Origin of the sequence: Streptomyces sp. McG3, assembly GCF_018619185.1 — a bacterium.
Taxonomy (GTDB): Bacteria; Actinomycetota; Actinomycetes; order Streptomycetales; family Streptomycetaceae; genus Streptomyces.
Window position 1 is genome coordinate 1 of the sequence record NZ_JAAXYC010000034.1, and the last position, 42,286, is coordinate 42,286.

General features: G+C 72.5%; 40 protein-coding genes. 25 read left to right on the plus strand and 15 right to left on the minus strand.

The annotated features are described in order from the left end of the window. The first annotated feature begins 36 nt into the window (after positions 1-36). The 3 genes from HET64_RS08480 (at position 37) to HET64_RS08490 (ending at position 2,590) form a co-directional block, all read left to right on the plus strand. Entirely contained in the window at positions 37-1,785 is a 1,749-nt protein-coding gene (locus HET64_RS08480) for an ABC transporter ATP-binding protein (protein ID WP_215103443.1), read from the plus strand. Between the two features lie 135 nt (positions 1,786-1,920). Beyond that, positions 1,921-2,082: a hypothetical protein gene (locus HET64_RS08485; protein WP_215103444.1), complete on the plus strand. Its 162-nt coding sequence runs from the start codon at positions 1,921-1,923 to the stop codon at positions 2,080-2,082. A 130-nt stretch (positions 2,083-2,212) separates the two neighbouring features. Continuing rightward, positions 2,213-2,590 (plus strand): PaaI family thioesterase, encoded by a 378-nt coding sequence (locus HET64_RS08490; protein ID WP_251144999.1) that lies wholly within the window; start codon positions 2,213-2,215, stop codon positions 2,588-2,590. 63 nt (positions 2,591-2,653) lie between these two features. On the opposite strand, the gene HET64_RS08495 is transcribed toward HET64_RS08490, so the two are convergent. Beyond that, positions 2,654-2,869: a hypothetical protein gene (locus HET64_RS08495; RefSeq protein ID WP_251144996.1), complete on the minus strand. Its 216-nt coding sequence runs from the start codon at positions 2,867-2,869 to the stop codon at positions 2,654-2,656. Beyond that, positions 2,866-3,825, minus strand: coding sequence for an EamA family transporter (locus HET64_RS08500; RefSeq protein WP_215103446.1), 960 nt, complete (start codon positions 3,823-3,825; stop codon positions 2,866-2,868). The genes HET64_RS08495 and HET64_RS08500 overlap by 4 nt, the downstream gene beginning before the upstream one ends. A 195-nt stretch (positions 3,826-4,020) precedes the next feature. Between HET64_RS08500 and HET64_RS08505 the strand changes: the two genes are divergently transcribed. Beyond that, entirely contained in the window at positions 4,021-4,896 is an 876-nt protein-coding gene (locus tag HET64_RS08505; RefSeq protein ID WP_215103447.1) for a LysR family transcriptional regulator, read from the plus strand. A gap of 118 nt (positions 4,897-5,014) precedes the next feature. Continuing rightward, positions 5,015-5,716: a 2-phosphosulfolactate phosphatase gene (locus tag HET64_RS08510; protein ID WP_215103448.1), complete on the plus strand. Its 702-nt coding sequence runs from the start codon at positions 5,015-5,017 to the stop codon at positions 5,714-5,716. Positions 5,717-5,748: 32 nt separating this feature from the next. Here HET64_RS08510 and HET64_RS08515 read toward each other — a convergent pair whose 3' ends face one another. Continuing rightward, positions 5,749-6,180, minus strand: a complete 432-nt coding sequence (locus HET64_RS08515; RefSeq protein ID WP_215103449.1) for an arsenate reductase ArsC — start codon at positions 6,178-6,180, stop codon at positions 5,749-5,751. Positions 6,181-6,275: 95 nt separating this feature from the next. On the opposite strand from HET64_RS08515, the gene HET64_RS08520 reads away from it, so the two are divergent. Together HET64_RS08520 and arsB are read left to right on the plus strand one after the other, a co-directional pair. Next, complete coding sequence (locus tag HET64_RS08520; RefSeq protein ID WP_215103450.1) at positions 6,276-6,584, plus strand: helix-turn-helix transcriptional regulator; 309 nt, start codon at positions 6,276-6,278, stop codon at positions 6,582-6,584. Continuing rightward, a complete protein-coding gene (gene arsB / locus HET64_RS08525) occupies positions 6,581-7,699 on the plus strand; it encodes an ACR3 family arsenite efflux transporter (protein ID WP_215103451.1) in 1,119 nt (372 codons plus the stop codon). Before HET64_RS08520 ends, arsB begins: the two co-directional genes overlap by 4 nt. A 54-nt stretch (positions 7,700-7,753) precedes the next feature. On the opposite strand, the gene HET64_RS08530 is transcribed toward arsB, so the two are convergent. Continuing rightward, entirely contained in the window at positions 7,754-8,260 is a 507-nt protein-coding gene (locus tag HET64_RS08530; protein WP_215103452.1) for a GNAT family N-acetyltransferase, read from the minus strand. 22 nt (positions 8,261-8,282) lie between these two features. Continuing rightward, positions 8,283-8,660, minus strand: coding sequence for a helix-turn-helix transcriptional regulator (locus tag HET64_RS08535; protein ID WP_215103453.1), 378 nt, complete (start codon positions 8,658-8,660; stop codon positions 8,283-8,285). Positions 8,661-8,908: 248 nt separating this feature from the next. Here HET64_RS08535 and HET64_RS08540 point away from each other — a divergent pair, with 248 nt between their 5' ends. After that, on the plus strand, positions 8,909-10,303 hold the full coding sequence (locus HET64_RS08540; protein ID WP_215103454.1) for an NAD(P)-binding domain-containing protein: 1,395 nt from the start codon (positions 8,909-8,911) through the stop codon (positions 10,301-10,303). A 40-nt stretch (positions 10,304-10,343) separates the two neighbouring features. Here the strand turns inward: HET64_RS08540 and HET64_RS08545 are convergent, their stop codons facing one another. Next, positions 10,344-11,582, minus strand: coding sequence for an APC family permease (locus tag HET64_RS08545; protein WP_215103476.1), 1,239 nt, complete (start codon positions 11,580-11,582; stop codon positions 10,344-10,346). 254 nt (positions 11,583-11,836) lie between these two features. On the opposite strand from HET64_RS08545, the gene rpmF reads away from it, so the two are divergent. The 4 genes from rpmF (at position 11,837) to HET64_RS39840 (ending at position 16,679) form a co-directional block, all read left to right on the plus strand. Further along, complete coding sequence (gene rpmF / locus HET64_RS08550; protein WP_215103455.1) at positions 11,837-12,007, plus strand: 50S ribosomal protein L32; 171 nt, start codon at positions 11,837-11,839, stop codon at positions 12,005-12,007. Between the two features lie 353 nt (positions 12,008-12,360). Continuing rightward, complete coding sequence (locus HET64_RS08555; RefSeq protein ID WP_215103456.1) at positions 12,361-13,011, plus strand: DUF6338 family protein; 651 nt, start codon at positions 12,361-12,363, stop codon at positions 13,009-13,011. Next, entirely contained in the window at positions 13,011-13,157 is a 147-nt protein-coding gene (locus HET64_RS08560) for a hypothetical protein (protein ID WP_215103479.1), read from the plus strand. The genes HET64_RS08555 and HET64_RS08560 overlap by 1 nt, the downstream gene beginning before the upstream one ends. A 3-nt stretch (positions 13,158-13,160) precedes the next feature. Then, positions 13,161-16,679, plus strand: coding sequence for a CHAT domain-containing protein (locus HET64_RS39840; protein WP_215103457.1), 3,519 nt, complete (start codon positions 13,161-13,163; stop codon positions 16,677-16,679). 54 nt (positions 16,680-16,733) lie between these two features. Here HET64_RS39840 and HET64_RS08570 read toward each other — a convergent pair whose 3' ends face one another. Continuing rightward, complete coding sequence (locus tag HET64_RS08570; protein ID WP_215103458.1) at positions 16,734-16,982, minus strand: superinfection immunity protein; 249 nt, start codon at positions 16,980-16,982, stop codon at positions 16,734-16,736. Positions 16,983-17,146: 164 nt separating this feature from the next. On the opposite strand from HET64_RS08570, the gene HET64_RS08575 reads away from it, so the two are divergent. The 4 genes from HET64_RS08575 (at position 17,147) to HET64_RS39635 (ending at position 24,092) form a co-directional block, all read left to right on the plus strand. Continuing rightward, entirely contained in the window at positions 17,147-17,539 is a 393-nt protein-coding gene (locus tag HET64_RS08575; RefSeq protein WP_215103459.1) for a CU044_2847 family protein, read from the plus strand. A 1-nt stretch (position 17,540) separates the two neighbouring features. Then, entirely contained in the window at positions 17,541-19,757 is a 2,217-nt protein-coding gene (locus tag HET64_RS08580; protein ID WP_215103460.1) for a trypsin-like peptidase domain-containing protein, read from the plus strand. A 79-nt stretch (positions 19,758-19,836) separates the two neighbouring features. Continuing rightward, complete coding sequence (locus HET64_RS08585; RefSeq protein WP_215103461.1) at positions 19,837-20,856, plus strand: MoxR family ATPase; 1,020 nt, start codon at positions 19,837-19,839, stop codon at positions 20,854-20,856. Further along, the gene (locus HET64_RS39635) at positions 20,853-24,092 is read left to right on the plus strand and encodes an SAV_2336 N-terminal domain-related protein (RefSeq protein WP_215103462.1); all 3,240 of its coding nucleotides are present in this window, start codon (positions 20,853-20,855) and stop codon (positions 24,090-24,092) included. The genes HET64_RS08585 and HET64_RS39635 overlap by 4 nt, the downstream gene beginning before the upstream one ends. A gap of 128 nt (positions 24,093-24,220) precedes the next feature. On the opposite strand, the gene htpG is transcribed toward HET64_RS39635, so the two are convergent. Then, positions 24,221-26,137, minus strand: a complete 1,917-nt coding sequence (gene htpG / locus HET64_RS08595) for a molecular chaperone HtpG (RefSeq protein ID WP_215103463.1) — start codon at positions 26,135-26,137, stop codon at positions 24,221-24,223. A gap of 130 nt (positions 26,138-26,267) precedes the next feature. Continuing rightward, positions 26,268-26,918, minus strand: a complete 651-nt coding sequence (locus HET64_RS08600; RefSeq protein WP_215103464.1) for a type III effector protein — start codon at positions 26,916-26,918, stop codon at positions 26,268-26,270. 513 nt (positions 26,919-27,431) lie between these two features. Between HET64_RS08600 and HET64_RS08605 the strand changes: the two genes are divergently transcribed. The 3 genes from HET64_RS08605 to HET64_RS08615 all read left to right on the plus strand — a co-directional run bounded on the left by HET64_RS08605 (position 27,432) and on the right by HET64_RS08615 (position 30,416). Then, complete coding sequence (locus HET64_RS08605; RefSeq protein WP_251144997.1) at positions 27,432-28,301, plus strand: methyltransferase domain-containing protein; 870 nt, start codon at positions 27,432-27,434, stop codon at positions 28,299-28,301. 133 nt (positions 28,302-28,434) lie between these two features. Beyond that, positions 28,435-28,740 (plus strand): helix-turn-helix domain-containing protein, encoded by a 306-nt coding sequence (locus HET64_RS08610; RefSeq protein ID WP_215103465.1) that lies wholly within the window; start codon positions 28,435-28,437, stop codon positions 28,738-28,740. Positions 28,741-29,132: 392 nt separating this feature from the next. Next, positions 29,133-30,416, plus strand: coding sequence for a glutaminase (locus tag HET64_RS08615; RefSeq protein ID WP_215103466.1), 1,284 nt, complete (start codon positions 29,133-29,135; stop codon positions 30,414-30,416). Positions 30,417-31,012: 596 nt separating this feature from the next. On the opposite strand, the gene HET64_RS08620 is transcribed toward HET64_RS08615, so the two are convergent. Continuing rightward, a complete protein-coding gene (locus HET64_RS08620; protein WP_215103467.1) occupies positions 31,013-32,458 on the minus strand; it encodes an NAD(P)/FAD-dependent oxidoreductase in 1,446 nt (481 codons plus the stop codon). A 126-nt stretch (positions 32,459-32,584) separates the two neighbouring features. On the opposite strand from HET64_RS08620, the gene trxA reads away from it, so the two are divergent. Further along, positions 32,585-32,983 (plus strand): thioredoxin, encoded by a 399-nt coding sequence (trxA, locus tag HET64_RS08625; protein ID WP_018955724.1) that lies wholly within the window; start codon positions 32,585-32,587, stop codon positions 32,981-32,983. 146 nt (positions 32,984-33,129) lie between these two features. On the opposite strand, the gene HET64_RS08630 is transcribed toward trxA, so the two are convergent. Beyond that, positions 33,130-33,402 carry a hypothetical protein gene (locus tag HET64_RS08630; RefSeq protein WP_007451487.1) on the minus strand — a complete coding sequence of 91 codons (273 nt, stop codon included), beginning with the start codon at positions 33,400-33,402 and terminating at the stop codon, positions 33,130-33,132. A gap of 55 nt (positions 33,403-33,457) precedes the next feature. Next, on the minus strand, positions 33,458-34,480 hold the full coding sequence (locus tag HET64_RS08635; RefSeq protein WP_215103468.1) for a LacI family DNA-binding transcriptional regulator: 1,023 nt from the start codon (positions 34,478-34,480) through the stop codon (positions 33,458-33,460). A gap of 145 nt (positions 34,481-34,625) precedes the next feature. Here HET64_RS08635 and HET64_RS08640 point away from each other — a divergent pair, with 145 nt between their 5' ends. Next, positions 34,626-35,093 (plus strand): type II toxin-antitoxin system PemK/MazF family toxin, encoded by a 468-nt coding sequence (locus tag HET64_RS08640; RefSeq protein WP_215103469.1) that lies wholly within the window; start codon positions 34,626-34,628, stop codon positions 35,091-35,093. 94 nt (positions 35,094-35,187) lie between these two features. Here HET64_RS08640 and HET64_RS08645 read toward each other — a convergent pair whose 3' ends face one another. Further along, positions 35,188-36,009 (minus strand): TIGR02452 family protein, encoded by an 822-nt coding sequence (locus HET64_RS08645; RefSeq protein ID WP_215103470.1) that lies wholly within the window; start codon positions 36,007-36,009, stop codon positions 35,188-35,190. Between the two features lie 145 nt (positions 36,010-36,154). Here HET64_RS08645 and egtA point away from each other — a divergent pair, with 145 nt between their 5' ends. The 4 genes from egtA to egtD are packed head-to-tail and all read left to right on the plus strand — an operon-like array spanning position 36,155 to position 40,657. Then, positions 36,155-37,543 (plus strand): ergothioneine biosynthesis glutamate--cysteine ligase EgtA, encoded by a 1,389-nt coding sequence (gene egtA / locus HET64_RS08650; protein ID WP_215103471.1) that lies wholly within the window; start codon positions 36,155-36,157, stop codon positions 37,541-37,543. Next, the gene (gene egtB, locus HET64_RS08655; protein WP_215103472.1) at positions 37,540-38,943 is read left to right on the plus strand and encodes an ergothioneine biosynthesis protein EgtB; all 1,404 of its coding nucleotides are present in this window, start codon (positions 37,540-37,542) and stop codon (positions 38,941-38,943) included. The genes egtA and egtB overlap by 4 nt, the downstream gene beginning before the upstream one ends. Next, entirely contained in the window at positions 38,943-39,698 is a 756-nt protein-coding gene (gene egtC / locus HET64_RS08660; protein WP_215103473.1) for an ergothioneine biosynthesis protein EgtC, read from the plus strand. The genes egtB and egtC overlap by 1 nt, the downstream gene beginning before the upstream one ends. Further along, positions 39,695-40,657, plus strand: coding sequence for an L-histidine N(alpha)-methyltransferase (gene egtD / locus HET64_RS08665; RefSeq protein WP_215103474.1), 963 nt, complete (start codon positions 39,695-39,697; stop codon positions 40,655-40,657). The genes egtC and egtD overlap by 4 nt, the downstream gene beginning before the upstream one ends. Here egtD and HET64_RS08670 read toward each other — a convergent pair. Then, positions 40,600-41,481 (minus strand): 1-acyl-sn-glycerol-3-phosphate acyltransferase, encoded by an 882-nt coding sequence (locus HET64_RS08670; RefSeq protein WP_215103475.1) that lies wholly within the window; start codon positions 41,479-41,481, stop codon positions 40,600-40,602. The genes egtD and HET64_RS08670 overlap by 58 nt on opposite strands. Then, on the minus strand, positions 41,478-42,260 hold the full coding sequence (locus HET64_RS08675; protein WP_215103478.1) for a GNAT family N-acetyltransferase: 783 nt from the start codon (positions 42,258-42,260) through the stop codon (positions 41,478-41,480). The genes HET64_RS08670 and HET64_RS08675 overlap by 4 nt, the downstream gene beginning before the upstream one ends. Positions 42,261-42,286: the final 26 nt, after the last annotated feature.

Below are 42,286 nucleotides of genomic sequence, written 5' to 3' on the forward strand. Positions count from 1 at the left end.
AAAAGAGACAGGCCACCAACCGAACGGAACCCCCCGGTGACCCCGGAACCCGCCACCCTGCCCATCGCCGGTCCCCGCCGGACCCGGCGGGAACTGCTGCGCCGACTCGGCGCCCACCGCTTCCGGCTCTGCGCGGCGCTGGGGACCCTCCTCGCCGGGACCGCGGTCACCCTCGCCACCCCGCCCCTCCTCGGCTCCGTCGTCGACGCGGTCACCGAAGGCTCCGGGACCGGCCGGGTGACCACGCTCGGCATCGCCCTGCTGGTGGTCGCGGCCACCGGCGCGGCCCTCGCCCTCGTGGGAGGGCGGATGCTGGTCGCCCTGGTCCAGGACGTCCTGGCCGCGCTGCGCGAGGACGTCTTCACGACCGCGATCCGGCTGCCCGCCGGCCTGGTGGAGTCCTCGGACAGTTCGGACGTGGTGTCCCGGGTGACCCACGACGTGGAGGCCATCTCGGAGGCCGCGTCCGACGTCCTGCCCGAGGTGACCGGCGCGGCCTTCACCATCGGTCTGAGCCTGGTCGGGCTCGCGGTCCTCGACCCCCGCCTCGCCCTGGCGGGCCTGGTCTGCCTTCCCGTCCACATCCTGGCCACCCGCCGCTTCCTCGCCGGCACCCACCAGGTGTACGGGGACATCCGCAAGCTGGAGTCCGCACGCGGACAGAGCGTCATCGAGGCGGTGCACGGGGCGGAGACCATTCGCGCGTACGGAACCCAGGACCGGCACCTGGCCGAGCTGTCCGACCGGGGCGAGCGGGCCATCGAGCGGCAGCGCGACGGCGTACGGCTGCGCAACCGCTTCACGGGGTGGCTCAACGCGGCGGAGTTCGTCGGACTGGCCGCCGTCCTCGCGACCGGATACGCGCTGCTCGGCGCGGGGGCGATCTCGCTCGGCGGGGCCACCGCGGCCGCCCTCTACTTCCACCGCCTGTTCGGACCGGTGGGCGCGCTCCTGGGCAGTCTGGACGACATTCAGCGGGCGACGGTGGGCCTGGCCCGGCTGGTCGGGATCACCGACCTCGCCGAACGCCGCGAGGAGGGGGCCGCCGTCCCGGGGCCGGCGCGCGCCCCGGACCCCCCGGAGATCGCGGTGCGGAACGTCTCGTTCTCGTATGACGGACTGCGCCCCGCGCTCAGCGAGGTGACCCTGACCGTGCCGGCGGGCGGCAGTGTCGCTCTCGTGGGCGCGAGCGGCTCGGGCAAGTCCACCCTGGCGCGGCTGATGGCGGGCCTGGGCGAACCCACCGGCGGCCGGATCACCGTGGGGTCGTCCGCCCGGGTGCCCGCCGTCCGGTATCTGGTGACCCAGGAGGTGCACCGGTTCGGCGGCACCCTCGCGGACAACCTCCGGCTGGCCCGCCCCGCCGCGTCCGACGAGGAGCTCCACGAGGCGCTGCGCGCGGTGGGCGCCGACTGGGCGGAGAGCCTGGAGTCCGGCCTCGACACCGTCCTCGGGCCGGGCGGCACACCTCTCGACGACGGCGCGGTCCAGCACCTGGCGCTGGCCCGCGTCCTGCTGGCCGACCCGCCCGTGGCCGTGCTCGACGAGGCCACCGCCGAGTCCGGGGCTGCGGGCGATCTGCTGCGGACAGCGCTCGCCCGGGTGACCCGGGGCCGGACCAGTGTGATCGTCGCCCACCGTCTGGACCAGGCGCGCGACGCGGACCGTATCGTGCTGCTCTCCGCCGGCCTGGTCGCCGAAGAGGGGACCCATGACGAACTGATCGCGCACGGCGGCGAGTACGCGGCGTTGTGGCGGGCGTACAGCCGGGGTGCTCCTGCCTGAGAGGGCGGATCGAGTGGTGGGGTACTGGGGGCGATCCGGGGTGCCTGGTAAGGCTGTTCGGGCAGCGGCCGGTTCGGTGACCGAGAGGCGGCCGTCGAGCTGCGGCTCGGCAGGAATCTCGGCCCGCTCAGCACGGTGCACCTGACCGCCTGTGCCGTCGTCCACCTCCCCGTCGGCGTCCTGGCACGCACGGTCCTGACCACCCGGCCGTCGGCCGCCCGGACCCTAGCCCGGGTCAGCGGTGCCATGATGATCGCCACCGGCGCCTTCCTGCTGCTGGAAGGCCTGGCCGGCTGAGGCGCCCCGACCCGCTCCACCAGACCCGGAACCGAAGGAGTACGCGTACGTGGAAGACCGGACAGAGCGGGAAGCGGCGTGCCCCGCCGTGCGCGAACGCGTCCAGGACAGCTTCGGCCGGCAGGGCCTGATGTCCCACCTCGGCGCGCGCCTCGCCCACATCGGCCCCGGCCGCGTACACATCGTGCTGCCGGCCCGCCCCGAGGTGACGCAGCAGCACGGCTACGTCCACGCGGGCGCCACCGGCGCCATCGCGGACAGCGCCGGCGGCTACGCCGCGCTCACCCTGTTCGACGAGGAGTCCGAGGTCCTCACCGTCGAGTACAAGATCAACCTCCTCGCTCCCGCGGCCGGTGACCACCTCGAAGCGATCGGCAGCGTCCTCAGATCCGGCCGCACCCTGACCGTCTGTCAGCTGGAGGTCTACGGCGTCCGGGCCGACGGCCCCCGGAAGCTCGTCGCGAACGGCCAGCAGACCCTGATCCGCGTGAACAGGACCGCCGGATGAGCCCCTGGCCCCGGTGACGATCCGGGTCGGGGCGAGCGGCATCCGGTCCTGGCCCGGGGAGGGTCAGCTCGGCCGAGCGGTCGTACGGCGACCGGTGGCGGCGCCCACGGACACCCCGAGGCTCTCTCCGATCGGGGTGAGCAGGCCGATCGGCATCAGTTCCGTCGTGAGGAAGACGAACAGGCTGGCGGTGATGGCGGCGACTCCCGCCCAGCCCCGGACCGGTGGCACCGGCTCTCCCGAGGTGGCCGGCGGGTTCGTCTCCTCGTGAACGGTCATGTCGTCTCTCCGGGTGTGGTCGGGTGTGGTTCGCGGAGGTCCCGCCGCGCCGGTGCCGGTCCGGGTGTCGCGGCGTCTGCCGGGGTGGGGCCCCGGTCCGGGGGCGGGCGCTGGCCGAGCACGACCGCACCGAGGATCACGGCCATGCCGACGATCTGGAGGACGGACAGTGTCTCGCCCTTGACCAGGTAGCCCAGCAGGGTCGCCACGACCGGACTCGCCAGCGCGAGGAAGGAGACGGCGACGGCGGGCAGGCGCTCGATGCCCCGGAACCAGACGAAGTAGCTCAGGACCGCGCCCAGGGTGATGAGGTGGGCGAACCCGATGACGTTCGATCCGGTGAGCCCGTCCGGCAGTCCTTCCAGCGACAGCCAGAACGGCAGCAGGACCAGCCCTCCCGCCGTGAGTTGCCATCCGGTGAACGTGAGCAGGCCGACGCCTTCCGGCCTGCCCCACCTCTTGGTCAACGTGATGCCCAGGGCCATGCACAGCGCACCGCCGGCGGCCGCGAGGACACCGGGGGCGTCGAGCGGCACCGCGCCCCTGAAGACGAGCAACGCCACTCCCCCGGCGCCCATGGCGCAGGCCAGGGCGTGGAGGGCTCTGATCCTGTCGCCGAGGAAGAGAGCGGCGAGGACCACGACGATCATGGGCTGGGCCGACATGATCACGGCGGCGATGCCGCCCGGCAGTCGGTAGGCGGCGAGGAAGAGCAGGAAGTTGAAGGCGCCGATGTTCAGAACGCCCAGGACCGGCGCACGCCACCACCAGACACCGGCGGGGAGTCTCCGGCCGAGGGCCAGCAGCACCAGCCCGCCGGGCAGGGCCCGCACGGTGGTCGCCAGGAGCGGCCGGTCGGGTGGCAACAGCTCGGTGGCGACCAGGTAGGTACTGCCCCAGACCGCCGGAGCGAGACCGGTCAGGGCGGCCGTACGGATGTTCTGTCTGCGCGTCATCTCGCCTCGGAGTCAGGGGGATCACGGTGGCTCCGCTTTCGGGCGCGCCGGAGAAGCCCCGGTCGCGTGGCCGACCGAAGAGGTCGGGCCCGAGGGGGCTCCTGCCGTGTGCGGTCGTCATCAGTCTCGGGCCGGGGCCATCCATGAGTCCAACACATGCTTGTCACCTGATGAATCTCGATTCACGATGGATCCATGGAGCTCCAGCAGATGCGGTACGTGATCGCCGTGGCCGAGACGAACAACTTCACGAGGGCCGCCCAGCGCTGCCTGGTGGTCCAGTCCGCGCTCAGCCACCAGATCGCGCGCCTGGAGAAGGAGTTGGGCGCCAGGCTCTTCGAACGCACCAGCCGCCGGGTCCGGTTGACCCCGGCGGGCGCGGCGTTCCTGCCCGCGGCGCGCCAGTGCCTGGACGCGGCGGAGCGCGCTGCGGCAGAAGTGGCGGCGGCCGTCGGGGAGGTGCGCGGGCGCCTGACGGTGGGCCTGATTCCCACCGTCGCCGCCGTGGACCTCCCCTCCGTCCTCAAGGACTTCCACCGGCGCCACCCCAAGGCCCGGGTCAGCCTCAGCGTGGGGGCCAGCGAGGATCTCGTCGACCAGGTCAGGGAGGGCGAGATCGAGGTGGCCTTCCTCGGCATCCCGGTCACGGCCCGGCCCCGGGGTGTCCACGCGCGGGAGCTGGCCAGGGAGCGGCTGATCGCCGTGGTCTCCCCGGCCCACCCGCTCGCCGGCGCGTCCTCGGTCGACCTTCACCGGCTGTCCTCGGAGGGGTTCGTGGACCTCCCGGCGAAGACCGCCGGCCGAGCGCAGTCCGATCTCGCCTTCGCCGCCGCCGGCCTCACCCGCGAGGTCGCCTTCGAGGTGACGAACGCCGACTACCTGGCCCGGTTGGTCGCCGCCGGCCTGGGCGTGGCCCTGCTCCCGCCCGCGTACGTCGCCGGCCTCACCGGAGTCACCACGATCGAGGTCACGGACGCGCCGGCCCGCGTCGAGTACGTGATCTGGGGCCGGGAGAGCCGAACCCCGGCGGCGGCGGCCTTCCTTGAACTCCTGGGCATCGAGACGGAGTGAGCGCGGGCACTCCGGCGGCCCGGGCCGCCGCGGCCGCTGGTTGTGCGTTGTGGCACGGCCGCTGTGAACCGCTTCACCGACCTGGCGCTCCGGGCCGGACGTACGCGATCATGACCGGATGGAAGCTCGTTTCCTCGGCATCGCCGAGCTGGCCGGAACTCCGCCCGTGGCGGTCGTGGTCGACGTCATGCGGGCGTTCACGGTGGCCGCCTGGGCGTTCGGCCGAGGCGCCGAGAAGATCGTCCTGGCCGAGTCGCCGGCCGATGCCCTGGCGCTCAAGGCACGCCATCCCGATTGGGTGGCCCTCAAGGACGGTCCGCCCGCACCCGGCTTCGACACCGTCAACTCACCCGGTCTGCTGCGATCCCTCGACCTCGGCGGACGGACCGTCGTCCAGAAGACCACGGCGGGGACCGTCGGCGCCCTCGCGGTCAAGGAAGCGTCGCTGGTGCTGTGCGCCGGCTTCGTGGTGGCGGGCGCGACGGCTCGGCTCCTGCGCCAACACGGCTGCGAAGCGGTCACGTTCGTGGTGACCGGCGAGGAGGGGCGCGCCGAGGAGGATCTGGCGTGCGCTCAGTACATCGCCCGGAGCACCAGCGGGGGCGGGACGGACGCGACTCCGTTCCTGCGCCGTGCCGCCGGGTCGCGCGCCGCCGCCGAACTGACGGGGGGCGTACGGCAGGGAGCCCATCCGGACGACGTCGCGCTCTGCCTCGAACTCGACCGGTTCCCCTTCGCCATGGTCGCGTCGCTGGAGGACTCGTTGATGGTCCTCCGCCCGTGCGCCGCGCCCGCGCCGGGCGACGAGGCTTCGCCATGATCAGGACCAGTCGGCGTGAACAACGCTCGTGATCAATACCGTTGGGCCGCGTCCTCCGGCGCGATCTCGGCGATCAAGCCCTCGACGAGGGTCCTGATCTCGTCGCGGACCGGGCGGACGGCGGCCACACCGCGACCGGCCGGGTCCTCCAGCTTCCAGTCGAGGTAGCGCTTGCCGGGGAAGACCGGGCAGGTGTCGCCGCAGCCCATCGTGACGCAGACGTCGGACTCGCGGACCGCGTCGACGGTGAGCACCTTCGGCGTCTCGGCCGAGATGTCGATCCCCACCTCGGCCATCGCCTCGACGGCGGCGGGGTTGACGGCGCCCTCGGGGTTCGAGCCCGCGGAGCGGACCTCGACGCGGTCCCCGGCCAGGTGGGTCAGCCAGGCGGCGGCCATCTGCGAGCGGCCGGCGTTGTGGACGCAGACGAACAGGACGGACGGCTTGCCGGAGGACTCGGCCATGGTGATCGTTCTCTCCCGTCGCACGGCGGAACCGGGCCGCCGATGACTTCAGCACCCGCTGGTATCAGTGAGTAGTGATGTGAGAGTATCAGCGCATGCTGACGTCAGTCGATCCTGATGTGATCCGGGCGCTGAGCGATCCGCTCCGCCTGCGGATCGTGACCCTGCTCGCCCGCGAGACGCTCTGTACGACACACCTGGTGGAGGAGACCGGAGCCAAGCAGACCAACCTGTCCAACCACCTCAAGGTGCTGCGCGAGGCCGGGCTGGTGGAGACCGAACCGTGCGGCCGCTTCACCTACTACCGGCTCAGGCCCGAGGTCCTGGCCGGACTGTCGGAGCAGTTCGCCGCGCTGGCCGAGTCCGCCCGTACCACCGGGGGGAACAAGAGGGCCTGCCCATGACCTCCGCCGAGCCCGCCACCACCGCGGCCCGGGGCGCCGGCCCGGACGGGGACGACTCGATCGTCAGGAAGCTCTCCACCCTCGACCGCTACCTCGCGGTGTGGATCCTGCTCGCCATGGCCGTCGGGCTGGGCCTGGGCCGCGCCGTTCCCGGGATGAACGACGCCCTCGCGAAGATCGAGATCGGCGGGATCTCGCTGCCGATCGCGCTCGGCCTGCTGGTGATGATGTACCCGGTGCTGGCCAAGGTCCGCTACGACCGGCTCGACCGCGTGACCGGCGACCGCAGACTGCTGGTCTCCTCCCTGGTCGTCAACTGGGTCGTCGGCCCCGCGGTCATGTTCGCCCTGGCGTGGATCTTCCTGCCGGACCTGCCCGAATACCGCACCGGACTGATCATCGTGGGCCTCGCCCGCTGTATCGCCATGGTCATCATCTGGAACGACCTCGCCTGCGGCGACCGGGAGGCCGCGGCCGTCCTCGTCGCCCTGAACTCGGTGTTCCAGGTGTTCGCGTTCGGCCTGCTGGGCTGGTTCTACCTCGACCTGCTGCCGCGCTGGATGAACCTCGGAGACGGCCAGGGCCTCGACGTCTCCGTGTGGCACATCGCCCTGAACGTCGTCATCTTCCTCGGCGTCCCGCTGCTGGCCGGATTCCTCACCCGCCGCCTCGGAGAGAAGAGGATGGGGCGCGAGCGCTACGAGCAGCGGTTCCTGCCGAGGATCGGGCCCTGGGCGCTGTACGGACTGCTGTTCACGATCGTCGTCCTCTTCGCCCTCCAGGGAAGGACGATCACCTCGCAGCCGCTCGACGTCGCACGGATCGCCCTGCCGCTGCTGGTCTACTTCGCGATCATGTTCTTCGGGACCTTCCTCCTCGGGAAGAGCCTCGGCCTGGCGTACGACCGCACCACCACGCTCGCGTTCACCGCGGCGGGCAACAACTTCGAACTCGCCATCGCGGTGGCCATCGCCACCTTCGGCGTCACCTCCGGACAGGCCCTGTCCGGCGTCGTCGGCCCGCTCATCGAAGTGCCCGTGCTGATCGGGCTGGTGTACGTCGCACTCGCCTGGCGGCGCACATTCGCCGCGAATGCGGTGACGACGACACCGTGACGCGGCACGGGCGCCCCGCGACGCCGCACCCGGGACGGCACTGCCGACCGGCCCTCACATGATGGCGGGGCTGCGGCGCTCGACGAGAACGACGTCGCGCCAGACGCCGCGGTGGCGCCCGATCCGCTCGCGGATGCCGATGACCCGGAACCCCGCCCGCTCGTGAACGGCGAGACTGGCGGGGTTCTCCGGGAAGATCCCGGCCTGAATGGTCCAGATCCCGGCCTGCTCGGTGGAGTCGACCAAGGCCTTGAGCAGGACGGAAGCGATCCCGCGGCCTCGCGCGGCGGGGTCGACGTAGACGGAGTGCTCGACGACGCCCGCGTACGCGCAGCGGTCCGAAACCCGGCCGGCCGCCACCCAGCCCAGGACCTCACCGAGCCCGCCGAGGGCGACGAAGCGGTGGCCCGGCAGCTTCGCGGCGTCAAAGCCCGGCCAGTCGGGCGGGCCGGTCTCGAAGGTGGCGTTGCCCTCGTCGATGCCCGCCCGGTAGATCGCCAGCACCTGCTCGGCGTGGTCCGCGGTCAGCGGCGCGATCACGACATCCGGCGCCCCGCTCACCGCGCGCTCCGTCCCGTCACCCTCACGGTCGGGCGGCGGGCTGCACCAGCAGCCTGCCCATCCCGGCCAGCACCGACGGTTCGACCCGGTAGTAGACCCAGGTGCCGCGCCGCTCGGACGTCAGCAGCCCGGCCTCCTTCAACTTCTTCAGGTGGTGGGAGACGGTGGGCTGGGAGACCCCGACGTCGGAGATGTCGCACACGCATGCCTCGCCGCCCTCGTGCGAGGCCACGGCGGAGAACAGCCGCAGCCGCACCGGGTCACCGAGCGCCTTGAACATCCGCGCGGCCGTCCGCGCCTCGTCGGCGGTCATCGGGCGCTCGGTCAGGGGCGGACAGCACGGCACCACACCCCGGCCGCCGTCGGGCTCGACCAGCGGCAGCACCTTCGCATTCGACATACGTCTATGTTGACACACGTCAAACCAGAGCGGCAGAGGTTCACCCGCGCGCGAGGCGGACGAGAGTGGGCCCAGGGGGCCGACGAACCGAGTGATCCCCGCCCCGCCGCCCCCACGGAGGAACCGGAGCACCGCACGGGCGAGTCCGCGATTTCGACATCTGTCTATGTTGACGCCCATCAATACAAGTGCCATCCTGGGCCGCAGAAGGCATCGACAGATGTCGAAACACGCGAGGAGTCGCCGCCGTGAACGCGCCCGCCACCACCGAACTGCCCGTCGTCGTGATCGGAGCCGGACCCACCGGCCTGGCCGCCGCGGTCCACCTGATCGACCGGGGCATCGAACCCCTGGTCCTGGAAGCAGGCGCCACCGCGGGCGCCGCGGTGCGCGACTGGGCACATGTACGCCTCTTCTCCACCTGGGGCGAGGTCGTCGACCCGGCCGCCGAGAAGTTGCTGGCCCTCACCGGCTGGACACGGCCCGCCCCGGACACGTATCCGTCCGGCGGGGACTGGGCCGAGCAGTATCTGCGGCCGCTCGCCGACGCCCTGGGCGACCGGATCCGCCTCGGCGCCCGGGTCACCGGCGTCTCCCGCGCCGGCCGCGACCGGATCGTGGACGCCGACCGCGACCAGCAGCCGTTCGCCGTGCACATCGCCCTCGCCGACGGGCGCGAGGAGCGACTCTTCGCCCGCGCCGTCATCGACGCCTCCGGCACCTGGTCCACACCGTCCCCCGCGGGCGCCGACGGCCTGCCGGCCCTCGGCGAGCAGGCCGCAGCCGACCGCATCGCCTACCGGGTCCCCGACCTCCAGGACCCGGCCGTCCGCGCCCGTTACGCGGGGCGTCGCACCGCCGTCATCGGCTCCGGGGCCTCCGCCTTCACCGCCCTCGCCTCCCTCGCCGGCCTCGCGAAGTCCGACGACGGCACGGGCACCACGGGCGTGTGGGTCCTGCGCCGGGGCCTCTCCGGCTCCACCTTCGGCGGGGGCGCGGCCGACCAGCTGCCCGCCCGCGGGGCACTCGGACTGGCCGCGAAGGCCGCTGTGGACGAGGGGTACGTGGACGCGGTCACCGGCTTCCGGACCGAAGCGATCGAACGCGACGCCCAAGGCCGCCTCGTGCTCGCGGGCGAGGACGGACGCCGCCTGGACGCGGTCGACGAGGTGATCGTGCTGACCGGCCTCCGCCCCGACCTCGACTTCCTGGACGAGCTCCGCCTCGGCCTGGACGATCGGCTGCGGGCCCCCATCGGACTGGCGCCACTGATCGACCCCAACCAGCACTCCTGCGGCACCGTCTACCCGCACGGGCACCGCGAGCTGTCCCACCCGGAACCGGGGATCTACCTGGCCGGCATGAAGTCCTACGGCCGCGCCCCGACCTTCCTCGCCATGACCGGCTACGAGCAGGTCCGCTCCGTGGCCGCCGCCCTCGCCGGCGACCTGGAAGCGGCCGACCGCGTCGAACTCACCCTCCCCGAAACGGGTGTCTGCGGCGGGGCAGGCCTCTTCGACGACCCGGCCCCCACCCAGGCCGGCACCGGAGGCTGCTGCGCGACACCCGAACCCACGGTGGTCCGGCTCGGTGCCGGAACACCGGCCGACGATGAGACGGCGGGCGGCTGCTGCTCCTCCTGACCGCCCTGGCTCTTCCTGACCGCCCTGACGCGGGGCGGCTTCAGCGGAGCCAACGGCCGCCCGCCGCCTTTCGGACACCGAAGACGGCGGCGCCGAGGACGACGACCGCGGCACCGGAGATCACGGCGCCCGGGGGCAGCGCGAAGGCGAGGACCGCGCAGCCGGTCAGGCCGACGGCGGGGACGAGGCGGTTCGGCCGCCCCTCTTCGGGGGCGAGCGTCCAGGCAGAGGCGTTGGCGATGGCGTAGTAGGCCAGCACGCCGAAGGAGGAGAACCCGATCGCCCCGCGTACGTCGGTGGTCGCGGCGAGCACGGCGACGACAGCGCCGACGGCGAGTTCGGCGCGGTGCGGGACGCCGAAGCGGGGGTGGACGGCGGCCAGGGCGTGCGGCAGGTGCCGGTCGCGGGCCATGGCCAGGGTGGTGCGCGAGACGCCGAGGATCAGTGCGAGCAGGGCGCCGAGGGCCGCGACGGCGCCCCCCACCCGGACGACGGGCGCGAGCCGGCCGGCCCCCGCGGCGCGTACGGCGTCTGCCAACGGGGCGGTCGTGTCCGCCAGTCCACCCGGGCCCAGTACCGCCAGTGCGGCGCCGGCGACGAGGGCGTAGACGGCGAGCGTGATGCCGAGCGCGATCGGGATGGCGCGCGGAAGGGTGCGGGCGGGATCCCGCACCTCCTCGCCGAGGGTGGCGATGCGGGCGTACCCGGCGAAGGCGAAGAACAGCAGCCCCGCGGACCGGATCACCCCGCCGACACCGGCGTCCGAGCCGATACGCACCCGTGAGGCGTCCGCGCCGGACGAGGTCAGGGCGGCGAGGACCACGGCGGCGAGCACCGTCAGGACCACCGCGACGACGACCCGGGTGAGCCGCGCGGACTTCTGCACACCGGCGTAGTTCACCGCGGTCAGCGCCGCCACGGCGGCCACCGCCACCGCGCGCTCCTGACCGGGCCACAGGTACGCGCCGACCGTGAGGGCCATGGCCGCGCAGGAGGCGGTCTTGCCCACGACGAACGCCCAGCCGGCCAAGTAGCCCCAGAACGCGCCCAGTCGTTCGCGGCCGTAGACGTAGGCGCCGCCGGACCGGGGATAGCGGGCGGCCAGCCTCGCCGAGAACGTCGCGTTGCAGTAGGCCACCACCGCGGCGACGGCCAGGGCGAGCAGCAGCCCCGAACCCGCGGCCTCGGCGGCCGGGCCCAGCGCCACGAAGATCCCGGCACCGATCATCGATCCCAGGCCGATCACCACCGCGTCGAACACGCCCAGCCGACGCCGCATCCCGCCCGCGCTCCCCGCGACATCCACCGTGCTCACGCGCGCTTCCCCTCGCCCCGCCCCACCGACAACTCAGCGCGCACCGTACCCGAACGGCGTGTCACGCCGGTGTCGCGGCGGGTGCGGTCACAGCAGCGGGCATCGCGGGAGCACCCGGGCGGACGGCGACCCCGCACCGAGGTTCGGCCTCCCGAGTATTTGGTGATGACTATCATTTCCATGTACCGTCTCGACACCAACGACGAAGGTGGTAACCCATGGCAGTCCCGAAGCGGAAGATGTCCCGCAGCAACACCCGTCACCGACGCGCCCAGTGGAAGGCCGTGACGCCTCAACTGGTGCCCGTCACGATCGACGGTTCCGTCCACCGGGTGCCGCAACGGCTGGTGAAGGCCTACGAGCGCGGCCTCCTGCACCCCGAGGGCTGAGACCCCCTGGAGCACAGGCCCGTGGGTGCTGACAGCGGCCCACTGTGTGAAGGGCGACGGCCTCGCACTGGACGGCGTCGTGCGCGTGGGCAGCGACCACCGCAAGTCCGGCCGCCGGCGGGCGAGGAGACGGATCTCGCCGACGCCGGCGCGAACGACGCCACCGGGGTGATCGCCGGTGCGGCCACCGCCCTGCTCGTCACCGGTGCCGCCACCGCCGTCGCGGTACGACGCCGCCTGAGGGGCTCAGGAGGTGGGCGACGGCAGGTCGCGGGAAGAGGTGTTCTGCCGACCGCGGAGCACGCGAGCCAGTAGCGTGATGGAGGGGAGTCCGTGCGACAGGGGGTGGTGACGTGCAGGCGCCCGCGACCGTCCTGCAACTCGCCCTGCTCGTCCTTCTGGTGCTGCCCGGGGTCACCTACCAGTTCGTCCGGGAACGCCGCCGCGGGCCGGTGCCCGGTGAGCGGGACCTGGGTGAGCGGGTGCTGCGGGCGATCGTCGCCTCGATCGCGCTGGACGCCCTGTACGCCGTGGTGGCGGGGCCGGCCCTGGTAGGGCTGGCGCGGGGCACCGGCGGCGGCTGGGGCGGATTCGTGGAGCGGCCGCGGCTGGTCGGTTCCGTCGCCGTGGTGCTCTTCCTCGTCGTGCCGGCCGTGGCGGCGGTCGCTGTGTCCCTGGTGGACCGGCAGCGGCGCAAGGCCCGGTTCCTGCGCACGCCCACGGCCTGGGACCACGCGTTCCGCGACCGCGAGCCGTGCTTCGTACGCGTGCGGCTCAAGGACGGCAACTGGGCGGGCGGCTGGTACGGCGACCGGTCGTACGCCTCGTCGTACCCCCACCCGGCCGAGCTCTACCTCGAATCGGCGCGGGTGATGGGCGGCGACGGGTCGTTCGGCGCGCGGGTGCGCGGGACGGCGGGCCTGCGACTGCGGGCGGAAGACTTCGACGTGCTGGAGTTCGTCGAAACCGGAGAACCGGCGGCCGTGCCGGAGGAGGAGCCGTGATGGCGCACGAACCCGAGCTCTCGCCCGAAGAGGCGGCGCTGCTGGAAGAGGCCGCGGATCGCGGCTACACCCCGAAACGCAAGCTCCCCGAGCCGGACGAGGCGCCCGGCGGACCGGCCGGCCCCTCGAACGGCACCGAGGGCTGACCCGTGGGCGGCGAACCCGCGGACGGCCACGCCGAGCGGTTCTGGGAGGCGTTCCGCGTGGCCCGGCACAGCGCGGACCCCGCGTCGGTCGAGAAGGCGATCGACCTCGGCCGTGCCTTGTCCGCCCGCGAGGACGTGGCCGGGCGCCGCACGGTGCTGTCCAATCTCGGGGGCCTGCTGCAGACCCGCTACCACCAGACCGGCGACTTCACGTTCCTGCGGGAAGCCGTCCGGAACGTCACCGAGGCCTACCTCCTGGCGTACGAGGACCCGGAGGACTCGGCGGGCTACGCCAACAACATCGGCATGCTGCTGCACACCGCGTTCACACGGAACCAGGACCGTGGAACGCTGGCCGAAGCGCTGGACTGGAGCCGGACGGCCGTCGACGAGGAATCGTCCACGAAGAGGGCGTTCTATCTGGGCAATCTCGTCGTCGCGCTCCGCACCGCGTACACCGTGACGGAGGACCGCGCGTCCCTGGCGGAAGCAGTCGAGCACGCCCGGGCAGCCGTCGCCTGCTCCCCCGATGACGTGTTCACCGCCAGGAGCCTGCACTTCCTCGCCGTCGTCCTGCGCGACTGGTCCGTGGACACAGGGGAGACCGGTGTCCTGGAGGAAGCCGTCGACGCCGCGCGGCGAGCGGTCGAGCTCACACCCGCCGGGTCGTCCGACGTGCTCGACCGGTTGAAGAACCTCGCGTACCTGCTCGACGACCGCTACCGGGCGCGCGGGGCGCGGGGTGATCTGGCCGAACTGCTCCGCGTCCGGCAAACCCTGGTGGCCCACACCCCGGTCACCGACCCGCGGCACTCGCAGAACCTCGTCGAGCTGACGACCACGGAACGGGACTGGGCCGCCCTCACCGGCGAGCGGAGGGAATCGGCCGGTGGCTGGGAACGCGCCGACACCGAAGCCGAGGCGTGCGGCCGGTACGCCGCCGAGTTCAAGCAGTCCCGGGACACTGCCCGCCTCGACCGTGCGATCGGACTCGGACGCTCGGTCGCGGCGGCGACCCCCGCCGGGCACCCTCGCCGTGGCGTGCGGCTGGACCACTTCGCCACGGCGCTGGCCACCCGCGGAGAGGAGTTCGGGGACCACGCCGCGCTCGCGGAGGCCGTCACCGTCGAGCGGGAGGCGGTCGCATGTACGTCGGCGGGCGATCCTCTGCGGGTCCAGTTCATGGGCAACCTCGCCGTCAACCTCAACGCGTTGCTCCACGCGACCGGTGACCTGGCCCATGTCATGGACGCGATCGACGTCGCGCGCCGTGCCGCCGAGGCCGCGGCCGGTCGGGGCGACCATCCGCGTGCGCTCGGGATCCTCGCCGTCATGCTGCACAACCGGTTCCGGGTCACCGGCGAGCTGCGGATGTTGTCGGAGGCGGTCGACCGGGCGCGGGAGTCCGTCCGCCTCGGCGCGGTCCTGGTCGCCGACCAGGCCCAGCGGCTCTCCAACCTCGGCGCCATGCTGTCCGACTGGTTCACCAGGACGGGCGAGGCGGGGGTGCTCGACGAGGCGATCTCCGCGCACCGCGCGGCCGCGGACGTGACGGCGGACGACGACCCGGGCAGAGCGGTGCGGCTGGCCAATCTCGGCGGTGTGCTGGGGATGGCGTACGAGAGGTTCGGCGACCGGATGGCCTTGCGGGACGCGATCGCCGCGCGTCGCGCGTCCGTGGCCGCGACTCCGCCGGAGAGCCCTCACTGGCCCGGGTACACCGCGGGCCTGGCCGCCGCGCTCGGCGACTGGTGCACCGACCCGGCCGCACCCGCCGCCGCGCCACGGGAGCCGCCGGATCCCCAGGTCCTCGCCGAGGCGGTCGGCCTGGCCAGGAGTGCGGCGGCCGGGCCCGAACAGGACGCCTACTCCCGGGCGCGTCTGCTGACCAGCGTCGCTGACGTTCTGGCGCTCGGCTTCCGGCACCTCGGCGACGACGACGCGTTGACCGAGGCACTCGACCGCTACCGGGAAGCCGCGGCGTCTGCCGGATCGCCGGTGGAGAGGCGGGCGGAAGCAGCGGACCGGTGGGGTGATCTGGCCGCCGAGGCCGGGCAGTTCGACGTGGCCGCCGAGGGGTACGCCGCCGCGGTCCGGCTGCTGCCCCGGCTCGCCGGGCGCCGTCTGGGCCGCGAGGACGCCCAGTACTGGCTGGGCCGGTTCGCCGGGGTCGCCGCCGACGCGGCCGCCTGTGCGCTGGCCGCCGGCGACGAGGTGAGCGCGGTGACCCTGCTGGAATCCGGTCGCTGCGTGCTCGCCGCCCAGGCGCTCGACAGCCGCGGCGACCTCTCCGACCTGCGCGAGCGGGCACCCGAACTGGCCGAGCGCTTCCGGGCGCTCACCGCGGAGTTCGAAACCGACACCACGAGCGACCGCGTGGCCCTCGCCGACGAACTCGACGCGGTGACCGACCGGATCCGCGGGCTGCCCGGGATGGAACGGTTCCTGCGGCCCCCGCTGCTCACCGACCTCACCGCGCAGGCGCACGAGGGCCCGATCGTGTACGTCAACGTCAGCCGCCATCGATGTGACGCGCTGATCATCACTCCGGACGGGGTCCGGTCACGCGCGCTGGGCGGGCTGAGCGAAGAGGCCGTGAGCCACCGAGTGCGCGCTCTGCACGCCGCGTTCACCGAGGGCCGGCCGGCCGTCGAGCGGACGATCCACGACACGCTCGCATGGCTGTGGGACACCGTCGCGGGCCCGGTACTCGGCGAACTGCGGCTGACAGCGGAACCGGCGGCGGACGGTCCGTGGCCGAGGATCTGGTGGGCCCCGGTCGGGGCGCTCAGCCTGCTCCCCCTGCACGCGGCGGGCCACCATCGCGACGGCGGCCCGGCGCTCCTCGACCGCGTCGTCTCCTCGACGACGCCGACGGTCCGCGCTCTGGAGCATGCCCGCGCGGGCCGCCGCGACAACCGGACCGGGCCCCGGCTGCTGGTGGTCGCGATGCCGCACACTCCGGACGCCCCTGACCTGCCCGGAGCACAGACGGAAGCCGACCACCTGGCCGCTCTCGTACCCGGCGCCACGGTCCTGGTCGGTGCGGACGCGACGCGTGACGCCGTTCTCGACGCCTTGCCGTCCAGCGGCTGGGCGCACTTCGCCTGCCACGGGTACAGCGACCCGGACAACCCTTCGGACAGCCACCTCGCGCTGCACGACCATGACCGCGCGCCGTTCCGGGTGCTGGACCTTTCCCGGCTACGCCTGCGGAACGCGGAGTTCGCGTTCCTGTCCGCCTGCGACACCGCCCGCACCACCGCGCGCCTGTCCGACGAGGCGATCCACCCGTTGGCGGCTTTTCAGATAGCCGGGTTCTCCCAGGTGGTAGGCACGCTCTGGCGCGTGGACGACGCCGTGGCACCGGCTTTCAGCCGGCGGATCTACGGCGAGTTGATCACGGACCGATCCGGCGCTCTGTGCGCGTCGGCGGCGGTCCATCGCACGGTCAGACAGCTCAGGACGGAGTATCCGAACCTGCCGTCGGTGTGGGCCGCACACGTCCACGCGGGCGCCTGACCACGGACAGTGGGTCCCAGGGGAATGGGAGCGCCGCCCGGCTGTCCCCTGCCTCTAGCTCAGCGCGGTGCCACCGGAGACGTTCAGCGGCGGGACGTCCGCAGCACGGGTGCGCATCGTCAACGCCATGTACAGGGCCACGAACCACAGCAGCCCCGTGGGGACGCTGATCAGGCTCACCACGATGACCAGCCACAGCCGCTCCACCTTCCTGCGGTAGGCGATGATCGACGGCACGAGAAGGACAAGAAGGCCCAGGGGCACGGCGATCAGTAGCTCAAAGGGACTTATGTTCGAAAGCATCAGGCCAGCTTATCCGTGAGCGGACCCCTCCGCGTGGTGCCAAGGGGTCGGCCTCCTCGCATTCCGGCGTCCTTCCCGCGGGCGAGGCGTTCCTACCGGCGTGAACCGAACGGACTTGTGGCATCCGCCCCGGCGGGTTCCTCGATTCGTGCACAATGCGGGGCATGCCGGAATACCTTGAACTCGACCTCGGCGGAGCCGCGTTACGCGTGGAGCTGGCTGCCGTGGGGGAACCAGCACCGCTCCCCGCCGCTGCGGCCGCCCCGGACGACGCCGACCTTCCCGACGGCTTCGGGACCGCCACACCTGTGGCCAGGGGGCGACGCGCCGCCGAGGTGGCGCAGGACGTGCTGAAGTCCGCGCTCAGCCCTCTCGGTCCGCTCCTCGAGGAAGTCCACGCGTCGGTCACCGGCACCGCGCACCCGCCCCAGGAGCTGACGGTCGAGTTCGGTGTCCAGATCGGCCAGGACCTCAAGCTCGGGATCGTGGGTGTGAACGGCCAGGCGACGATGACGGTGAGTGCCACCTGGCAGAACAAGGGATCCGGCGAGGCCTAGGATGGGCTGGTTCATCCGCGGTTCAGCACCCGGCTCCCACACCGCGCTGCTGCGTACGAGTGACTCCAGAGCCGCGGGCGGTGCGGTCCTCCTCTCCGCCCGCCGCATCCTCACCTGTGCCCACGTCGTCAACGACGCTCTGGGCCGCGCACTACTGAGCACCGAACACCCCGAGCATGACGGGGCGTTCGCCGTCTCCTTCCGCGGCGCCGACGCGGCCGCCGGTGTGGGAACCGGCCGCGTCTCGTTGTGGCTGCCGCCCCAGCGGCGGGCCGGCAGCCCCGTGTGGGGCGGTGACCTGGCGGTGCTGGACCTCGACGAACCCGCCCCCGACTGGACCAGGCCCGTCGTCTGGCAGGACATGCTGGAGGGCATGGAGCTGCGGGCCTGGCACGGTGGCGGCGCCGCGATCACCTACGCGAACACCGTCGCCGGCCTCCAGCACGATGGCTGCTGCTATTTGGACGGATCCCTGACCGGGGCGGCGATCGGCCCCGGCTACAGCGGTGGTCCCCTGTGGGTCAGGTCCGACGCCACTGTCGCCGGACTCGCCGTCGCGCAGGTGATGACGGACGGTCCGGCCCTCAAGGCCCAGGACACCGTGCGCCGGGGCTGGGCCGTGCCCTGGCAGACCATACGCGAGGAGATGACACGGGCGGGGGCGGGCGACGTCGTCGCGGAGTGCCAGGTGGTGCGGCAGGACCGCACCAACGGCCCCGGCGAGACCTCCGTACAGGCGATGGTGCCTCTGTTGCGCACCCTGCTGGACGACCCGGTTAGGCGGACCGACCACTGCCGCGAACTGTCGTTCGCCCTGGGGTGTGATGTGCCGACGGGCGGGACACCCGCGCCCACCCTCGACGAACTGGCGGCGGTCCTGCTCAGGGAGGACCGGGCGCTCGCCACACTGTCCGAGTCGCTGGCGCCGGCCGTAGAGCACGCCCCTCCCCGGCGCCGCGCGCTGAGCGCCCTGCTGGCACTGGGCCGCGTCGAGGACCACGTCCGGCTGCTCTCTTTCGCCGAACACCGCCAACTCGTCGCGTTCCTCCGGGCGAGCGTCCACGCCGACCCCGGTCTGATCGCGCGCGCCGCCCGTGAGGCACTCCGGTTCATGAACCTGCCGATCGTGCTCTCGCAGGCATCCCGTCCGACGTTGGTGGACGTCGACGCGATCATCCTCGACCTGGAGGACTACCCCGACGGCGGTCTCGCAGCCGCTCAGTCGGTCCCGGTTCCCGCGCTGCTCAGGCTGACCGAGTTCACCGCCGCGGCCACCAGCGACACCACGCATCGCAACAGTTTGCGCGGATGGTGCGACCGCGTCGCCGACCGACTGGGAATCAGCCCCTCGGCGCTGGCGGAGCGACGGGCGGACGCCGAGGCGTGGGCCGCCCACCGGCCGTCCCCCGTGACCCGCGTCGGCACCCGCCTCACCGCGGCGGACGGCGAGCCGGCCGGCCCCTTCCGCTGCGAGATCTGGCTCTGGCACAGGGACGGGACGCGCGTGGGCGTCGCCACCCCGAAGGGCTTCCTGGCACCCGAGGAGATCGGCAGGCTGCTGCGCCGGACGGCGGAAGGCAGCCGCGTGGCGGGCGAGCCCGCCCCCTCCCAGGTGGACGTGGTCGTCGGCCCCGCCCATCTCGAGATCGACGTCGACGGCTGGGAAACGGGCAGTGAGCTGGCGGACGGCCTCCCCGACCTCGCGGGGCTCCGGGACGTCCTCCCCGATGTCAGCGGCCTCAGCATGGCCTTGGGCAGCCGCTACCAAGTTGCTCTCCGGTGCCCCGAGTTCATCATCAGAACCGACGGCGAGGTCCAGCGCCGCTGGGCCGCCGACGAACCCCACACGCTGGTGGTCGGCGATCCCTCCGTCGATATTCAGCATCTCTACGAACTGCTGAGCACCACACACCGCGACACCCTCCGGGTCGTCCTGCACGGCCCACCGCAGCAGCGAGACCGTCTTCTGCCGGTGTGCCTGGCGATGGGCGTACCCGTCGTCCTGTGGGACCGGGCAGCCGCGTCGCACGACGACGCCCCCCGGCTCGATCACCTCGATCCGACGGGCCCGCTGGACAAGCTCCCTCAGCGGCTGCAGAACCTCCGCTCCACCCTCTACGGAGCCGAGGCGGGTCTCTCGGGCGCGAGACCGGCCCTCGTATGGCACGACACCGAGCTGTCGCTGCCCGAACCCCTGCGATTCGCGGATCCCGCATGACGTGCCGGCACCGCGTCCCCATCCCCTCGTCCCTTCCCGACATCCCCTCGTCCCTCCCCGACAAGAAGGCAGACACACGATGACGGCCCAGGCACCTCAAGGGCACCATGGCGCGGCCGCCAGCCGGCAGGACGCCGACTGGCGGCTGTTCAAGGGCGACGGCCGGGCACGCCCTGTCTCCTTCCCCGAGGCACCGCCGTGGAGGCGTTTCGGGGACAAGGAAGCACGCTCCCGGCGCACCCGGCCGTACCTGATCGGCCCGCAGGAGGCCGATGTCGTCAACGCCGCGCTCCTCCTGCGCAGGCCACTGCTGGTCACCGGGCACCCGGGGACGGGCAAGTCATCCCTCGCGCATGCCCTCGCCCACGAACTGTCCCTGGGCCGCGTCCTGCACTGGCCGGTCAACAGCCGCACCACCCTCCAGGACGCGCTCTACCGTTACGACGCGATCGGCCGCCTCCGCGAAACCAACAGGCGCCGGAACACACCGGGCGAAGACGACACACCGCAGGAAGAGCCCGGCATCGGATCCTACGTACGTCTCGGCCCTCTCGGGACCGCGCTCGTGCCGTCGGCATCCCCACGGGTGCTCCTCGTGGACGAGCTGGACAAGGGCGACGTCGACCTGCCGAACGACCTGCTCAACGTCTTCGAGGAGGGCGAGTTCGAGATCCCGGAGCTGGCACGGCTCACGGAGGAGCAGTCCGCCGTGAGCGTCATGACCGCCGACTCCGACGCCTGGACGGACGTCGTCCGCGGACGTATCCGCTGCACCGAGTTCCCCGTCGTCATCATCACGAGCAACGGCGAACGCGACTTCCCGCCTGCCTTCCTGCGCCGATGCGTCCGTCTGGACCTTCCGGAACCGGACGAGGAGCGGCTGCGCGCCATCATCTCCGCCCACCTGGACCCGGACGGCCAGGAAGGAGGCACGGACGGGTTCGACGACTTGATGCGCGCGTTCCTCGCCCGCAGGGCCCGCGGTGAACTGGCCACGGACCAACTGCTCAACGCCGTCTTCCTGCGCCGCGGAGGCGTCGAACTGGACGCCGAGGGGCTACTGGACGCCGTACTGCACCGCCTCGGCAGAACCTTGTGACCGCTGGGCCCGAGCTCGGGCGGATCCGCAGGGCCCTGGCGGCGGACGGCGAGCCGCTCGACGCCGAGGAGCTCCTCGATGTCCTCTGGCTGGCCGCACGGCTGCCCCTGTCCGCCGCCACGGCACTCGCGCGCGCTGCGGCCCTCGCCGAACCGCCGGACGCGGTTCCCGCCCACCAGGACACCGATGGCCCCACCCCGGTCGCTTCCCCGCTGCCGGGCCACGACGCGCAGAACACCGCGACGACGGATGCCGGGCCCGGCCCCGTCCTTCGGCCGGCGAAGGAGACCGGCCTGCACGCCGCGCCTGTCGCGCAACAGCCCCCCGCCCGTTCCGACCGGCCGGCGATGGCCGTACGAGCTCCCGGTGTCAAGGCGCTCGGCGGCGCGGAACTCCGCCTCGGGCGGGCTCTCCGTCCCTTGAAGCAGATGCGCCCCGACTTCCTGCGCAGCGAACTCGACATCAACGCGACGGTCACGGCCATGGCGGAGACAGGGCTCCCGGAAGCCGTGCTCCGCCCGGCGACGACGCGGTGGCTCGACCTGACCGTCCTCGTCGACGACGGCGTCTCGATGCTCCTCTGGCAGGGGCTCGCCAGTGAGCTCCGAAGGCTGCTGGAACGCTGCGGCGCCTTCCGCCAGGTACGCGTCCACGGCCTGGGCACCCGCGGTCCCACCGGGCCGCGGCTGCGTAGCCGCCCCTATGGTGCCTCCGCTGCGACCCTGCCCCTGTCCGCGGTGCTCGACCCGTCCGGCAACACGCTGCTGCTCGTCGTGAGCGACGGTGTCGGCAGGTCCTGGCGGGACGGGTCGATGCACGAGGCGCTGCTGCGCGCCGCATCGGCCGGGCCGACGGCGGTGGTGCACACTCTGCCCCGGCGCCTGTGGGCCGGGACGGGCATCGACGCACGGTCGTGGCGGGTGACGGCTCGACGCCGAGGCGCGGCGAACCGGTCCTGGCGCGTCGAAGACCCGTTGCTGCCCCCCGAACTCGCTCCCTTCGACGGGGTGCCCGTCCCGGTGCTCGCCACCGACGGCGATGTCGTCGGTACGTGGTCCCGGCTGATCGGCTCCCCGGGAGAAACCGCGCTGTTGCCTCTGCTCACCCTGCCGCCTCGCACGGTCCCCGCTCCGGAGCCGCCCCACTCGCCGCATCGCGACCGTACGGTCGGCGCGCAGGAAGCCGTGACGCGCTTCCGGGACTCCGCGTCCGCGGACGCCTATCGCCTCGCGGCGCACCTGGCCTCCGTCGCACCGCTTCCCGTGCCGGTCATGCGGATCGTCCAGCACGCGGTGACTCCGGCCGTGGACACGTCCCACCTGGTCGAGGTCTTTCTCGGCGGACTCATGCTCAGCGCCGACGAGACGGAACGCCCGCCGCACCAGAGGACGTTCGACTTCGCGGAGGAGACCCGCCAGATCCTGCTCGGCACCGTACCGCCCGCCGAACTGGTGCGCACCACGCGGAGGGTGACGGCCCACCTCAGCGAACTCAGCGGCTCTCCGGCTGACTTCCCGGCCTGGCTACCTCACCCGGGCGGCTCGGATCGGGTATCGGCCGACTCGCGAAGGCCGTTCGGCTGGGTGGGCGATACCCTCCTGCGCAGACTCGGCGTCTCGCCGCCGGACGTCTCCGAGCACGAGACACCGCCGCCGTCACCGGACGACGAACTGCGGCCGCTGCCGCCCGGTCCGGCACTCGCCCTCGACACGACGCGGTGGCGCCGGCTCACGGTCTCCGATCAGCGCTTCGAGGGCCGGTGGGCTCTGCCGTACGACGTCTTCGCCGAGTACGGGCCGGTCGAGAGCGGTGTCTTCCTCGCACACGACGGGGAGGGTCATCTGCTGGTCATCCGGAGACTGGCCGATGAGCCCGACGCTCACGACCTGATCGCTACGGAGGTGCTCGCACTTCAGCGCATGAACGGCTCCTGCTCGCCGCTTCTGATGGCATGGGAGCCCGACCACGAGCAACCGTGGCACGCCGTCCTGTGTTCCCTGGACGAGCCGTCGCAACCCGCTCCCAACTTGCATGACTTCACCGGTCGGCACGGGCTCCTCCACCACGCGGGCCTGCTCGCGGTCGCCCGTCAGCTCGCGGGCGGTCTGGCCCGGGCCCACGAGCTGGGTCTGGTCCATGGAGCCCTGACGTCCGGCAGGGTGCTGATCGCAGGGCGCGACGCACAGATCCTGGGGTGGTTGACCGCGTCGGTGGACGATGTGGACAGTCGGTATTGGTCCGTCCATCGCCAGCACCCGCGCTACCGGGCCCCGGAACTGAACGACGCCACGGAGGGACCGAGCCGGGAGGCCGACGTCTACGCTCTCGGGTGCGTCCTGGTGGAGGCCGCGGTCGGCCAGGGCTATTACGGGGGCCCGTCCGACGCGCTGGAGGCAGCCAGGGAGTCGCTCGAACCCGCCTTCATCGGCATCCTCCGCGCCTGTCTTCATGACGACCCCGCCCGCAGACCCGCCGCGCTTCAGCTGCGCCAGGCTCTCGACTCCCTGGCGAATCGGGAGACCGATCCGTTGACGATCGCACTCGGTTTCGACGCCGAGCTGAACTCCGTACGGCTCGACCTGCGCGGCGACTCCGGCAGTGGCGAGGGTCCCCACCTGCTGTGCCAGGGACGTCCGGCGCGGGTACGCAGAGACCTGCTGCTGGGGGTGCTGGAGCAGATCTCGCACCAGGGGGGCGACGGGGTGGACTTCATCCTCGCCGACTACGACAACCTCAGCGGTTTCGACCGGTTCGCGCAGCGTCCACGCGACGTCGCCTTCCTCGGCCTTCGCCGGGGCGGAACGGACGTCCTGACGCTGGGCAATCTGCTTCGGCGGGAAATGAGGCGCCGCGAGAACGTCTGGAGTTGGCGAAGCACTCCCGCAGGCGCCCGCGGCGCCTCCGAACAGGGCCGCCCGCCACACTTGATCGTGGCCATGGACGACTTCCCCCGGGTCCATCGTCTGGCACCCGAACTGCACACCGCCCTGCGCGAGGTGGCCAGGGCCGGCGGGCGGCTCGGTATCCATCTGATCATGTCCGCCGATCACATGGACCTGGTGGCCACCGACGAAGCCTTCGTCAGTCGGTGTGCCCGCGTCGACTTGCTGAGCCGGACCGTCGAGGGCGGCGCCCTGTCACTGGACGGGGCCGTTCTCCGCATCCGTTCCGAAGAGGGACCGGTCTACTTCACCACGGGGCGCGAGTCGACCACCGGGACACAGCGGCGAACATGAACGGCGGGCCCTACCGGCGCCCGGTCCACACGGCACGTCGCGACGAAGCCCCCGCGGCGGCCGGTGTCGGAGTCCTGTACGGGACTCCGACACCGGCCGCCGCGTCTGTGCAGGGCCGTTCCCTGTGCCTACAGGGTGCGGGCCAGGCGGTCGGCGAGCAGCCGGGTGAAGCGCGCCGGATCGGGCAGGTCGCCCCCTTCGGCGAGCAGTGCGCTGCCGTAGATCAGCTCGGCGACCTCCGTGAGCGTGGGATCCTCGGCGTCCGCGTCGTGTGCTGTGCGCAGCGCGGTGACCAGCGGGTGCGAGGGGTTGAGTTCCAGGATCCTCTTGACGGTGGGCATCTGCTGGCCCATCGCCCGGTACATCTTCTCCAGGGTCGGTGTCACGTCGTGGGCGTCGCCGACGATGCAGGCTGCCGAGGTGGTCAGACGTGATGACAGGCGGACCTGCTTGACCTGGTCGGACAGGGCGGTGGTCAGCCAGGGCAGCAGGACGGCGAAGTCCTCCTCGCGCTGGGCCCTGGCGGCTTCGCCCTCCTTCTCGTCGTCGGTGGACTCGCCGAGATCGACCTGGCCCTTGGCGATGGACTGCAGGGGGTGGCCGTCGAAAGCCGGGACCCGGTCGACCCACACCTCGTCGACGGGGTCGGTGAGGATCAGGACCTCGTAGCCGTTCGCGGCGACGGCTTCCATGTGGGGGGAGTTCTCCACCATCGCGCGGCTCTCACCGGTCAGGTAGTAGATGGTGTCCTGGCCGTCCTTCATACGCTCGACGTACTCACGCAGCGTGGTGGTCCTGTCGGGGTCGTGGGTGGAGGCTACCGACACCAGCTGAAGCAGGGACTCGGTGTTGTCCGCGTCCTCGACCAGGCCTTCCTTCAGGGCCCGGCCGAACTGCTCCCACACCGTTGTGTAGCGCTCGGCGTCCTTGGACTGCATGTCCTTGAGGGCGCCGAGGACCTTCTTGACCAGGCGTCGGCGGACACCGTGAATCTGGCGGTCGTGCTGGAGGATCTCGCGCGAGACGTTCAGCGACAGGTCGTGGGCGTCCACGACACCCTTGACGAAGCGCAGGTAGCTGGGCATGAGCGCTTCGCAGTCGTCCATGATGAACACCCGTTTGACGTACAGCTGCACGCCCGGCTTGGTCTCGCGGGAGAAGAGGTCGAAGGGCGCCTGCGAGGGGATGAACAGCAGAGCCTCGTACTCGAAGGTGCCTTCGGCGCGCATGTGGACCGTCTCGGCCGGGGGCAGCCAGTCGTGGCTGATCTGCTGGTAGAACTCGTTGTACTCGTCCTCGGTCACCTCGGTGCGGGGGCGGGCCCACAGTGCCTTCATCGAGTTGAGCGTGTCGGTCTCGCGGGTGGTCGCGCCATCGGCGGCGGTCCGCTCGGTGGCCATGCGGATGGGCCAGCGGATGAAGTCCGAGTACTGCTTGACGATCTGACGGATCTTCGGCTCGGAGAGGTAGTCGGCGCGTCCGTCCTCGCTGTCGGCGGGCTTCAGGTGCAGGGTGACCGAGGTGCCCACGGGGAGGCCGTCGACGTCCTGGATGGCGTAGGTGCCCTCGCCGTCGGACTCCCACCGGGTGCCGGTGTCGGTGCCGGCCCGCCGGGTGCGCAGGGTGACCTTGTCGGCGACCATGAAGGCCGAGTAGAAGCCGACGCCGAACTGCCCGATCAGATTCTCGGCGGTGGCGGCGTCCTGCGACTCCTTGATCTTCTCCAGCAGGCCGGCGGTGCCGGACTTGGCGATCGTGCCGATCAGCTCCACCAGGTCCTCGCGGGTCATACCGATCCCGTTGTCACGGACGGTCAAGGTGCGTGCTTCCGGGTCGACTTCCAGCGAAATGTGCAGGTCGGCCGATTCGGTCTCGAGGCTGGAGTCGGTCAGCGATTCCAGCCGCAGCTTGTCCAGGGCGTCGGAGGCGTTGGAGATCAGCTCGCGCAGGAAGATGTCCTTGTTCGAGTAGATCGAGTGAATCACCAGCCGGAGCAACTGGCGGGTCTCCGCCTGGAATTCCAGCGTCTCGACACTGCCGCTCATGTGGATCTCTTTCTGTGGGAACGTCATGAAGGGAACAGGAGCAGGGCCGGGACGGGTCGTTGACCGTCACCGGCGTGGTTCGGGATGGGCTCGGGTCACACCCGCTTGGGGTGCCTCTGTGTCGTGGGAGTCAGTCATCGCCAGGGGCATGGCTGTGCGTCGGGGCATCCAGGGCGTCCAGGGATGCGACGAGCCCGGTGTGGCGGGCATCGAGGTAGGGGCGGATGCCCGCCAGGGGGGCGATGAGCTCAGCGGCGTCGGCGGCGCCGAGAGCGGCGTGCAGGGCGTCCTGGGCCGAGCGCGCGCCGGGCGCGAGGTGGGCGAGCGCGGCGATCTGCCCGGAGAGCCGGCGCAGGTCGGCGGCGTTGGCGCGGGCCCAGTTGGCGGTGGCGCGGTCGGCGGCTCTTGCCTGACGGGTGGCCGCCACGCGCTGCTCGCCCGTGGTTCCGGCGGCGCCGGGGCGGCCGCGCAGGTAGCGGCGTTCGGCGGCCTGGCGGCTGGCGACACCGAGAGGGCGGGCGAGATCGGCCCAGCTCGCGCCCGCGCCGCGGGCGGTTTCGATCAGGCCGGTCTCCCAGCCGGCGAGATGCTCGCGCACCTGCCGCAGCAGCATCAGGGAGGCCAGCGCCTGCTCGGGGCCGGGGCCCACGGCGTCGAGGGGCTCGCCCTGCGCGTCGCGCAGAGCGTCGTCCATGGCGGCAAGGGCCGCCGCGGCGGCGATGAAGGACGCCGGGCTGTGGGCGCCGTTACTGGCCGTGGGCGGCCGGTCTGCTGCGTTCACGGCACCTCCCCCGTCCTGTCAGCGGGCCGACGACTTCAGAAGTGTCATCCATTGGACGACAAATGACAACGGGATCATTGCAGCACATCGGCCGCAACAGCGACAGCTGGTGGGCTTCCCTGAACGGAGACGCCCACCAGCTCGGTGGCGGCGATGCTGCGGCCGCACTCGGAATGCGTGACCTGCTTCGGCCACCTGGCACACGACTTCCCCTCGACTACCGAATGCGCGCGGCCATCGTCCAGCAGTGGACCGACGCGACGGCGGTCGACTCGGTGCGGCTCCTCAGTGATCAGGGAACCCTCCGCCACGGCTGCGGCTCGTGCCGCGCAACAAGGAGGTTCACCGGCCTCGGTGGGAATTTCGCGAGCGGGCGGCCCGAAACTCGGCTGTCGATACGTACGTCGGTGTGATGCCATCAGCGCATCACACCGACGTACGTGGAAACCGGAGGTCATCACCGGACGCCCCGGAAGTCGTAGCCACTGCTGCCCGCGTACCAACCCGCCGAGCATGACGAAGGATTCCGTGCATCACTCCGACCTACGCGCCAAGGCTCCCTCGCTCGCGGCCGGCATGGCCGCCGCCGATCACGGCCCGGACATCCAGCTGGCCCAGACTCGCCACCGAGCGGCGCTCGTGGCGAGCTGGGACATCACACCGGGCTCCACCATCCTCGAACTCGGCTGCGGTCAAGGCGATATGACCGCCGTCCTCGCAGAAGCGGTCGGACCCACCGGGCGCGTGGTGGCCACCGACGTGGCCGAACCCTCCTACGGAGCACCTGTCACCCTGGGAGAATCGGCAGCCCGGCTCTCAGCCGGCCCTCTCGGGTCCCGCATCGACTTCCGCTTCACCACCGACGTGCTCGACCCATCGGTCGAATTCCCCGAAAGCACCTTCGACCACGTGGTGCTCGCACATTGCTCCTGGTACTTCGCCTCGCTTGCACAGCTGCGAGACACACTCGCCCGGGTACGGCCGTGGGCGCGACGCCTCTGGTTCACCGAATGGGACTTGACCCCTGCATCCGACGACCAGCTGGCGCACCTCCTCGCCGTGCTGATCCAGGGACAGATCGAGGCCGCAGGGTCGCACGGCCAGGGCAACGTTCGCACGCCCTTCTCCCGCGAGGCGCTGCTGCGGCTTCTGCCGGAGGCCGGCTGGACGGCCGACGGGAGCAGGCCGGTCGACACCGAAGATCTGCAGGATGGCGACTGGGAAATCGCGGCCTGCCGCGACCTGACCGCAGCACACGAGCGTATGGCCGCGCTACCCGAGCCGCTGCGACAGCTCGTCCTGAGCCAGACCGACGTTCTCCAGGCCGTCGCCAAGCCGCGCGGCAATCGCTCGCTCCCCGCGTACACAGTCACCGCGCGTTGAATACCTCCTGTCCCTCCTCGGTCCCTCGCGCTGCGATGGCCTGTTCCTCGCGGGGGTGCCCAGATGTGTTACCGCAGTACGTTGACGTGCTCAGCCCGCCCCGTGACGATCTGGCCAGAATCCGTCCTGGGCCATGTGGCGCCTGGAGCAGCCTCTGACCGTTCACCAGTTGGCCTGCCACGCGGCCCTGTCGCGGCGCACCTTCATCCGTCGCTTCGGCGAGGAGACCGGCATGCCGCCCGTGCGGTGGCTCACGCTGCAGCGGGTGCTGGTCACCCGGCGGCTCCTGAAGACCTCTGACTTGTCCGTCGAACGGATCGCCGCGGCTTCCGGTCTTGGCACCGCCGATGACTTTCGCATCGGCTTTCGCCGGGAGACCGGCTCGCTCCCCGGCGACTACCGCCGCCGGCACCGCCTTGCGGCCGATGTGAGGGGCTGAGCGACGCGCGCGACAGATTCGGCTGCTCATTCCGTTTCGCACCAGACCTCACGAGACGCCGCTGGTGACCAGTCGATCCCACGGCTGGGAGGTCCGGGCGCGCGGAGGCGGGTGAGTGGTCCACGTGCTCGACAGGGACAGCGCGTTCGCGGCAGCGGGTCCTGTGCGCAGGGCCGCCTTCGGCACTGAGACGCCCCAGGTGGCGACCACCATCCTGGTGACGCCGCGGCCCGCGGGGACCGGCGATCCACGGCCGGCCGATCCGCACCGGCCCGGTCGGTAGCCTGGCCACGCGAACGGCGGCGCCGCGGAGGCGCCCCGGCCACAGGACGCAGCACACGGTCAGGACGCACCCCGCGCCGGACATGGGTGGTGCGATCGGAGAGGTAAGAATGCGGCCCATCATTCCCGACTATCTGGCCGAGGTACTGGGGCAGGTGGAGCCGGACGCCTCCGGGGAACCGGCCGCCTACATCCCCGAGCTGGCGGCGGCGGACCCCGAGCGCCTCGGCGCGGTCTTCGCCACCGTCGACGGGCGGGTGCACGGCGCAGGTGACATCGACGTCCCGTTCACGATCCAGTCGATCTCGAAGCCGTTCGCGTATGCCCTGGCGCTGGCCGACCGCGGTTTCGGCCCGGTGCTCGCCAAGGTGGGCGTCGAGCCTTCTGGGGAAGCGTTCAACGAGATCTCCCTGGAGAGCGGCACGGGACGCCCGCTCAATCCCATGATCAACGCCGGTGCGATCACCGTCCACTCCCTGGTCGCGGAGGCGGGAGCCGGCCCCGCCGAGCGGGTGCGACGCGTGCTCGACGGCCTCTCTGCCTTCGCCGGCCGTCGGCTGGGGATGGACGAGGCGGTGTGCGCGTCGGAGATGGAGCACGCGCACCGCAACCTCGCCATCGCGCACATGCTGCGCAGCCACGGCATCCTGACCGAGGACGTGCGGGCGGTCGTCGACGGCTACACCCGGCAGTGCTCGGTGCTCGTCACGACGCGGGATCTGGCCATGATGGCGGCGACACTGGCCAACCGCGGCGTGAACCCGCTCTCGGGTGAACAGGTGGTGCCGGAAGGGGTGGTGCGCCAGGTATTGAGCGTCATGTTCAGCTGTGGAATGTACGACGCCGCGGGTGACTGGACGACCCAGGTCGGCATCCCCGCGAAGAGCGGGGTGGCCGGCGGCCTGATCGGCGCGCTTCCCGGACGTATCGGCATCGCCACCTTCTCGCCGCGCCTGGACAGCCACGGAAACAGCGTCCGCGGGGTGTCCCTGTTCGAGCGCTTCTCCTCCGACATGGGCCTGCACGTGATGGAGGTCCCCTCCGCGGGGCGGGCGGTCGTGCGGTCCAGCCACGTCCTCGGCAGCGGACCCGACGCTCTCCGCGTTCTGGAACTCCAGGGCGGCATCGGCTTCGCGGGAGCCGAGCGTGTGGTGCGGGAGGTCCTGGACACCGATCCGCAGGAGGCCCGGGTGGCCATCGACCTCACACGGGTCCACGCGATCGACGACGTGGCCCGGCGCATGGTGCTGGAAATCGCGCGCCGGCTGACGCTGGACGGCCGGCAGGTCTACCTCGTCGACCCGGAAGCGGTCATCCCCGATCCCGAGCCCGGCGACGGCGGCCGGGTCACCGTCATCCGCGAGGTGCGTCAAGCGGTGCTCCCCACCGCGTGAGCACCGTTCTCCCGGTGCGGGCCGCTGCGTGGTTCCGCGCCGGGACGTCGTGTCGGCCATCGCGCGTCGACACACCCGGCACGGCACGGCTCCTGGCAGCCACGGGTGAGGGGGGCGGACCTTCGCCCGGCCGCACGGCTTCGGCCGCCGCGAGCACATGAGCGACACCGTCCCGGACCATCAGGGATCCCGTGAGCGGGCGGGAGACCGCAGACCTGACGTCGGCGCCGCCCATGCCGACCAGGAGTCCGAGCAGACCCCTCGACGTCCCACCGCCTCGCGCGCGAGGCGGTGGGACGTCCGCCGCCGATGCCTGCCGAGGACGTCGTCCGCGTGCTGCTCGACCTCGGCCCGCACGGCCGGTACCGGGCCGGCGGCTTCGACGCGCCGGCATGAGGAGACGCGGGTGCGGGTATCGCGTGCCGTCGGCCTGCGATGGCGGAACCGCCGCCCCTGGCGGGCACTGAGCAGGGCGGCACGATCCGCCGCCTGCCTCATCCGACGAAACCCCGCGGCGCCCACCGGCGCCCACGTGCCGTCGACGGCTGTCCGCTTGGCTCGCAGGGCCACGGCAGAACGGCTTTGGCGGCGGTTCCTCAACCTCGGAACGTCTCCAGCAGCCGCAGCCACACCTCGCTGATCGTCGGATACGCCGGGACCGCGTGCCACAGGCGGGCGATGGGGACCTCCCCCGCGACCGCGATCGTCGCCGAGTGCAGGAGTTCGCCGATGCCCGGGCCGACGAAGGTGACGCCGAGCAGGATCTCGCGGTCCAGGTCCACGATCATCCGGGCGCGGCCCCGGTAGCCGTCGGCGTAGAGGCCGGAGCCGGCGACCGAGGCGAGGTCGTGGTCGACGGCGCGTACGCGGTGGCCCGCGCGTTCGGCCTCGGCGAGGGTGAGGCCGACGGACGCGGCCTCCGGGTCGGTGAAGACGACCTGGGGGACGGCCGTGTGGTCGGCGGTGGCCGCGTGGGCTCCCCAGGAGGCGGTCTCCAAGGGGCCGTTCCCGGCGCGGGCGGCGATCGCCGCGCCCGCGATGCGGGCCTGGTACTTGCCCTGGTGGGTCAGGAGGGCGCGGTGGTTGACGTCCCCGACCGCGTACAGCCAGTCCGTCCCCTCGACGCGGCAGCTGTCGTCCACGCTGAGCCAGGTGCCGGGTTCGAGGCCGATCGTCTCCAGGCCCAGGTCCTCCGTGCGCGGTGCCCTGCCGGTGGCGAAGAGGATCTCGTCGGCCTCGATACGGTCGCCGTCGTCCAGGTCGACGGTGACCGGGCCGTCCGGTGCGGGGCGGTGGACGGCGGTGACCGAGACGCCCGTACGGATCCGGGCCCCGGCCTCCGTCAGCGCGTCGGCGATCAGCTCGCCCGCGAAGGGCTCCATCTTCGGGAGCAGACCGTCGCCCCGGATCAAGAGGGTGACCTCGGAGCCCAGCGCCTGCCAGACGGTCGCCATCTCCACGCCCACGACTCCCCCGCCGACGATCACGAGCCGGCCGGGAGCCTCCTTGGCGCTGGTGGCTTCCCGGCTGGTCCAGGGGCGGGCCTCCTCGATGCCGGGGAGGGCGGGGACCACGGCCCGGGAGCCGGTGCAGACGGCGACGGCGTGCCGGGCCGTGAGCCGGCGCTCCGTGCCGTCGGGGGCGGTGACGGTGACCGCACGGGGGCCGGTGAGCCGGCCCGTACCCCGGTACACATCCGCTCCGACGCTCTCCAGCCAGGCGACCTGGCCGTCGTCCTTCCAATGGCTCGCCTCCGCGTCCCGGTGGGCGAGTACGGCCTCCACGTCCAGGGGGCCCCGCACCGCGGCGCCCAGTCCGGGCACCCGGCGGGCGTCGGCGCGGGCCACGACGGGGCGCAGGAGCGCCTTGCTCGGCATGCACGCCCAGTAGGAGCACTCGCCCCCGACCAGCTCGGACTCCACCACCGCTGCGGAGAGCCCGGCGGCGCGGGCCCGGTCCGCCACGTTCTCCCCCACCGGACCTGCGCCGATGACCACCACGTCGTACTCGGAGCGCTCGGGGTTCTTGCCTGCGTCAGTCATGGAAACAGTGTCCTCGCGGGTGTGCGCCCCGGCCACATGGGCAGGCGGAATAGCGCAAGTGCAGTCACCGTTGTGCCGGACAGGATCCGTCAGGACTCCACCGGCAGAGGAAGAGGTATCCCCCGTATGAGCACCGTCGAGCTCACCAAGGAAAACTTCGATCAGGTCGTCAGCGACAACGATTTCGTGCTGATCGACTTCTGGGCTTCCTGGTGCGGCCCCTGCCGGCAGTTCGCACCGGTCTACGACTCGGCCTCCGAGCGCCACCCCGACCTGGTCTTCGCCAAGGTGGACACCGAGGCACAGCAGGAGCTGGCGGCGGCCTTCGAGATCCGTTCCATTCCGACGCTGATGATCGTCCGCGACAACGTCGCGGTCTTCTCGCAGCCCGGTGCGCTGCCCGAGGCAGCTCTGGAGGACGTCATCGGGCAGGCCCGGAAGCTGGACATGGACGAGGTCCGCAAGTCCGTCGAGGAGCAGAAGCGGGCGGCCGAGGCGGGCCAGGGGCAGCCGGAGGCCCCGTAGTCCGGCCTTCCCCGCGCACGGCACGTCCCAGGGGCCCTGACCGACACCGTGGAGACGGTGTACACGGTCGGGGCCCTCGGTCGTGCCCGGGAGGGGGCATGGAGCCAGGGTTCTCCCGGCTCTGCTCCCCTCCCGGCTTCTCCCTCTCAGGACGCGGGACGCTCCCCCTCGGCCCCGGCGACGCGGACCGACATGCCGTAGTCCAGCTCCTCGCCGTCGATGAGCACGGCCTCCACCGTCCGGGTCTCCGGGTCGACGTCCGCTTCCATGCCCTCGCCCGCGTACCGGGGGTAGCCCGAGGCCCCCGTCTCGCCGGTGGCGGCGACGACCGCGGACCGAATCGGTCGGCCGGGGGCTCCGGTCCGCGTCCTGCTGTGGTCGGGGATCAGGAGGAGCTCGTAACTCTGCGGGTGGCTCATGCCTCCGACGCTAGACATCCGCCGTGCGTCGCGCATGTCGTCGCGCCGGAGGCGGTCAGCTGGATTCCCGGTGCACGGCGCTGGTGCGGAGCAGATCCTGATGGACCGGGGGTCCGCCCGGGTGCTGGACCATGCGGTCGATCGTCTCGGCCAGCGGCTGCGGCATGGCGAGTTCCATCCGGACCGTGCTCAGCCGGGGACGCAGCAGCCGGCCGATGAGGGAGTCGTCGGCGCCGATCACCGCCGTGTCGGCGGGCACGGTCACCCCGGCGTCCTGGAGGGCCCGCATCAGCAGCATGGCGTACTCGTCGTTGTACGCGAACACCGCGTCCAGTCCCAGTTCCGGCCAGCGGGCGGCCAGCTGTTGAGCGGATTCCTCCTCGTACCGCAGCGGGAGGGGGCACACGCGGGCCCCCGCCGGTTCGGCGACGCGGCGTGCCCCGATGAGGCGGGGTTCGGAGAAGGGCACCCGGCCCGGTTCCTGGGGCATGACCACGCCGATGTGGCGACGGCCGCGGGCCAGCAGGTGTTCCACCGCGCTGGCGCCGACCTGGCGTTGGTCCATGACCAGGCCGTGCGCTCCGGCCACCGGGCCGGGGCCCAGGGTGATCACCGCCTTGGCTCCGGAGCGGGTCAGGATGCCCGTGCCGTGGGGGGTGAGGGCGATGCCCGGCGGTACGACGACGGCGACGGGCCGCAGTTCGGCCCAGGCCGTGGCCGCTTCGTCGGCGGTGAGTCCGACGCTGCCGTACTGGACGACGGTGTAGTCCAGGCGGCGCAGCCCGGACTGGAGTTCCTCGAAGAAGTACTGGTGCAGGGGTCCCGCCGGTATGTGACCGGAGGGCAGCAGGACCATACGGCTGTGTCCCGCGCGCAGGCTGCGGGCCGCGGCGTGCGGAACATAACCGAGCTGGAGGGCTGCCTCCCTGACCCGGCGTCGGGTGGGTTCGCTGATCCGGACGGTGGCGTTGTTGTTCAGTACGTACGACACGGTGGCCCGGGACACTCCGGCGAGGCGCGCGACATCGGCGCTGGTCGGAACGGAGACTTCGGCGGGCTGCTTGGGTAACTGGCTCATGGCGTCGGGCAGTCTTCCAGACCCGTGGGAGCGGGTTTCGGCCCGGGCCCCGCAGCTCCGGTCACGGTGGCCGGAACGCCGCCCCGCGGACCCGGCCCGACGCCCCGCTCCCGGGATCGGGCGGTGAAGGTTCTACGGTGTTGCGATGACGTTCCACGACAGCGCGTACCGTTCCGACAACCCCTTTGACGTGCCCGGCAGCAGCGGGCCGACCGCGACGACGGAGGCCGATACCGACGACGTGGGCCCCGTGCGTACCTCCTACGCACCCGATCGGGACGGCGATCCCGACCCCGGTGAGATCGTCTGGACCTGGGTGCCTTTCGAGGAGAACGACGGGCGGGGGAAGGACCGGCCGGTGCTCGTCGTGGCCCGCGAGGAGGCGGGCACGCTGCTCGCCGTCCAGCTCTCCAGCAAGCAGCACGACCGGGAGCACGAGTGGGTGGCGCTGGGCGCCGGCCCCTGGGACAGCTCGGGGCGGCCTTCCTGGGCCGGCCTGGAGCGGGTGCTGCGGGTCCATGAGGACGGAATGCGCCGGGAGGCGTGCGCCCTGGACCGGGAGCGGTTCGACCGGGTCGCCGGGCGGCTGCGCGAGCGGTACGGCTGGAGCTGAGCGGCGACGCGGCGGGAAGCGGTGCGGCGGGAAAATGCGACGCGGTGGGCGGTGGTGAGGCGCGCCGGGCACGGTCCGGACGCCGGTGCCCGGGTCATGTGAAGGTCCGGGCGAAGGCGGCCCGGACGGCGGATTCGGGGTCCCGGTCCAGGATCCCGAAGACGATCTGCTCGAAGTGGCCGCCGAACCGGCCGCCCTCGCCGAGCAGGGCCGGGAACGCCTCCGCCACCTGTGCCGGATCGTTCTGGAAGACCCCGCAGCCCCAGGCCCCCAGGACCAGTCTGCGGTAGCCCCGTACGGCCGCGACCTCCAGCACCCGTTCGGCGCGGGAGGCCAGGGCCGCCGGGACGCGGTGGGCCTCCTCGGGGTTCTGCCGCCGGATCACCCCGGCGTTGGGCGCGGGCGAGGTGAGGAAGCCGACGGAGTAGGGGGCGTCCAGGAAGGCGCCGCGGTCGTCGCGGAAGACCGGCACCCCGGGCGAGTGGATCACCCGGTCGGTGTAGAAGGCGCTGCGTTCGGCGCGGTGGTGCGCGTAGTAATCGGGGGCGCGCAGGAGGGTCGCGTGGAGGGCCGAGCCCCGGCACAGGGCCTCCTCCTGGGCCTGCGCGCCGTTGAGGTAGCCGCCCCCGGGATTGCGGGCCGAGGCGTAGCTGAGGACGGCGACCCGGCCGGGCGCATCGTCGGTCATCCGGCGGGCAGCGGCGAGACTGCTCTCGCCGGTGACCTCGACGTGCGGGGTGCGGTCGGTGTCCAGGGCCGCGACGGGCACCGGGGCCGGCCCGTAGAGCCTGGTACCGGACAGGGCGGCGGCCACGGCCCGTGCGATGGACACGTCCTGACCTGCCGCGTTGCGATATGTCCCGGCCTCGACGACCGCCTGTGTCCCGCGCGCGATACCGCGCAACCGTGCGCTCACCCGCGCTCCCCCGTGTGGTGCATACGGGGCATGCTGACGGGGAACCCGGCCTGGGCGCAACCGGATTCTTTCGACTCGGGGGCACCCTTGTGCGATCTCCGGGTACGGGTTTGGCTGGTAGGTACGCGGCTGAGAAGGAGGCCCCATGGACTTGGACATTTCCGGCGCAACCGGCTCGCGCCCGGACGCCGCCCCCCTCGACGAGAGCGGGGCAGAGGATTTACTGCGCGGCATATGTTTCAAGACGGGCCCGCCCCGAACCGTCGGGGTGGAACTCGAATGGCTCATCCACGACCGGGAACGACCTGACCTTCCGGTCGGCCAGGAGCGGCTGGACAGCGCCGTCGAGGCGGTCCGCGCGCTGCCGCTGAGCGCGGCGCTGACGTTCGAGCCGGGCGGACAACTGGAGCTCAGCTCGCAGCCCGCCGGCTCCCTCATGGAGTGCGTCGACACCACCGCGGCCGATCTGGCGGCGGTCCGCGCCACGCTCGGCACGGCGGGGCTCGCACCGGTCGGGCTCGGCGTCGACCCGTGGCAGGCGCCGCACCGCAGGCTGCGGGAGCCCCGCTACGAGGCGATGGAGGCCGCGCTGGACCGTACGGGGCCGGCGGGGCGGGCGATGATGTGCACCTCCGCGTCGGTCCAGGTCTGCCTGGACGCGGGCGAGGAGGAGCCGGGGCCGCTCGGTTACGGGCGGCGCTGGCAGCTCGCGCACCTGCTGGGCGCGGTGCTGGTGGCCGCGTTCGCGAATTCGCCGTTCCAGCAGGGCCGCCGGACCGGCTGGCGCTCCACCCGGCAGTCGCTGTGGGCCGATCTGGACCCGGGCCGGACCCTGGCGCCGGGTTCCGGGCGCGCCCCGCGCGAGGCCTGGGCCGCGCACGTGCTGGACACGACGGTGCTGTGCATCCGGTGCGAGGAGGGCCCCTGGGACGTGCCGCAAGGGCTCACCTTCCGTGAGTGGATCCGTACCGGGTCGCCCCGGCCGCCGGTGCGGGCCGATCTCGACTACCACCTGACCACGCTGTTCCCTCCGGTCCGGCCGCGCGGTCATCTCGAACTGCGCATGATCGACGCCCAGAGCGGGCCCGACGGGTGGCTGGTGCCACTCGCCGTCGCCACGGCCCTGTTCGACGACCCGGAGGCCGCCGAGTCCGTGTACCGCACCGTGAAGCCGCTCGCCGAGACGTCGGGCGCACCGGCCCCACCACGTAATCCGCTCTGGACGGCGGCCGCCCGCGAAGGGCTCGCCGACCCGGAGCTGCGGGCCGCGGCCACCGCCTGTTTCGGGGCGGCGCTCCCGGCGCTGGAGCGGATGGGAGCGAGCGGGGCGGTGCTCGACACCGTGGCCGCCTTCACCGACCGCTATGTCGCCCGGGGCCGATGTCCGGCCGACGACCTGCCCGAGCCCGGCGACCTGACCGGTCGGAGCCTGTCGGCCGGTCAGAGCCTGCTGACCGGTCCGAGCCTCCTGACCGGTCCGGGCCTGCCGAACGATCGCACCCCGCCGCGTCCCGGAAAGGCGGCCTCCGCATGACCGAGCACCGTGAAGACACCCGGCACCGCGAGCACTCCGACGCCTTCGATCCGGCCGGCTCCACGGCGTCGACCGGCTTCCCCGTCGCACCCGGCATCGATCCGGAGGCACTGCGGCGGCGTGCCCTCGACGCGCTGCTGTCCGCGCGCGAGCGCACCGCACTGCTCACCGACAGTGTGGACGACGGTGAACTGACCGCTCAGCACTCCCCGTTGATGTCGCCGCTGGTCTGGGACCTGGCGCACATCGGCAACCAGGAGGAGCAGTGGCTGCTGCGCGCCGTCGGCGGCCGGGAGGCACTGCGCCCCGAGATCGACGGACTCTACAACGCCTTCGAACACTCCCGCGCCTCGCGCCCCTCACTGCCGCTGCTGGCGCCGGCCGAGGCCAGGATGTACGCCTCCGACGTACGGGGGCGGGCACTGGACCTGCTGGAGGGCACACCGCTGCACGAGGGCGGGCGCCCGTTGGAGCGCGCCGGGTTCGCCTTCGGCATGATCGCCCAGCACGAACAGCAGCACGACGAGACCATGTTGATCACCCATCAGTTGCGCGCGGGTCCTGCGGCGCTCACCGCGCCCGCGCCGCCCCCGCCCGTCGGTGCCGAGGCGCTCGGGGACGACGTCCTGATTCCCGGGGGCCCGTTCACGATGGGGACCTCCACCGAGCCGTGGGCCCTGGACAACGAGCGGCCCGCGCACCGGCGCGACGTGCCGGCGTTCCACCTGGACACCTCGCCGGTCACCTGCGGCGCCTACCTCCGCTTCATCGAGGACGGCGGGTACCGGAACGAGCGCTGGTGGGCGCCCGAGGGCTGGGCCATGGTCCGTGAACACGACCTGACCGCACCGCTGTTCTGGCGGCGGGAGGCGGGGCAGTGGCTGCGCCAACGGTTCGGGGTGACCGAGCCGGTGCCGGAGGACGAGCCGGTGCTGCACGTCAGCTGGTACGAGGCGGACGCGTACGCCCGCTGGGCGGGGCGGCGGCTGCCCACGGAGAGCGAGTGGGAGAAGGCCGCCCGCCACGATCCCGCCTCCGGCCGCTCCCGGCGCTATCCGTGGGGCGACGAGGACCCGACGCCCGAGCGGGCCAACCTGGGGCAGCGCCATCTGCGTCCGGCACGGTCCGGCGCCTATCCGGCGGGCCGTTCGCCCGCCGGGGCCGGGCAGTTGATCGGCGATGTGTGGGAGTGGACCTCCAGCGACTTCCTGCCCTATCCGGGGTTCGTGGCGTTTCCCTACCGCGAGTACTCGGAGGTGTTCTTCGGGCCGGGACACAAGGTGCTGCGCGGCGGCTCGTTCGCCGTGGGCGAGGTCGCCTGCCGGGGCACCTTCCGCAACTGGGACCTTCCGGTGCGGCGGCAGATCTTCTCCGGATTCCGTACCGCGAGGAGCGCCTGATGTGCCGTCACATCGCCTATGTGGGCGAGCCGGTGACGCTCGGCGACATCCTGCTGCGGCCTCCGCACGCTTTGGTGCGACAGTCCTGGGCACCGCGCCGCCAGCGTCACGGCACGGTGAACGCGGATGGTTTCGGGGTCGGCTGGTACGCGGAGGGGGACCCGGTACCCGGACGCTACCGCCGTCAGGGACCGATATGGGGCGACGAGACCTTCACCGATCTGGCCCGGGTGGTCCGCAGCACCGCGCTGCTGGCCGCCGTACGGGACGCCACCGAGGCGGGTGCGGACGGGGAGGCCGCGGCCGCGCCGTACACCGCCGGGCGGCAGTTGTTCAGCCACAACGGGATGGTACGGGGCTGGCCCGGCTCACTCGCCGGCGCGGCCGCGGCCCTGCCCCCCGAGAGGCTCCTGTCGCTGGCCGCCCGTAACGACTCGGCGCTGGTCTGGGCGCTGATCCGCCACCGGACCGACGCCGGGGACGATGTGCCGCGCGCCGTCGCGGAGACCGTGCGGGAGGTCGCGGCAGCCGCGCCCGGCTCCCGGCTGAATCTGCTCCTCACCGACGGGGAGACGATCACGGCGACCGCCTGGGGCGACACCCTCTGGTATCTCACGACACCGGGCCACCGCACCGCGGTCGCCTCGGAGCCGTACGACGACGACCCGCTCTGGCGCGAGGTCCCCGACCGCACGCTGCTGGTCGCGACCTCCACGGACGTCCTGCTCACCCCGCTCAAGGAGCCCACCGCGTGAGTCCCTTCCTGCTGACCCGCACCCTGCCGGTGGACGCGACGGACGCGGCGCTGCGCGCCGACGTCCTCAGCGGCCTGACCCGGCGTCCCAAGACCCTGCCGCCGAAGTGGTTCTACGACGCCCGCGGCAGCGAGCTGTTCGAGGAGATCACCCGGCTGCCGGAGTACTACCCGACCCGCGCGGAGCGGGAGATCCTCCAGGCGCGTGCCGAGGAGATCGCCGCGGCGTCGGGCGCCCGGACGGTGATCGAGCTGGGCTCGGGGTCGTCCGAGAAGACCCGTCATCTGCTGGACGTGCTCCCCGGGTTGCACAGTTACGTCCCCGTGGATGTGAGCGAGAGCGCGCTGACGGGGGCGGCCGAGTCGCTGCTCGCCGAGCACCCGGGGCTGTCCGTCCACGCGCTGATCGCGGACTTCACCGGCGGTCTGGCCCTGCCGGGGACACCGGGGCCCCGGCTGGTGGTGTTCCTGGGGGGCACGATCGGCAATCTGCTGCCGGAGGAGCGGGCGGCGTTCCTCCGGTCGGTGCGCTCGCTGCTCTCGCCCGGTGACGCGCTGCTCCTCGGCACGGACCTGGTGAAGGACGAGGAGACGCTGGTGGCCGCGTACGACGACGCGGCCGGGGTGACGGCGGCCTTCAACAAGAACGTCCTCACCGTCGTCAACCGTGAGCTGGGGGCCGATTTCCCGCTCGACGACTTCGACCACCTCGCGGTGTGGAATCCGCGGGAGCGGTGGATCGAGATGCGGCTGCGGGCCCGCCGGGCGCTGAGCGTCAAGATCCGGGAGCTGGACCTCGTGGTGCCGTTCGAGGCCGGTGAGGAGCTGCGTACGGAGGTGTCGGCGAAGTTCCGGCAGGAGGACGTCCGGGAGGAGCTGGCCGCCGCCGGTATGCGGCTGACTCAGTGGTGGACGGACTCGGCGGGGCGGTTCGCCCTGTCGCTGGCCACGGCGGTCTGACGGGACCGGAGGGGGTCTTCGGGTTCGAGGACGGCCGCTCGTGCTCTGCGGGCCAGGGCGCGGCGGCCGTCCTCGCCGTCCACGGGGATCGGCGCGAGGACGTCGATCCGGGCGGTGAGTCCGGCCGCCCGCACCACCCGCCACAGGGACGCGGCGAGCGGGTCGGACCCGACGAACGCGACGGCGCCCGCCGCCGGTCCGGAGCGGTGTTCCGCGGTGCGGTAGGCGACGCGGACCGGCCGGACCGTCGCACCGGCGTCGATCGCCGCCTGGAAGACGGCGGGCCGGAACGCGCCGCCGTCCCGCCCGCACCAGGTGCTGCCCTCCGGGAAGACCACGACCCGGGAGCCGGAACGCAGGGCCCCGGCGACGGCCCCGACGGCGGCGGGCAGGGCGCGCAGCCGGTCGCGTTCGATGAACAGGGTGCCGCCGAGCGCGGCGAGGGGGCCGAGCAGGGGCCAGTGCCGGATCTCGCTCTTGGCGACCGTCCGGCCGGGCAGTACGGAGGCGATCAGCGGGATGTCGAGCCAGGAGATGTGGTTGGCGACGACGAGCTCGCCGCCCGTGGCGGGTTCCGGAGCGTGCCGCCGCACGGTGACGCGTACGCCGAAGGCCCGGGGGACGGCGCGCGCCCAGCGCCGTGTCAGGCGGCGCCGCGGGGCAGGCCGGAGCAGCCGTACCAGCGGGACGCAGGCGACCCCCAGCAGGACGAGTGCGCAGCCGGCCAGCAGCAGGAGGGCGGCGGGCAGCGGAGCGCGTACGGCTCCGGTGTGCCGGGCGCAGCCGTCCGGGGTGCACGGGGCGACGGGCAGCCAGACGCTCATCGCAACGGGGCCAGGGAGAGGAAGTGGCGCAGGTAGCGCGGGTCGGTGCGGCGCAGCGAGAGCAGGACGTACAGGTCGGCGACGTTGAAGTCGGGGTCGTACGCGGGGGCTCCGCAGATCTGGGCGCCGAGCCGGAGGTAGCCGCGCAGCAGCGGCGGGAGGTCCGCCCGGGAGCCGGCTTCCGTGCCGTGCGCGGAGGAGTCCCAGAGGCGGTGCGGGGTGACCCAGTACTTCTCCGGCGCGAGGTGGTTCGCGCGTACGGTGTTCCAGCTCCGGGCGGCGCTCGCGCCGCCGTCGGCCAGCGGGAGGGAGCAGCAGCCCGCTATCCAGGTGTGGCCGGTGCGCTCCATGTAACGGGCGAGTCCGGCCCAGACGAGGGCGATGACCGCGCCGTCGCGGTGTGCGGGGTGGACGCAGGAGCGGCCGGCCTCGACGAGGTCGTCGCGGATCGGGGCGAGCCGGGTGAGGTCGAACTCGCTCTCCGCGTAGAGGCGTCCGGCGATCCGGGCCCGGTCCGGCGGCAGCAGCCGGTAGGTGGCGACGACGTCCCCGGTGGCGGTCTCACGGACCAGCAGGTGGTCGCAGTACGCGTCGAAGGCGTCGCTGTCCAGGCCGGGTTCGGGCCCTTCCAGCCGGGCTCCGAGTTCCCCGGCGAACACGAGGTGGCGCAGGCGCTGGGCCGCCGTTACGTCTTCCTGGCAGGTGGCGAGGGAGACCCGGTAGGCCGGTTCCGGGGCGCCGGCGGGGACGGAGGCGGGGGCCGGCGCGGCGCCCGCCAGGGGCGCTGTACGGGGCCGCTCCCGCT

Bases quoted from the DNA above. Each gene is read 5' to 3' on its own strand.
- HET64_RS08515 (WP_215103449.1), bottom strand. From the start codon at position 6,180: ATGGCCGAGTCCTCCGGCAAGCCGTCCGTCCTGTTCGTCTGCGTCCAC.
- HET64_RS08615 (WP_215103466.1), top strand. From the start codon at position 29,133: ATGCGGCCCATCATTCCCGACTATCTGGCCGAGGTACTGGGGCAGGTG.
- HET64_RS08630 (WP_007451487.1), bottom strand. From the start codon at position 33,402: ATGAGCCACCCGCAGAGTTACGAGCTCCTCCTGATCCCCGACCACAGC.
- HET64_RS08670 (WP_215103475.1), bottom strand. From the start codon at position 41,481: ATGAGCGTCTGGCTGCCCGTCGCCCCGTGCACCCCGGACGGCTGCGCC.
- rpmF (WP_215103455.1), top strand. From the start codon at position 11,837: ATGGCAGTCCCGAAGCGGAAGATGTCCCGCAGCAACACCCGTCACCGA.
- HET64_RS08610 (WP_215103465.1), top strand. From the start codon at position 28,435: ATGTGGCGCCTGGAGCAGCCTCTGACCGTTCACCAGTTGGCCTGCCAC.
- HET64_RS08510 (WP_215103448.1), top strand. From the start codon at position 5,015: ATGGAAGCTCGTTTCCTCGGCATCGCCGAGCTGGCCGGAACTCCGCCC.
- HET64_RS08490 (WP_251144999.1), top strand. From the start codon at position 2,213: ATGTCCCACCTCGGCGCGCGCCTCGCCCACATCGGCCCCGGCCGCGTA.
- HET64_RS08580 (WP_215103460.1), top strand. From the start codon at position 17,541: ATGGGCTGGTTCATCCGCGGTTCAGCACCCGGCTCCCACACCGCGCTG.
- HET64_RS08520 (WP_215103450.1), top strand. From the start codon at position 6,276: ATGCTGACGTCAGTCGATCCTGATGTGATCCGGGCGCTGAGCGATCCG.
- arsB (WP_215103451.1), top strand. From the start codon at position 6,581: ATGACCTCCGCCGAGCCCGCCACCACCGCGGCCCGGGGCGCCGGCCCG.
- HET64_RS08505 (WP_215103447.1), top strand. From the start codon at position 4,021: ATGGAGCTCCAGCAGATGCGGTACGTGATCGCCGTGGCCGAGACGAAC.
- egtB (WP_215103472.1), top strand. From the start codon at position 37,540: ATGACCGAGCACCGTGAAGACACCCGGCACCGCGAGCACTCCGACGCC.
- htpG (WP_215103463.1), bottom strand. From the start codon at position 26,137: ATGAGCGGCAGTGTCGAGACGCTGGAATTCCAGGCGGAGACCCGCCAG.
- HET64_RS08575 (WP_215103459.1), top strand. From the start codon at position 17,147: ATGCCGGAATACCTTGAACTCGACCTCGGCGGAGCCGCGTTACGCGTG.
- trxA (WP_018955724.1), top strand. From the start codon at position 32,585: ATGAGCACCGTCGAGCTCACCAAGGAAAACTTCGATCAGGTCGTCAGC.
- HET64_RS08640 (WP_215103469.1), top strand. From the start codon at position 34,626: ATGACGTTCCACGACAGCGCGTACCGTTCCGACAACCCCTTTGACGTG.
- HET64_RS08635 (WP_215103468.1), bottom strand. From the start codon at position 34,480: ATGAGCCAGTTACCCAAGCAGCCCGCCGAAGTCTCCGTTCCGACCAGC.
- HET64_RS08535 (WP_215103453.1), bottom strand. From the start codon at position 8,660: ATGTCGAATGCGAAGGTGCTGCCGCTGGTCGAGCCCGACGGCGGCCGG.
- HET64_RS08560 (WP_215103479.1), top strand. From the start codon at position 13,011: ATGGCGCACGAACCCGAGCTCTCGCCCGAAGAGGCGGCGCTGCTGGAA.
- HET64_RS08545 (WP_215103476.1), bottom strand. From the start codon at position 11,582: ATGCGGCGTCGGCTGGGCGTGTTCGACGCGGTGGTGATCGGCCTGGGA.
- HET64_RS08585 (WP_215103461.1), top strand. From the start codon at position 19,837: ATGACGGCCCAGGCACCTCAAGGGCACCATGGCGCGGCCGCCAGCCGG.
- egtA (WP_215103471.1), top strand. From the start codon at position 36,155: ATGGACTTGGACATTTCCGGCGCAACCGGCTCGCGCCCGGACGCCGCC.
- HET64_RS08570 (WP_215103458.1), bottom strand. From the start codon at position 16,982: ATGCTTTCGAACATAAGTCCCTTTGAGCTACTGATCGCCGTGCCCCTG.
- HET64_RS08495 (WP_251144996.1), bottom strand. From the start codon at position 2,869: ATGACCGTTCACGAGGAGACGAACCCGCCGGCCACCTCGGGAGAGCCG.
- HET64_RS08620 (WP_215103467.1), bottom strand. From the start codon at position 32,458: ATGACTGACGCAGGCAAGAACCCCGAGCGCTCCGAGTACGACGTGGTG.
- egtC (WP_215103473.1), top strand. From the start codon at position 38,943: ATGTGCCGTCACATCGCCTATGTGGGCGAGCCGGTGACGCTCGGCGAC.
- HET64_RS08500 (WP_215103446.1), bottom strand. From the start codon at position 3,825: ATGACGCGCAGACAGAACATCCGTACGGCCGCCCTGACCGGTCTCGCT.
- HET64_RS08605 (WP_251144997.1), top strand. From the start codon at position 27,432: ATGACGAAGGATTCCGTGCATCACTCCGACCTACGCGCCAAGGCTCCC.